This window comes from Streptomyces sp. NPDC051217 (genome assembly GCF_044455465.1).
Lineage (GTDB): Bacteria > Actinomycetota > Actinomycetes > Streptomycetales > Streptomycetaceae > Streptomyces.
In genome coordinates, this window is sequence record NZ_JBITEV010000006.1 from 55590 (window position 1) to 113260 (window position 57671).

Genomic DNA, 57671 nt, shown 5'->3' on the forward strand with positions numbered 1-57671 from the left:
CGCCGACTCGGGAGACCGAGATACCGACGTTCAGCGCGGGCCGCTGGCCGGCGTTGAACAGGTCGGACTCCAGGAAGCACTGGCCGTCGGTGATGGAGATGACGTTGGTCGGAATGAACGCCGACACGTCGTTCGCCTTGGTCTCGACGATGGGCAGGCCCGTCATCGAACCGGCGCCCATGTCGTCGGAGAGCTTGGCGCACCGCTCCAGCAGACGCGAGTGCAGGTAGAAGACGTCGCCCGGGTATGCCTCGCGGCCCGGCGGACGGCGCAGCAGCAGCGAGACGGCGCGGTAGGCGTCGGCCTGCTTCGACAGGTCGTCGAAGATGATCAGGACGTGCTTGCCCTGGTACATCCAGTGCTGGCCGATGGCCGAGCCGGTGTACGGGGCCAGGTACTTGAAGCCCGCCGGGTCGGACGCCGGGGCGGCGACGATCGTCGTGTACTCAAGGGCGCCGGCCTCCTCCAGGGCACCGCGTACGGACGCGATGGTGGAGCCCTTCTGGCCGATGGCGACGTAGATGCAGCGAACCTGCTTGTTCACGTCGCCCGAGCGCCAGTTGTCGCGCTGGTTGATGATGGTGTCGACGGCCAGGGCGGTCTTGCCGGTCTGGCGGTCGCCGATGATCAGCTGACGCTGGCCACGGCCGATCGGCACCATCGAGTCGACGGCCTTGTAGCCGGTCTGCATCGGCTCGTGCACCGACTTACGGACCATGACGCCCGGAGCCTGGAGCTCCAGGGCGCGGCGGTCGTCGGTCGCGATCTCGCCGAGGCCGTCGATCGGGGCACCGAGCGGGTCGACGACACGGCCGAGGTAACCCTCGCCGACGCCGACCGAGAGCACCTCGCCGGTACGGGTGACCGGCTGACCCTCCTCGATACCGCTGAACTCACCGAGGACGACCGCGCCGATCTCGCGCTCCTCCAGGTTCAGGGCGAGACCGAGGGTCCCGTCCTCGAACCTCAGCAGTTCGTTCGCCATGGCCGAGGGCAGACCCTCGACCTTCGCGATGCCGTCACCGGCAACGCTGACCGTCCCGACCTCCTCGCGCGAGGCCGCGTCCGGCTTGTACGACTGGACAAAGTTCTCCAGCGCATCCCGGATCTCCTCCGGCCGGATCGTGAGCTCCGCCATCTGGATTCCCTGCTCTCCTTGTTGGGCCCGAAGTTCTATGGGGGTCTGGGGGCGACCCCCAGGAATCTTCCGCAATTTCTGCACGGCCCAACCGGGCCGCAGTTCTTGGTCTCGGTATATGTCTGTAATCGGATATAGGGGACCGACCGTCGGCCCTCAGCCGGCGAGCCGCCGTTCCGCCTCTTCGAGACGCTCCGCGACCGTGCCGTTGACGACCTCGTCGCCGACGCGGACCGAGACTCCGCCGAGGACCCCGGGGTCCACGTCGAGGTTCAGATGCATCGGGTGACCGTACAGCCTGGCCAAGGCCGCGCCGAGGCGCTGCTTCTGGCCCTCGGTGAGGGGCACCGCCGTCGTGACGACGGCCACCAGCCGGTCCCGGCGCGCCGCGGCGAGCCGGGACAACGTCTGAAGACCTGCTTCCAGGCTACGTCCACGGGGAAGTGTGACCAGGCGCACAACCAGACGCTCGGTGCTCGGGTTGGCCCGGCCGTCGAGCAGACCGGTCAGCAGCGCCGCCTTCGCGGACACCGTCGCCGACTGGTCGGTCAGCGCCGCCCGCAGGGTGATGCTGGACTCGACGATCCGGCCGAACCGGAACAGCTCGTCCTCCACCTCGTCGAGGTCACCGGCCCGCTGCGCGGCGGTGAGCTCGGCGATGGCCGCCAGCTCCTCCACCGAGTCGACCAGGTCACGCGGCTGCGACCAGCGGGACCGCACCATGCCGGTGACCAGGTCGGCGGTCTCGCCGCCGACCTGTCCGCGCAGCAGTCCGCCGGCCAGATCGGCCCTGGACTCGCCGGACCGCGCGGGGTCGGTCAGGACCCGGCGCAGCGACACCTCGCGGTGGAGCAGCGCGGTGACGGCGGTGAGCTCCTCGGCGAGCTTCGAGGCGTCGACCGACGTGTTGTCGGTCAGCGCGTCGAGACGCTCGCGTGCGGCGGCCAGCGCCGCGCGGCTCGCCCCATTCATCGGGTCGCCTCCGCCGTCGACGCGCCGTCCTCGAGCTCGTCGAGGAAGCGGTCGATGGTGCGGCTCTGCCGGGCACTGTCCTCCAGGGACTCGCCGACGAGCTTGCCGGCGAGGTCCGTGGCGAGCTTGCCGACGTCGCGTCGCAGCGCCGAGGCGGCCGCCTTGCGGTCGGCCTCGATCTGGGCGTGACCGGCGGCGACGATCTCCTCGCGCTGCCGCTGCCCCTCCGCCTTCATCTCCTGGATGATGGCGGCACCCTGCTCGGTCGCCTCCTGACGGAGACGGGCCGCCTCGTGACGCGCCTCGGCGAGCTGGGCCTTGTACTGCTCCAGGACGCTCTGCGCCTCGGTCTTGGCGGCTTCCGCCTTCTCCATGCCGCCTTCGATGGCCTCACGGCGCTCGTCCAGAACCTTGTTGATGTTCGGGAGAAGCTTCCACGCGAGCAGGCCGAAGACGATGACAAAAGCGAGCAGGCCGATGACGAGCTCGGGAATCGGCGGGACGAGCGGGTTCTGCTCCTCCTCGGCCGCGAGCTGAACCAGAGGGTTCACATCAGTGCCTTTCGTCTAGTGGTGCTGATCGGATCTGAAAGATCACACGCCGTAGACGAACGGCATGACCAGACCGATGAGGGCGAGCGCCTCACAGAAGGCGAAACCGAGGATCTGGTTGGCGCGGATCAGGCCGGCAGCCTCGGGCTGACGGGCGAGGGCCTGAGTGCCGTTACCGAAGATGATGCCGACGCCGACGCCGGGGCCGATGGCGGCGAGACCGTAGCCGATGGAGCCGAGCGAACCGGAGACGGCGGCAAGGTTCTGGGACATGCCAGTTCTTCCTTCTCTTTCACGGACCGATGGGGGTTGGCCATCGGACGACTTGGGTGGTGGCTCAGTGGTGCTCGGCGAGCGCGCCTTGGATGTAAGTACAGGTGAGCAGCACGAAGACATACGCCTGAAGGGCCTGGATGAACAGCTCGAAGACGGTCATCACGATCACCATCACGAACGAGACGCCGGCGTAGGCGATCCCGATACCGTTGAGCAGATACCAGCTCGCGATGGTGAAGAGCAGCAGCAGGGTGTGGCCGGCGAACATGTTCGCGAAGAGTCGCACCGCGTGTGTGAACGGGCGGACCAGCAGGTTCGAGAAGAACTCGATCCCCATGGCCAGCGGAAGCACCGGACCGAGTGACTTGTCGTAACCGGTGAAGTTCTTGAAGGCACCGACGAAACCGTGCCGCTTGAAGGTCAGCGAGACCCACAGCACGTACACGATGAGCGCGAGGACAAGGGGGTAGGAAATGATGGACGTCACCGGGAACTGGGCGACCGGAATAATCGACCAGAGGTTCATCATCCAGACGAAGAAGAACAACGAGACGATCAGGGGGACGTACTTCTCGCCCTCGCGCTTGCCCATCGTCTCGTAGACGATGCCGCGCCGGATGAAGTCGTAGCCCGCCTCGGCGACCATCTGAAGCTTGCCCGGGACAACCTTCGGCTTGCGGAAGGCCGCCCAGAAGAAGGCGATGATGATGATCGACCCGAGAAGCGCCAGCAGCATCGTCTTGTTGAAGTACAAGTTGCTGTCCCCGTCGCCGAAGAGCGGCTTGAACAGGAACGAATGCAGGCCGGGGGCCGGGAAGCCACAGCCCTCGAAGATGTGGCAGTCGGTCTCGAAGGCGAGCACCTGCGTCGGGTCAGCACTCACCGCGGGCTCCTTCAACATGGCGCATAGGTACGGCAACCTCGTTGTGTCGGCGCGGCGGGAAGCCGCGGTTCGGCACTGGACTGGTGTTTCGGATGTGGGAACGGCGACCGGGCTGCTCCGAGCCTCGCGTCGTAAGAGCAGGCGTCAGCTGGGGAGCCCGCGCCCTCGATGCCGCAGTTGGAACCGGACGATAGCAGGATCTCGAACTCGCACTTATCCCGCCCCTACCTCTCACGCCGACGTACCCGTCTTCTCCGGCTCGATGTAAAGGATCTTCGCCTTCATATGGGCACGGGCCTGGGCCGCGATCCAGGCGAGCGTCGCGATCACCAACGTCAGAGCGAAAGCCTTGGGGTTGAACAGGGAGGTGTCCTTGAACACGGCCATGAAGACGAACAGCGCCAGCACTTGGGTCGTGTAGAGCAGCAGGCCCATCGCCTGGAACAGATGCGGCAGCGACCTCGCCGTGCGCTGCAGCACGATGAGACCGATACCCATGAAGACGGTCACCACCACCGCGGCCACACCGGCACCCAGCGCCCCCTTCCCGCCCGCGACCACACCACTGACCGCCGTGGCGACAACGCCGACGGCAGCGGTGGGTACGGCGGCCTGGAGGAGGGTCCGGACGTCGTTCGAGGGCATGGCGGCAGCTCCGCTTGCTGGGTGGGGCAGATGGTGTCGTCATGGACGAGCGTAGGCCCGGTCCGAGAGTTGGGTTCTCGGGCCAACGGACCGTCGCACTACGGTCCTTCGGCTCTGGCGCCGGGTCTCGTGAACGGTATCACAAACTATTTGATGAGGTCTTTACCATGAAGGTGTGCTGACCGTCACACATGAGGGCGAATCCGCGCGTGTGAGCCGGACAGCAGGCCGTCTTGTCTGGTAATGAGGCCCGTTGAGGTAATTCTCAGTACGAGGAATCCGCCTTGCGCCGGTCGGAGAACCGAGATCGCGGCCCGATCGCTGTCGCCCCGTTGACGCCCGCCGGGACCGGATCGGGCTCGCCCGCCGGGGCGCCGTCGGTCGGCTGTACGCCGTCGGCGGGCCGGGAATCGTGAGGCACCTGTGATCCGGCGCCCGGCCGGCTCTCCCGCGGCTCGGGCTCCTCGTGGGCGGCTTCCGCGGCTTCCCCGGCCTCCGCGGCCAACTCCCCCTGAGCGTTCCGCTTACGGCGCCGGTAGCGGGGCGGCACGACGGCCTCGGCCCAGCGCGGGGTGCGCGGTGTGAAGCGGGGCAGCAGCAGGAGCAGCAGCCCCAGGGCGCTCAGCGCGACGACCGCCAGCACGATCCACATCGTGGACATCGTGGACGAGGAGTGGACCGAGTACAGGACCACGCCGAAGGCGATCAGCGCCGACCAGAAGTACATGATCAGTACGGCCCTGCTGTGCGAGTGCCCGATCTCCAACAGCCGGTGGTGGAGATGTCCGCGGTCGGCGGCGAACGGCGACTGACCGTTCCAGGTGCGGCGCACGATCGCGAGGACGAGGTCGGCGACCGGGATCGCGATGATCGTCAGCGGCAGCAGCAGCGGGATGAAGACCGGCAGCGCGGCGTGGGTCGCCTCACGGGTCGAGCCGTCCGCGTAGATCTTCAGGGCGTCCGGATCGACCTGGCCCGTCACGGAGATGGCGCCCGTCGCGAGCACCAGACCGATCAGCATCGAGCCGGAGTCACCCATGAAGATCCGGGCCGGATGCATGTTGTGCGGCAGGAAGCCGATGCCCATGCCCATCAGGATCGCTGCGAAGAGCGTGGCGGGGGCGGCTGCCTCGATGCCGTACCCGTACCAGATCCGGTACGCGTACAGGAAGAACGCCGCCGCGGCGATGCAGACCATGCCCGAGGCCAGACCGTCGAGTCCGTCGACGAAGTTGACCGCGTTGATCGTGATGACGACGAGGGCGACGGTGAGGAGCGTGCCCTGCCAGGACGTCAGCGCGACGGTCCCGACACCCGGCACCGGGATCCACAGGATCGTCAGACCCTGCATCACCATCACACCCGCGGCGATCATCTGGCCGCCGAGCTTGATCAGGGCGTCGATCTCGAACTTGTCGTCCAGGACGCCGATCAGCCAGATCAGCGCGGCTCCGGAGAGCAGCGCGCGGGGCTCGTTCGACCGCTCGAAGACCCCGCTGAGATTCTCCAGGTTGCTGGCGACCAGCAGTCCGGCGCACAGGCCGAAGAACATGGCGATTCCGCCGAGACGCGGTGTCGGTTCGCGGTGCACGTCGCGGGCGCGGATCGCGGGCATCGCACCGATCGCGATGGCGAACTTCCGCACCGGACCGGTCAGCAGATAAGTCACCGCGGCCGTCACGCAGAGCGTCAGCAGGTAATCACGCACAGGCTGCCCCACAGAAATCGCCGGCCATCTGAGGCACACACACTAGCTCGCGACAGGAGGACCGTTTGAATGCGTGTAGCCACATGATGAAGGACATACACGGCGGCGCGTCGGTTGCACAAATTCGTCTCACCATATCCCCCGCCGAATTTCTCACCGTACGTCGCGCCTGTTCAACGGTGCGCGAGCGGCGCGGGATCAGTGCCGGGTCGGCACACCCGTGAGTGCCGTCACCACCGGATCGAGAGCCTGGTGAATCTCGTCGCCGATGGAACGGAAGAAGGTGATGGGGGCCCCGTAGGGGTCGTAGACCTCGTCCGCCTCCGCGTTCGGGGCCAGGAGCCACCCGCGTAGAGCCGCGGCGGCACGCACCAGCGCACGGGCGCGCTCGACCACGCCCTCGTCGAGGGGGTCGGGCAGCGTCGCCGGGTCTATGGCCCGTACGAGACGCGTGAACTCCTTCAGCGTGAAGGTCCGCAGCCCCGCCGAGTGCCCCATCGAGATGACCTGCGCCCGGTGGTCACGCGTCGCCGTGAGCACCAGGTCCGCGCGGATCACGTGCTCGTCCAGCAGCTCCCGCCCGACGAAGCCGGACGGGTCCGCGCCGAAATCCGCCAGGACGGCCTCCGCGTTGGCCTCCATCGAGGCCCCCTCGTGTCCCCAGGTGCCCGCGCTCTCCACGATGAGCCCGCCCGTGAGCCGCTCGCCGAGGCGGTCGCTCAGGGCATGCCGGTTCAGCCGCTCGGTGATGGGCGAGCGGCACACGTTGCCGGTGCTGACGTGGAGGATGCGGAAGGTGTCGGGGAGTCCCGCTATGCCACGCCCCTCAGGGGCGGTCAATTGGCCACCTCGAGGTCGGGTACGACCTTGCGGAGCTCGTCGGCGTCGACGGCGCCCGCGCGCAGCAGCAGCGGGACCTTGCCGGTCACGTCGACGATCGACGACGGCACGATGCCGGGCGTCGGGCCCCCGTCGAGATAGACCGACACCGCGTCCGCGAGCATCTCCTGCGCCGCGTCACAGTCCTCCGGCGCGGGGTGTCCGGTCAGGTTCGCGCTGGAGACGGCCATCGGACCGACCTCGGTCAGCAGCTCGATCGCGACGGGATGCAGCGGCATCCGGATCGCGACGGTGCCACGGGTGTCGCCGAGGTCCCACTGGAGCGAGGGCTGGTGCTTGGCGACGAGCGTGAGCGCGCCGGGCCAGAACGCGTCGACGAGCTCCCACGCCTGCTCCGAGAAGTCCGTGACCAGGCCGTGCAGGGTGTTCGGGGAGCCGATGAGCACGGGCGTGGGCATGTTGCGGCCGCGGCCCTTGGCGTCGAGGAGGTCGGCGACGGCCTCGGTGCTGAAGGCGTCGGCGCCGAGCCCGTAGACGGTGTCGGTGGGCAGGACGACGAGCTCGCCGCGACGGACGGCGGACGCGGCTTCACGCAGACCGGTCGTACGGTCGGTCGCGTCGTTGCAGTCGTATCGCCGTGCCATCTAACGGCCCTCTCTCTGTGTTTTTTGAGTGCTCGGTTCGCTTCCGGGGCGCTCTGTGCACCTGTCGACGGTCGACCGTGCTCGCCCCCTCGTACCTCGGGGCCTCTGCGCGCTCTCCCTTTCGACAGGTGCGCGCCCCTTCAGCTCACTCGCATGCGTTCCGGCGGTCACGGCATCGCCTTGCGTGCCGTCGCGAAGCGGGGGCGTTTGTTCAGGTCCGGGTGGTCGGCCGCGTCCGCCCAGCCGGCCTCTTCGCTGAAGATCCACGGGACCTGTCCGCCCTGGGTGTCCGCGTGCTCCACGACCACGAGGCCGCCGGGGCGCAGCAGACGGTGCGCGGTGCGTTCGATGCCCCGGATCGTGTCCAGGCCGTCCTCGCCGGAGAAGAGCGCCATCTCCGGGTCGTGGTCGCGCGCCTCGGGTGCCACGTACTCCCACTCGGTGAGCGGGATGTACGGCGGGTTGGAGATGACCAGGTCGACCTGGCCGTCGAAGTCCGGGAGGGCCGTCAGAGCGTCTCCGCGGTGCACGGTGACCCTGGACCCCTCGGCGTTGCGCCGCGTCCAGGTGAGGGCGTCCTCGGACAGCTCCACGGCGTGCACACGCGAGCGCGGCACCTCCTGTGCCATGGCGAGCGCGATCGCGCCGGATCCCGAGCAGAGATCGACGATCAGCGGCTCGACGACATCCATCGCGCGGACCGCGTCTATGGCCCAGCCGACGACGGACTCGGTCTCCGGCCGGGGCACGAACACCCCTGGCCCGACCTGGAGTTCCAGATACCGGAAGAAGACCCGGCCGGTGATGTGCTGGAGCGGCTCGCGGGCCTCGCGGCGCGCGACGGTCTCCCAGTAACGGGCGTCGAACTCCTCGTCCACGACGCTGTGCAGCTCTCCGCGCTTGACGCCGTGCACGAACGCGGCGAGCTCCTCCGCGTCGAACCGCGGCGACGGCACGCCCGCGTCGGCCAGCCGCTGGGTGGCCTGGGCCACCTCGGCAAGCAGCAGACTGCGGGGGGCGGGCCCGCGACGGAGCCGCGATGAGTCGCTGGGCCCCCCAGAAGGTGGCTGCACGCTGGTTCCTCCTGAGACGTAGACGGGGAGGGGACGTGATCGGTACGGAGGTGACGGGACGGCTCAGGCGGCCGCGAGCTTCGCCGCCGAGTCGGCGTCGACGCAGGCCTGGATCACTGCCGCCAGCTCACCGTCGAGCACTTGGTCCAAGTTGTACGCCTTGAAGCCGACCCGGTGGTCCGAGATCCGGTTTTCCGGGAAGTTGTACGTACGGATCTTCTCGGACCGGTCGACGGTACGCACCTGGCTGCGCCGGACGTCCGCCGCGTTCTTCTCCGCCTCCTCCTGTGCCGCGGCGAGCAGCCGCGAGCGCAGGATACGCATGGCCTGCTCCTTGTTCTGGAGCTGGCTCTTCTCGTTCTGGCAGGAAGCGACGACTCCGGTGGGCAGATGCGTGATCCGGACGGCGGAGTCCGTCGTGTTGACGGACTGGCCGCCGGGGCCCGACGAGCGGTAGACGTCGATCCGCAGGTCGTTGGCGAGGATCTCCACCTCGACCTCCTCCGCCTCCGGCGTCACGAGGACACCGGCCGCCGAGGTGTGGATGCGGCCCTGCGACTCGGTGGACGGCACCCGCTGCACGCGGTGCACCCCGCCCTCGTACTTCAGCCGCGCCCAGACGCCCTGTCCCGGCTCGGTGGCCCCGTTGCCGCCCTTGGTCTTCACGGCGACCTGGACGTCCTTGTAGCCGCCCAGTTCGGACTCGGTGGCGTCGATGATCTCGGTCTTCCAGCCGACGCGCTCGGCGTACCGCAGATACATCCGCAGCAGGTCCCCGGCGAAGAGCGCCGACTCGTCGCCGCCCGCTCCCGCCTTGATCTCCAGGATGACGTCCTTGTCGTCGCTGGGGTCGCGCGGGACGAGCAGCAGACGGAGCTTCTCCGTCAGTTCGTCGCGCTGCTTCTCCAGCACCTTGACCTCGGCCGCGAATTCGCCTGCCGACGCGTCGGTGGGGTCGGCCGCGAACTCACGGGCCGTCTCGATGTCGTCCCCGGTCCGCTTCCAGGCGCGGTACGTCCCGATGATCGGGGTCAGTTCGGCGTACCGCTTGTTGAGCTTGCGGGCGTGCGCCTGGTCCGTGTGGACCGACGGGTCGGCGAGCTTCTTCTCCAGGTCGGCGTGCTCGCCGACCAGTTCCTCGACCGCCTCGAACATTCGGGGGCTCCTGGGTTGCGTACGTGGGTGCTGCGCGAAGGTGCTGCGGGACGGCAAAGCGCCGGTCTCGACGCCCCAGGGCAGGGGCGCCGAGAACCGGCGCAGTTGGCTCGCTACTTGTTGGCGGAGCCGGCGGCAGCCTTGCCGAAGCGGGCCTCGAAGCGGGCCACGCGGCCACCGGTGTCGAGGATCTTCTGCTTGCCCGTGTAGAACGGGTGGCACTCGGAGCAGATTTCGGCACGGACCGTGCCCGATTCGATCGTGCTGCGAGTGGTGAACGACGCACCGCAGGTACAGCTGACCTGGGTCTCGACGTACGTGGGGTGGATGTCGCGCTTCAAGGGTGTCTCCTAGGGAACGTCCTCGCCGGGCGAGGAGGCGCCGGGTCGCACGCGCGGATGCTCGTACGTGAACCGGGGCCGACGGACCAGTCTGCCAGGACCGGGCGTATCTCCAAAACCGGGGTGGTCCCGGATCTATTCCGCCGGGGCGCCGTCCGCCGGCGGGCCCGTGCGCACCGTCATCCGCCCGTGACCACGTCGGACGCGTCGCCCTTGTCGCCCGCGGAGTCCTCCGTCGCCGACGCCGGTATCGGCTTGTCCGCCCGGAGCGCGGTCCAGACCTGCTCGGACGCCTTCTCCAGCGGTACGACGCGGTTCGGGTCCGCCGGGTCGTACTGGACGGGCAGCGTGATCATGTTGACGTCCTCGGACCCCAGACTCTTCAGTCCGCCGGCGAAGGACACGAGCTCCTTGACCGTGTCCAGCTCGGAGTCGGGGGTGATCGCGCGGGTCGCGGTGTCGCCGATGTCGTACAGCTTCTTGGGGCTGCTGAGCAGGCCGATCTCCTTGACCTGGGTGATCAGTGCCTTGACGAACGCCTGCTGGAGCTGGATCCGGCCCAGGTCGCTGCCGTCGCCGACGCTCTTGCGGGTCCTGACGAGGCCGAGCGACTGTTCGCCGTCGAGGGTGTGGGTGCCGGGTTCGAGCTTCAGTCCGCTCTTGGAGTCGTCGATGGCCTCGGTGGTGGTGATCTTCACGCCGCCGAGATCGTCGATGAGCTTGGTGAACCCGGTGAAGTCGACCTCGATGTAGTGGTCCATGCGGATGCCGGACATCTTCTCGACGGTCTTCACCGCGCAGGCCGGGCCGCCGACCTCGTACGCCGTGTTGAACATGGCGCGCGGCGCGCCGTCCGCGGTGACGCCCTCGTCGTTCTCGCAGTCGGGGCGCTCGACGATCGTGTCGCGCGGTACGGAGACCACACTGGCCGTCTTGTGGCCCTCGTTGACGTGCACGATCATCGCGGTGTCCGAGCGGGCTCCGCCCTCGTCCTCGCCGTACGCGGAGTTGGCGCCGGAGCGCGAGTCGGAGCCGAGTACGAGGATGTCCATCGAGCCGTTGTCGACGTCCACGGGGCGGTCGGTGCCGAGGCTGGCGTTGATGTCGACGCCCTGGATGTTGCCGTTGAGCTTGAAGTACACGTATCCGAGACCGGACCCGCCGACGAGGACCAGGGCGGCGACCGCCCATGCGGCCACGGTCGTGGCGCGGCGGCGCGCGCTGGGCCTCTTGCGGCGCGATCCGGTCGCGCGTATTCGTCCGCCCCTGCTCTGGTCGCTCATGTGCTCCTCAGCTCTCGTCGCCCCGCCGCGGCCTCGTAGCGTGTGCGGCTACCCACTGTCACGGCGTTCAGGCACGGCCTTCGTCCGTGGCCCGGTCGTGCGGGGCAGTTGGCAGCGTCGCACAACAGGCTGTGGCCCCCGCAGGAGCGGGGGCCACAGGGTGAAGCCGCGACGGTGAGTGACCGGTCAGGCCCTCACCTGGGGTTTCAGGCGATCGAGTAGTAGCTGTTCCAGCCGGTTCCGAGGCTCACCGGTGTGGCGAAGATCTCGGACGTGGTCTTGCCCGTGCCCTTGAGCAGCGACAGGGTGCCGCCGGTCGTACGGACGAGGACGTCGGCCTTGCCGTCGCCGTTCACATCACCCGGGGTGACGATGAGGTTGTAGAGGGACCAGTCGGCGCGGACCTGGACCGGCGCCTCGAACGGGGCGGTGGACTTGCCGGTGCCCTTGACCAGGAAGAGGGCGTTCGTGCCGCCGCGGCGGACCAGCAGGTCGGCCTTCCCGTCGTTGGTCAGGTCGCCGTGGCCGCGGACCTGGTTGTAGGCCTGGTAGCCGGTGCCGACCGCGGTGGAGGCACTGAACTTGCCGTTGCCCTGGCCCGGGTAGAGCCGAAGCTGTCCGGTGGAGGCGACCGCGAGCAGGTCGGGCTTGCCGTCACCGTTGACATCGCCGGGGGTGACGATGGCGCGGAAGGTCTTCCAGGCGGAGAAGATCTTGGTCTTGACGTAGGTGGCGCTGCTCGCCGAGCGGTGCAGCCAGTACACGTCGCCGGAATTGCCCCGGGCGACGAGATCCTCGTAACCGTCCCTGTTCAGGTCGGTCTGGAGGACCAGGTTGTACGCGCTGAACGTGCCGGTGAACGCCTTGCGGGCGGCGAGCTTCTCACCGGTGGAGCTGAACGTGTACGCCTTGCCGTCCGAGGTGGTACGGGCCCACGGGTCGGCGCGGTGGTCACGGCTGAAGTTGGTGTCGTCGATGCGCGGCTGGATCGCCGGCATGTACGTCGAGACCTTGGTGTACGCGTCGTACGTACCCGGGAGGTTGCAGTACTCGGAGGCGGTGGCGGGTCCCCACGAGGTGATGCCGATGATCCGGCCGCTCACCATCATCGGGCTGCCCGAGTCGCCCGGACAGGTCGCCTTGCCCGTCGAGTTGTCGCCCGTGCCGCCCTCGCCGGCGCAGATCATATGACCGGGCTTGTAGGCGCCGGGGGTGTTGACCGCGGTGTCGAGGTTCTCCGTGCACTCGGCGTCCGAGCGCAGCGGCTGCGTCACGCGCTGGAGCGTGTCGGACAGCGGATCGAAGTCCGGGTTGGACCCGATCATGCCCCAGCCGTAGGTGGTGGCGGTGGTGCCCGCCGCGTACCGGGCGGTGTCGCCGTACGACGCCGGCTGCGCCGGGGTGTTGGTCAGCGGCTTGGAGAGGGTGAGCAGCGCGATGTCGTTGTCGATCTCGGCCGCGTTGTACGAGCCCGCGAAGTACGAGCGGCTGATCGTGACCGCGGTGCCTTCGTCGTTGGGACCGCCGGCGAGCTTGGCGGTGCCGGCCAGAATCATGCCGTGGCCGGCCATGTCGAGCGCTCTGCCGTTCTCGTCGGTGACGCAGTGCGCCGCCGTAAGAACCTTGTTCGGCGCGACGAGTGTGCCGCCGCAGGTGAAGTAGAAGAGTCCGTCGTTGTCGAACTCGAAAAGCAGCTGCACCATCCAGGGGGCACTGCTGATGGAGGTGTTCGTGCCGCCGATGATTCGGGGCGAGGCCTCCGTGGAACTGACGACCTCGGCTCCCTTGGGCGGCAGGAACGTCTCGCCGCCGCCGTCGGCGGCCTGGGCGGTGGCCACCAGTCCGCCGGCGAGCATGGCGAGGGTCGCCGCACCGGCGGCAATCAGTCTTCGCAATTTCCGGGCCGGTCGGCCCTGACGCGACACACGCACGCAAATCTCCCACTAATCAAGGGAATTGGTTTGGCGCCGTGTGGGGGGATGAAACGGCTCATCGGATATTACATGCAGAAATCCGCCCCGTCATCGGAGTAACGGGGCGGATCCATGCGGAAGTTGAACAATCGGGACGGGATTTCCCGAAACGACGTGTCAGTCGTTGCCGTTTCCGGGCGACGGAGTCGTCTTCTGAATCTGAAGCAGGAACTCCGCGTTCGACTTCGTCTTCTTCATTTTGTCCAGAAGCAACTCGATCGCCTGCTGCTGGTCGAGTGCGTGCAGCACCCGGCGCAGCTTCCAGACCACGGCCAGCTCGTCGCTGCCGAGCAGGATCTCTTCCTTACGGGTGGAGGACGCGTCGACGTCCACCGCCGGGAAGATGCGCTTGTCCGAGAGCTTCCGGTCGAGCTTGAGCTCCATGTTGCCGGTGCCCTTGAACTCCTCGAAGATCACCTCGTCCATGCGCGAGCCGGTCTCGACGAGCGCGGTGGCCAGGATGGTCAGCGAACCGCCGTCCTCGATGTTGCGCGCCGCGCCGAAGAAGCGCTTCGGCGGGTAGAGCGCGGTCGAGTCGACACCACCGGACAGGATGCGTCCGGAGGCCGGGGCGGCGAGGTTGTACGCACGGCCCAGGCGGGTGATGGAGTCCAGCAGGACGACCACGTCGTGACCCAGCTCCACGAGGCGCTTGGCGCGCTCGATGGCCAGCTCGGCGACGGTGGTGTGGTCCTCGGCGGGCCGGTCGAAGGTCGAGGAGATGACCTCGCCCTTCACCGACCGCTGCATGTCGGTGACCTCTTCCGGACGCTCGTCGACAAGGACGACCATCAGGTGGCACTCGGGGCTGTTGACCGTGATCGCGTTGGCGATGGCCTGGAGGATCATGGTCTTGCCGGTCTTCGGCGGGGCCACGATCAGACCACGCTGGCCCTTGCCGATCGGTGCGACGAGGTCGATGATCCGCGTCGTCAGCACACCCGGGTCGGTCTCCAGCCGGAGCCGGTCCTGCGGGTAGAGCGGGGTGAGCTTCTGGAACTCCGGCCGCCCGCGGCCCGATTCGGCCGCCATGCCGTTCGCCGAGTCCAGGCGCACCAGCGCGTTGAACTTCTCGCGGCGCTCGCCGTCCTTGGGCTGGCGCACCGCGCCGGTGACGTGGTCACCCTTGCGCAGGCCGTTCTTGCGGACCTGGGCGAGTGAGACGTACACGTCGTTCGGGCCCGGCAGATAGCCGGAGGTCCGGATGAACGCGTAGTTGTCGAGAATGTCGAGGATGCCCGCGACGGGGATCAGCACGTCGTCGTCGGCCACCTGCGGCTCGCCGCCGCCACCGAACTCCTCGCGGCCACGACGGCCCCGCCTGTCGCGGTACCGGCCGCGCCGGCCGCGCCGGCCGCCCGCCTCGTCGTCGAAGTCGTCCTGCGGCCCGTTGCCCTGGTTCTGACCGCCGCCCTGGCCCTGGCCCTGGCGCTGCTGGCGCTGGCCGCCGGTCTGCTGGCCGCCACCGCCCTGCTGGTCGTCGCCCTTGCCGCGGCGCTCACGCTGGCGGCTCTGCCGGTCACCGCGCTCCCCGCGCTCCCGGTCGCCACGCTGGCCGCGCTCCTGGCGGTCGCCGCGGCGTCCGTCGGCGTCGGTGCGGTCGGAGGCGGAGACGGCGGCCTCGGCCTTGCCGTCGGGGCGCTCGTCCACGACGGTGTCGGTGCCCGACTCGGCGCGGCTCTCTGTCTTGGTGTCCGGGCTGCCCGCCTGAGCGGTGGCCCTGCGCCGACGACGCTCGCCCGCGGGCTGGTCGTCGCTGGCCGGCTGGCCCGGGATGTCGATCTGCGCGTCGGCCTTGTCGGCCTTCGCCGCCGCGGCCGGGGCCTGGTCGGCGGACGTGTCAGCCGCCTTGCCGGCGGGGGCGTCGGCGGCCGGGGCCGCGTCGCCCGTACGGGCCTTGGAGGTGGCGCGCCGCTTGGGCTTCGCCTCGGCGTCGCCGCCGGCCGTCTCGGCGCTCTTCGGGGCGGACGAACCGCCGCCCTGCGCCTCCTTGATGACCTCGATCAACTGGCTCTTGCGCATCCGCGCGGTGCCCCTGATGCCGAGGCCGGACGCGACCTGCTGCAGCTCGGCCAGGACCATGCCGTCGAGGCCGGTGCCGGAGCGGCGGCGCCGTGAGGTGGTGCCAGTGGCAGCACCTTCGGCGGGCGCGGTGGTGTCGACGCTGTTGTCGGCAGTCACGCCCATCAGATCGGTGGTGTCGCTCACGAAGGGTCCTTCCCTGGAGCGGACGTCGGCCTTCTGGCTCGGCGACCGGTTGTGCTGTCCGACCGCGGGTTGTGATCGTGTCGATCACCGGCCACAGTCGGGGCGATGGTCCCGCCGGGTACGGCGGAAGACTTGCGTACGTGCAATGGGTCCGGCCCGAGGTCCCCCTGCTCGGCCCACTCCTGGACATAGCGAGGGGTGTCGTGCCGGTTCCGGGGCGTGCTCAAAACTGCTCAGGCAGGCTGCTCAGGCAGTTGGGGAGGCTCCCGGAAGAATGGTGGTCCCGAATGGGGACGCGAAGCACCGAGCCACAAAGACTTCGGGTGCAGACTTGAGGTTAACACTACCGGCTCCAACAAACATTCCCCCTCTCACTCACCGGCAATCCACCGTCACTGAGAACCCAGCGGCAGAACACTCGCTCCCGTGCCGTCGAGGGCGAGCCTGTTCGCCGCCCAGCCCTCGCCGGCCAGCCGTGCGACCTTGTCGGCCGCGCTGTCGTCGGTCAGCGCCAGGACCGTGGGGCCCGCGCCGGAGATGACCGCGGGGACGCCGTCGGCCCGCAGTCGGTTCACGAGCTCCACGCTCTGCGGCATCGCGGGAGCGCGGTATTCCTGGTGGAGCCGGTCGTCGGTGGCCGCGAGCAGCAGGTCGGAACGCCTGGTCAGGGCCTCTACGAGCAGGGCGGCCCGGCCCGCGTTGAAACTCGCGTCCACATGGGGGACGGAGCGTGGGAGCAGCCCGCGCGCGGTCTCGGTCAGGACGGGCCTGTCGGGCACGAACACCACGGGAACCACGGAGTCGGCGACCTCCATCCGGATGGCCCGCGCCGCTCCTCCGTCGGTCCAGGCGAGGGTGAATCCGCCGAGCAGACAGGCCGCCACGTTGTCCGGGTGGCCCTCGATCTCGGTGGCGAGCTCCAGCAGCGCCGGTTCGTCGAGCCTGGCGTCGCCGCCTATCGTCACGGCGCGCGCGGCGACGATCCCGGCGCAGATCGCGGCGGAGGAGGAGCCCAGGCCGCGGCCGTGCGGGATGCGGTTGGCGCAGACGACCTCCAGGCCGCGCGGCTGGCCGCCGAGCAGGTCGAACGCGGTGCGCAGGGACCGTACGAGCAAGTGGTTCTCGTCGCGGGGCAGTGTCTCCGCGCCCTCGCCGGCGATGTCGACGTGCAGGCCGGCGTCGGCGACGCGCACGACCACGTCGTCGTAGAGCCCCAACGACAGGCCGAAGGCGTCGAATCCCGGACCGAGGTTGGCGCTGGTGGCGGGGACGCGCACCCGTACGGCGGCGGCGCGGAAAGCGGGACCGGCCATCGCTTAGACGACTCTCCTTGTGTGACTGCGGGGAAGGCGGAACGGGAGACGAGGCTGCGAGACTGCGGGGTTTCGGCGAGGTACGGAAACACCCGACGGCCACGAGGGCAACAACACCGCGGCATATGCGGCGGGGCGGGTCGGGTACAGCCTATCGAAGGAAGGTTCTGTCGCGACATAGGGCGCACAGGAGGCGCACGATGCGTGTCGCGTGGCTTCCTGTGCGCCTATGCAGGGTCTTGGTGTGCTTTGTGCGGGCCCCGTAGGGCCGGCGCGGGCTCTTACGGGGCCGGGGGCGCCTTGGGGCCTGCCTTTCGGATCAGCCCCGGATCAGGCCCTACGCGAGTCCGAGGCGCTCCGCCGCCGTCACCGCGTCCACCGGCACGGTGACCGGCTGAGGCGCTCCCGCGACCGCCCAGTCCGGGTCCTTGAGCCCGTTCCCGGTGACGGTGCAGACGATCCGCAGGCCGCGGTCGACCTTGCCGTCCTCCAGCGCCTTGAGCAGACCCGCGACGGACGCGGCCGACGCGGGCTCGACGAAAACACCTTCCTTCGCGGCCAACAGCCGGTAGGCGCGCAGGATCTGTCGGTCCGTCACCTCGTCGATGAAGCCGCCCGACTCGTCCCTGGCGGCGAGCGCCTGCTGCCAGGACGCCGGGTTGCCGATACGGATCGCGGTGGCCACGGTGTGCGGGTCCTTCACGACCTCGCCGCGCACGATCGGCGCCGAACCGGACGCCTGGAAGCCCCACATGCGCGGTGTACGGGTCGCGGGGCCGTCGGCGGCGTACTCCGTGTAGCCCTTCCAGTACGCCGTGATGTTGCCCGCGTTGCCGACGGGCAGCACGTGGACGTCGGGGGCGTCGCCGAGCGCGTCCACGATCTCGAAGGCCGCGGTCTTCTGGCCCTCGATACGGGACGGATTCACCGAATTGACCAGCGCCACCGGGTAGTTGTCGGACAGTCCGCGCGCCAGCGTCAGACAGTCGTCGAAGTTCCCGTCGACCTGGAGGATCTTCGCGCCGTGCACCAGCGCCTGGCCCATCTTGCCCAGCGCGATCTTGCCCTGCGGCACCAGGACCGCGCAGACCATGCCGGCCCGTACCGCGTACGCGGCGGCCGACGCCGAGGTATTGCCGGTGGAGGCGCAGATGACGGCCTGGGCGCCCGCCTCCTTGGCGTGCGTGATGGCCAGCGTCATCCCGCGGTCCTTGAACGACCCGGTCGGGTTGGCGCCCTCGACCTTGAGGTGCACCTCGCAGCCGGTGAGTTCGGACAGGACCTGGGCGGGAACCAGCGGCGTACCGCCCTCGCGGAGCGTGACCACCTCCGTCGTGCCGGTGACCGGCAGCCGGTCCCGGTACTCCTCGATGATGCCGCGCCACTGGTGGGTGCCATTGCTCGTCATGGGTCCCCTACTCCCCTTCAACACGCATGATGCTGGCGACACCGCGCACGGTGTCGAGCTTGCGCAGCGCCTCGACGGTCCCCGAGAGGGCGGCGTCCGGCGCGCGGTGGGTGACGACGACGAGGGATGCCTCGCCGCCCAGTCCTTCACTGTCCAGCCGGCCCTGCTGGCGCACGGTGTCGATCGACACGTCGTGTTCGGCGAAGACGGTGGCGACCTGGGCCAGTACGCCCGGCTTGTCGGCCACGTCGAGGCTGATGTGGTACCGCGTCACGACCTCGGCCATGGAGCTGACCGGCAGCCGCGTGTAGGCGGACTCGCCGGGCCCGGTCGCCTCGCCGAGCCGGTTGCGGCACACCGCGACAAGGTCGCCGAGCACGGCGGACGCGGTGGGCGGGCCGCCGGCCCCGGGGCCGTAGAACATCAGCTGTCCGGCCGCCTCGGCCTCCACGAAGACCGCGTTGTAGGCCTCACGCACGGAGGCGAGCGGGTGGCTGAGCGGGATCATCGCGGGATGGACGCGCGCGGTGACCGACTTTCCGTCGGCGGCGCGCTCGCAGATGGCGAGGAGCTTGACGGTGCAGCCCATGCGCCGCGCGGAGGCGATGTCGGCGGCGGTCACCTCGGTCAGCCCCTCGCGGTGGACGTCGTCCAGGCGTACGCGGGTGTGGAAGGCGATCCCGGCGAGGATCGCGGCCTTCGCCGCGGCGTCGAAGCCCTCGACGTCGGCGGTCGGGTCGGCCTCCGCGTAACCGAGCGCCGTCGCCTCGTCGAGCGCCTCCGAGTAGCCGGCGCCCGAGGAGTCCATCCGGTCGAGGATGAAGTTGGTGGTGCCGTTGACGATGCCGAGCACGCGGTTGACCTTGTCGCCCGCCAGGGATTCCCGCAGCGGCCGCAGCAGCGGGATGGCGCCGGCGACAGCGGCTTCGTAGTAGAGGTCCCTGCCGTGCTTCTCGGCCGCCGCGAAGAGCGTCGCGCCGTCCTCGGCGAGCAGCGCCTTGTTGGCCGAGACGACGGACGCGCCGTGCTCGAAGGCGGTGGTGATCAGGGTGCGGGCGGGCTCGATGCCGCCGATGACCTCGACGACGACGTCGATGTCGCCCCGTTTGACCAGCGCCGTCGCGTCCGTGGTGATCAGCGCGGGGTCTATGCCCTCGCGCACCTTGGAGGGACGGCGGACGGCGACCCCGGCGAGTTCCAGGGGCGCGCCGATCCGCGCGGCCAGATCGTCGGCGTGCGTCGCCATGATGCGCGCCACCTCTGAGCCGACGACCCCACAGCCCAGCAGCGCCACCTTCAGCGGACGCGTACGCATCATGCGACCTCGATTCCCTCTCCTAGCGATGTGGACCAGTCTCACGCACCGGACGGAAGTTTCTCCCCTCCGTCCGTCATGCGAGACGTCAATCTCAGCGTTCGGGGCCTGGGGCCTGTGGTGAAAGTCCCGTCGTGAGCCCCGCCCCGCGGACGGACGACGCCACTTTCACCACACGCCTATCCGACATCGAGCCGGAGGAGATCTTCCTCCGTCTCGCGCCGGACGATCACCCGCGCCCTGCCGTCCTTGACGGCGACGACCGGCGGGCGCAGCGCGTGGTTGTAGTTGCTCGCCATGGAGCGGCAGTACGCCCCGGTGGCGGGGACCGCGATCAGGTCCCCCGGTGCCAGGTCGGCGGGCAGGAACGCGTCGCGTACGACGATGTCACCGCTCTCGCAGTGCTTGCCCACGACCCGCGACAGCATCGGCTCGGCGTCGGAGCGGCGCGAGACGAGCGCGACGCTGTACTCGGCGTCGTACAGCGCGGTGCGGATGTTGTCCGACATGCCGCCGTCGACGCTCACGTACGTCCGCAGCCCTTCCAGCGGCTTGATGGTGCCGACCTCGTAGAGCGTGAAGGCGGTCGGGCCGACGATCGCGCGGCCGGGCTCGACCGAGATCCGGGGGGTGCGCAGTCCGGCGGACTCACACTCACGGGTGACGATCGCGGTGAGGGACTTGGCGATCTCGTGCGGCTCGCGCGGGTCGTCCTCGGGGGTGTACGCGATGCCGAGGCCGCCGCCGAGGTCGATCTCCGGGAGTTCGACGCCGTGCTCGTCGCGGATCTCGGCCAGCAGCTCGACGACGCGGCGCGCCGAGACCTCGAAGCCCGCCATGTCGAAGATCTGCGAGCCGATGTGCGAGTGGATGCCGATGAGTTCGATGCCGTCGAGCTTCAGCGCCCGGCGGACGGCCTCCGCCGCCTGCCCTTCGGCGAGCGCGATGCCGAACTTCTGGTCCTCGTGGGCGGTGGCGATGAACTCGTGGGTGTGCGCCTCGACGCCGACCGTGACCCGGATCTGCACGGGCTGGACCCGGCCCAGGCTCTGCGCGATGTGCGCGACGCGCACCATCTCCTGGAACGAGTCGAGGACGATGCGCCCGACGCCCGCGGAGACGGCGCGCTCGATCTCGTACACGGACTTGTTGTTGCCGTGCAGCGCGATGCGCTCGGGGGGCATGCCGGCGTCGAGCGCGGTGGCCAGTTCGCCGCCGGAGCAGACGTCGAGGTTGAGCCCCTCCTCCTTGAGCCAGTGGACGACGGCGCGGGACAGGAAGGCCTTGCCCGCGTAGAAGACGTCGGCGTCCTTGCCGAAGGCGTCGGTCCAGGCGCGGCAGCGGGCCCGGAAGTCGGCCTCGTCGAGGAAGTACGCGGGGGTGCCGAACTCCTCGGCGAGGCGGGTCACCGGCAGCCCGGCGACGGTGGCGACACCGTCCTCGTCGCGGCCGACGGTGCGCGACCAGATCTTGTCGTCCAGCGTGTTGAGGTCGGCGGGCGGCGGGGAGTAGTGGCCCTCGGTGTGCACGTCGCCGTAGCGGGGACCGGCGGGGTGGGCGGAACGGCTCATCGTCTTATTGCTCTCTCATGTGCGTCGGATGCGGCCGCCTCGGCGGACAGCATCAGAGATGTTCGGGCGCGTCGACGCCGAGGAGGGTGAGGCCACCGGCCAGCACCGCCCCGGCGGCTTCGGCGAGTGCGAGCCGGGACCGGTGGGCGGCCGAGGGTTTCTCGTCGCCGACGGGCAGCGGGCGGCAGGTCTCCTGGAAGTACAGGAAGGCCTCCGCGGTGCGTTCGAGATGGCGGGCGACCCGGTCGGGGGCGCGCAGGCGGGCGGCGTCGGCGAGTACGCCGGGGTGGTCGCCGATGCTGTCGAGAAGCGCGTGGGCTTCCGGTTCGACGGCCCCCGCCGCTCCGCCGTCCCCCGGGATGCCGAGGGCGGCGGCGTTACGGACGAGGGCGTGGGTACGGGCGTGGGCGTACCGCACCGTGAACAGGGGGTTGCTCTCGTGCTGTACGAGAAGGTCGTCACCGGTCAGGGGCCGGTCGTGGGCGGCGGGCCGCAGCAGGCCCCAGCGGGCGGCGTCCGGCCCGAGGCGGGCGAAGAGGTCACCCGCGAGGGCGGCGGGCACCGGCCGTACCGGCAGCCGCTCCGTGGCGTCGTCGCCGGTGCGCGCGTCGGCGCCCTGCGCGCGCAGCAGCCGCAGGACGGTCTCGGTCCGGACGGCCGCGCGCAGTTCACCGGCGGGGGCGAGGACCACGGTGGTACCGGCGAGGGTGTCCCCGTATCCGTAACGGATCCCGGCGTCGAGGACCGCGCGGACGAGTGCGGTGCGGCCGGCGGGGGCGAGCGTGAAGTTGAGGAAGCCGGGTCCGGTGACGTCGACGCGGGAGAGGCCCGGCGCGCAGCGCAGGATCTCGGTACGGAGGATCTGAGCGACGTCGAGGGGCGTGCGGCGGGCGGGGCCCGCGAGCCGGAGCGCCACCGAGGTCGCGTAGTCGCCGCTGCCTCCGGGACCGGGGCGCCCGACCTGGACGCTCTCCGGTACGGGCCCGGCCAGTACGCCCTCGTCGACCGCGCGGCGCACGGCGTGCAGCACGGTTCGGGAGAGGTCGGCGGGGGTCACGGGACAAGCGTATGGGAGGAGGGGGGCGTCTTCGCGAACCAGTTTCGCGATACGGGCGGTACCCCGGGGCTGGGGGGCTCGGGGCTCGCGCGCCCTCCCGCCCGGCGGCGGCGTGCGCCGGCCGAGGGTGTCAGCCGCGTGCGCTTCGGGGCGTGCTCCCCGCACGCCCGACTTCATGCCTGCCGTCCAAGGACGGCGGGCCCTCCCGGCGCATCAGCTGGCGGACGACCCTGACGAGCTCGGCCGGCTCGAACGGCTTGGCGAGGAAGGCGTCCACGCCGGCGGCCATCCCGGTCTCCACCTCGTACCGCGTACAGGCGCTGATGATCGCGACGGGCAGGTGCGAGGTCATCGGATCGGCCCGCAGCCGGGCGGCGGTGCGGATCCCGTCGAGGCGCGGCATGACGACGTCGAGGGTGATCACATCGGGCCTGACCTGGTGAACGACGTCCAGGCACTCGGCACCATCGGCCGCGGTCACGACCTCGAAGCCCTCCAGCTCCAGGTTGACCCTGATCAACTGCCGGATGACCCTGTTGTCGTCGACAACGAGCACACGGCCTGACACGCCTGACACAACTTGAGAGTAGGTCCGCCTCCCGGGCCGCGTCCGGGTTTTCCCCACTTCTCCCCTCGCGCGGGGGACGCGCGGCCCGCTGCCCGGCTCGCCCTCACCACGCCAAATACCTGTTCACGACGACCCCATGAGGGCTGGTAGGGTTTCACCTGTCGCCAAGGTCCACGGCGACACGCCCCCGTAGCTCAGGGGATAGAGCATCGGCCTCCGGAGCCGGGTGCGCAGGTTCGAATCCTGCCGGGGGCACCGTGGTTCAGGTGCCGCAAAGACCCTCTGATCAGGCGAGATGCCGGATCGGGGGGTCTTTTGTCATGTTCGGCGACTCTCTGTGATCGGTGCCGGGCGCGTCGCGCCCCGGCGAGGTCCCGGGCGCGTCGCGCGGATGCGGTTCGTCGGGGTCCGGCCGTCCGGAGACAACCGCCCTCGCGAGGCGTCGCGCTCCGCCCCCCTGCCGCGCGTCGCCGGTCGAGCCCCTCGCCACCGCCCCTTCGACGCCGCCCCGTGGCGGGCCCGAACGCCCGGTGTTGTCTCCGTATGGGCCGCGGTGAGGCTTTGGGCGGACTCCTCAAACTCCGCCAGATGTAACGTGACTTGCGTCACTCCACACTTCGCGCTGATTCAACCTCAGGCCCAACACCGCTTCTCCACGCGATCTCCTCGCGGAAGGGCAGCTTCCGGAGCCGGGCATATGCGTTCGGATCCCGCCATGGCCGATTGCGGACAAAGCCTCGGGGCCAGTGGAAACACCGATCCGGACGGTCTACTTTTCCCTCCCGCCGCGGCGCCGGAGTCGACCGGCTTTACCCCGCGGAGCCCCCACGCGGCCCGCCAACTCGCCGCATCCGCCCGGCACATGGCCGCTGCGGCTTGTCCCCGGGCGACCGAAATGCCGCCCCCTAGAGGGCAATTGAAGCCCCTGTGATTCTCCCCCTTCCGCAAGGACACTCCGGAAGTTGGCACCCCAGTCAAGTCGCCACGCCGAAGCGTGGTGGAGGACATTCCGGTGACCGTCCGGCAGGGGGGTGCCAGGTACCGGTGGGCTGGGGCGAGGGGTGCGGAGTTGAAACGATTCGATGATTCCGCTTACGGCTCCGAGGGCTTCTTCTGCCCTGTTTTCCGGCCGAGTTGGACCGTTCATGGCCGCTTGGGCACCGTCATTTTTCGCGGATGTACGCGTCCGTAACGAGGTGCTACAGCATAGGATCAAGCCGCGCCACGGGGGCCTCGCCAGTCCCTTCCGTAACGTTGCACACGATCTACTCGCGATCCCCACCGACACCCCCCAACCCGTTAATAGGTATCTGCGTGTCACCGATACTCAGCACCGGTTCCGGCGATGGAGCCGCGCAGTGAAAATCAATCGTCGCCTCGTCCTGCTGGTCACCGTGCCTCTCGTAGTGGCCGTCACCTTCGCGGTGCTGGCCCTCGCTCCCGCGACCAACCAGGCGCTCCAGGCCAATCGGCTCACGGCCATGGTCGATGTCGCCTCCTCCGTGAGCGAGTTGACGCACCATCTGCAACGTGAGCGCGCGTCCGCGACCGCACTGGTCTCCACTCAAGGAGATACGGACGCCTTCCGCGAAAGTTCCAACGCGACGGACAAGAGTGTCGCCACATTCCGTTCTCAGCTCGGAAGCCTGTCGTCCGTACCGGGCAACGCGCAGCGCGCTCTGGACCGTATCGACCAATTCATCGATGAATTGCCCTCCCTGCGCGCCCAGGTGCGCTCCGGAGGAAGCACCGTCACCGCACTGACCTTCGGCTACCGGATCGTGATCGCCGACCTCATCGACTATCGCGACGGAATCGCGCAGGCCGACGGCGTGGACTCCGACGTGGCCGACCGGATCCGTGCCGCCGCCGCGCTGTCGCGGGCCTCCGAGCACATCGGCCAGCAGCAGGTCGCGGTGATGAGGGCGCAGGCCACGGGTGGCTTCACCCAGGCATCCAAGCGGACCTTCGACGCGACCAGGCTCGGTTATACCGACGCGACCGGCGTGCTGTTCGACCTGGGTCCGCAGCAGTGGCGGACCTGGCTGGAGCACACACTCTCGGGCACGAAGGCCCTGGAGGCGCGCCGGCTCGAGGACGAGGTGGGCCGCACCGCACCCGACCAGGAACTCACCGTCAAGTCCGGGGAGTGGCAGAAGGCGTCGGCCGACCGGCTGACCCTGCTGCGCTCGGTCGAGAAGCGTATCGACACCTCCGTGCTCGGCACGGTCACCGAGACGCGCACCACGCTCGCCTGGCTGGCCGGCGGCGAGGTGACGCTGGTGCTGCTCACGCTCATCAGCGCCGTCGTCGTCGCCATCCGGCTCGGCCGTGTGATGATCCGCCGGCTGCGGGATCTGCGCAACGCCGCCCACGAGGTGGCCCACACGGGTCTGCCTCAGGTGATGACCGAGCTGTCCCAGCCCGGGGCGCTCAGCGGTGCCACGCCCGAGCAGGTCGCCGAACGGTCCGGCAACCCGGTGAAGACCACGGGTCTGGACGAGATCGGCGAGGTCGGTGAGGCGTTCAACGCCGTTCACCACGAGGCCGTACGTCTGGCCGCCCAACAGGCCCATATCCACGAGCAGTTCGCCGAGACTCTGGTCGGTGTCGCCCGCAGGGGCGCCCAGTTGACCACCGTCATGGTGTCCGAACTGGACGCGGTGCAGCGCGACGAGGCCGACCCCGAGCGTATGAAGATCCTGTTCGCGCTCGACCACCTCGCGATCCGCATGGAGCGCAACACCAACAACCTTCTGGTGCTTGGCGGTTACGGCCACGGCCGGGTGCGGTCCGCGGACATCTCCTGCTCGACGGTGATCGTGGCCGCCGCGCAGCAGATCGAACGCTTCGACCGGGTCTCGCTCGGTGTCATCGAATCGGGCATCGGCATCGCGGCGCGCGTGGTCCACGACGTCGCGCACATCCTGGCCGAGCTCCTCGACAACGCGACGCGCTTCTCGCCCCCGGACAAGCAGGTCGGGGTCGCGGTCTGGCGGCTGTGGGACCGGGCGGTCGTGCAGATAGTCGACGAGGGCGTCGGCATCACCGCCGATCGGCGCGCCACCCTCAACAAGGGTCTGCTGGAGCCGAAGTCCGGCATCGGCGACGTGCGTTCCATGGGTCTGCACGTGGTGGCGCGGCTCGCCGCCCGGCACGGCATCGTCGTCGAACTGCGCGACTCGTCAGGTCCGGGCACGATCGCCGAGGTCACCCTGCCGGCCAACGTGCTGGCGCCGGCTCCGAAGGAGACGGCGCCGCCGCCCATGCAGGGCGCGCTCGGGGAGCGTCCCGGTGTGCGGTACGAGGCACCGCGCCCGATCACCGCGCCCGGACAGCTCGGCCGCCGGCAGACCGTCGGCGCGGGCGACTACAGCCCGGCCGGTGCCGGGGCGTCCGGCGGCAACGGGTCCCAGGGATCGGGCGGGTCGACCGACTCGCGGGTTCCGGGGAGTTCACGCGGCGACGCCAAGGGCAACCCCCAGGGCGACGAGCGCGAGCGCGCCAACAAGCCGTCCCAGCACCCCGTCCACGCCGAGCCGGTCTCCCGGATCGCCGGAGTCAGTTCCTCAGGACTGCCGCTGCGGCAGCGCAACACGCCCAAGCAGTGGCCCACCCTGGGCAAGCGCGACGGCGCCGAACAGCGATCCGGCGCGGCACCCAAGCCACCCCGCCGCCGGGACTCCCGACAAGTCTCTGACGTCCTTGCGGCCTACGCACAGGGGATCAACAGGAGCACGAGCCACCGCGGGCGCTCCGCCACTGACGACGACACCCAACGGAGCAAAAAATGACGACCTCACCCACCGACCTCAGCTGGATCCTGAGTGGCTTCGCCGGACGTATTCCGGAGGTCACGCAGGCGATAGCCGTGTCCGTGGACGGACTTGCGCTGGCCTACACCGGGGTGGAGCGAGACGACGCCGACCGGCTGGCCGCCATCGCGTCGGGTGTCGTCAACCTGCTTTCCGCGGCTGCCCAGTTGACCAACACCGACCCCGTCGAGCACAGCCTGACCGCCATGGAGGGCGGTTACATGTTCTCGATGGCCGTATCGAGCGGCGCGTCCCTGCTGGTGACGACCACCAGGGACGCGGACATCGGCGAGGTCAGCTACATGATGTCCGAACTGATCAACCAGGTCGGCGACTCCCTGACCCCCCAGGTACGCGGCGACGCGAACGTCCAGCCCCTGCGCTGACGTCCGGGTCGTCCAAGCCCCACCGTCCGGTTCTCTTGCCGTACGTGTTCCGCCCGCTCGTTTCCGTTTTTTCCTTCCTCCCGATGAGAGCCCTCAATGTTCTTCGACATATCCCTACCGCGAGGCCGCCGCAGAGTCCGGCCGGTCGGCGCGGCCGCCATCGCACTCGGTCTGGCAGCCGTCACCGGGTGCAGCAGCGACAGCGGCGCCGGCGACGACACAGTGAAGATCGGCCTGGTGGCGTCGCTGTCAGGTACCTACGAGGCGGTCGGCACGGAGCTGCGCAAGGGCTTCGAGCTGTACCTGGCCACCCATGACAACAAGCTGGGCGGCCGGAAGGCCGAGCTGGTGGTGGCGGACGAGGGCGACGGTCCGCCCACCGCGGTCCCCGCGGCCACCAAGCTGATCAAGAAGGACAAGGTCGACGCGCTGACCGGTCTCGTCGGCGGTGGTTCGGTCAACGCGGTGCTGCCGCTGATCGACCAGGCGAAGATCCCGCTGCTCGGGTCGAACGCCCGCCCGCCGGTCAAGGACATGAAGTACGTCTGGACGACGAGCTTCCTCTCCGACGAGCCCGGCAAGGCCATCGCCCCGTACATCAAGGAGAAGGTGGACGGACCGGTCTACGCGATCGGCCCCGACTACCAGGGTGGCTACGACGAACTGCGCGGTTTCACCGAGGAGTTCAAGAGGGTCGGCGGCAAGCTCGCCAACCCGGACGGCGAGACCAAGTGGACGCCGTTCCCGAAGACCACCAACTTCATGCCGTACTTCGCGGACATCGCGAAGACGGACGCGAAGGCGGTGTACTGCTTCTACGCCGGTAAGGCCGCGATCGACTTCGCGAAGCAGTACGCGCAGTCCGATGTCGCCGATCTGCCGCTGTACACGGCCTTCGTCACCGAGGGCAGTGTCCTCCAGGCGCAGGGCGACGCGGCGAAGGACGTCTACTCGGTCCTGAACTACGCGGCCGACCTCGACAACGAGGCCAACCGTAAGTTCGCCGCCGACTGGACCGCCAAGCACGACACCCAGCCGACGACCTTCGCGATGGCCTCGTACGACGCCGCCGCCGTGCTGGACCAGGCGATCGCCGACGCCGCCGACAAGGGCGAGGTGACGCCGGAGACCATCAACACCGCCATCGGCGCTCTCGGCCAGATCGACAGCCCGCGCGGCGCCTGGGAGTTCGGCGACAAGGCGCACTCGCCGGTGCAGCAGTGGTACCTGCGCCAGGTGCGCAAGGACGGCGACCAGCTCGCCAACGTCATGGTCCAGGACCTGGCGACGCTCGGCAGCTGAAATGAATCTCCTTGATGCCCACTTCGTGCCGGTGGTGGACGGCGTGGCCTACGGGCTGCTGCTGTTCGTCGTCGCCGCCGGCCTGAGTCTCGCCTTCGGCACCGCGGGCGTACTGAACCTTTCGCACGGCACGTTGTACGCGATCGGTGCCTATACCGGTGCCGAGTTGAGCGACGGGACATGGGGCGGTCTCGCCGTCGGACTCGCGGCCGGAACCGCGGCGGCGGCCGCCGCCGGAGCCGGTCTGTCCGCGGCGACGATCCCCCTGGCCCGTCGTGGGCATCTCGCGCAAGCACTGCTGACGTTCGGACTGGCCCTGATCGGTGGCAATCTGCTGATCGAGTTCTTCGGGGCCGACGACCTACCGGTACGCGTCCCCGAGGCGCTCGACTCCTCGGTGACGCTGCTGGGCCACCGGTACCCCGCGTACCGGCTCTGCTTCATCCTCATGGCCGTGCTGCTCGCGGCGTTCGGTACGTGGGTGCTCACCCGCACCCGGGTGGGGGCGGCCGTACGGGCCTCCGCCGACGACCCGCAGATGCTTGCCACCACCGGGCACAGCCCGCGCGCCGTGCACACCGGGGTCCTGGCCGCCGCGGGTGCGCTGGCCGGGGCCGCCGGAGTGCTCGGCGCGCCCATCATCGGGCCGGGCGCCGGCACCGCCGACACGGTGCTGATGCTCTCGCTCGTCGTGGTCGTGCTCGGTGGGCTGCGGTCGCTGTGGATGACGCTGCTCGCGGCGATCGCGGTCGGCGAGGTGCAGACGCTCGGTGTCTCCCTCGCGCCGGACCTGGCGCCTTACCTGCTGTTCGCGGCCATGGCCGCCGTGCTGATCCTGCGGTCCCGGTTCACCGAGCCGGCGACGGCGGGGGCGCACGGCGGCGAGGGCGGCTCGGACCCGGTGGAGTGGCTGCGGCGACGGCTCTCCGCCTCGTTCTCGGGGCGGCGCGGTGCGGGTGCGGGTCCGGCTGCGGGTCCGGCTGCGGCTGCGGAGAAGGCCGTCACGGGAAAGGCTGCCGCCGACAAGCGGGAGCCCGTACCGTCCGCGAGCGGCGGGCCGTTGTCGCGGCTGCTCCGCGGCGGTCCCGACGACGGCGGCCTCGCCGCGCGGGGCCGTAAGGCCGCGCCGCTGCTCGCCCTCCTCGTCCTGCTCATCGCTCTGCCGACGCTCCTCGACGAGTACACCCTGTCGCTGGCCGGCTCCGCGCTGGCCCTCGGGCTGCTGGCGATCAGCGTCGCCATCCTCACCGGCTACGCCGGGCTGCCGACCCTCGGCCAGACCGCGCCGTTCGCCGTCGGCGCGTACGCCACCGCCAATCTCGCCGACGCGGGGTGGACCGCGGGGCCGGTCCAGATCGTCGTCGCGGCCATCGCCGCCGCGCTGTTCTCGCTGGTGACGGGGCCCGCGGTGATCCGGGCCCGGGGGACCACGGTCCTGATGATCACGCTCGCCATCGGCGAGCTGGCGAGCGCGGCCATCAATCAGCTCAAGTCCCTCACCGGCGGCGCCGACGGCCTCGTCGGCTTCCCGCCCACGCAGGCGCTGTTCGGCGGGGAGGGGATGGTCGAGGAGAGCGAGGTCTACAACTACGCGCTCGCCGTCGCGGTCATCGCCGTCGTCGTGACCGTGCTCGTACTGCGCTCGCCGGCCGGCAAGCTGCTGACCGGCACCCGTAACGCCGAGGCGCGGATGCGCGCGTCCGGCCATCCGGTGGGGCGCTATCTGCTGATCGCGCACATCGGCGCGGGGGCGCTGGCCGGGGTCGGCGGTTCCCTGATGGTCACCGTCCAGCAGTACCTCTCCCCCGCCGACGTCGGCTTCGAGATCGCGGCGTTCGCGCTGCTGGCCGCCGTCATCGGGGGCAGCACATCCGTGATCGGCGCCCTGCTCGGTGCCGGACTCATCGTCTTCACCCGTGACTGGGTGGCCGGTTCGTGGCCCGGCCACGGGCCGCTGCTGCTCGGCGCGCTGTTCGTCGCCGCCGTCTATCTGCTGCCGCGCGGTCTGGCCGGGCTGCGCCTCGGGTCCGGTCCTGGCGGGCGGGGAGCGGCGAAGGCGGATCAACTCCCGGCCGACCACGACAGCGTTCCGGCCGGGAAGGTCGCCCCATGACAGCCACCTCAGCACCGTCCACCACACCGTCCACGGCACCTGTGCTGGACCTGAAGAACCTCACCCGGCGGTACGGGAGCCTCACCGCCGTCGACGACGTCAGCCTCCGGCTGCCGGCCGGAGCACGGCACGCCGTCATCGGGCCCAACGGTGCCGGCAAGACCACCCTGCTGAACCTCATCGCCGGTACCGACCGCCCCGACCACGGCACCATCGCCATGGGCGGCACCGACATCACCCGTACGGCGACGGCCAGGCGGAGCGGTCTCGGGATCGCCCGCAGCTTCCAGCAGCCGTCCGTCATAGGCGAGTTGTCGGTGCTGGACAACATCGTGCTGGCCGGCTGGCGGCACCATCCGCTGCGCCGGGGCGCGTGGTGGCGGCCCTCCCGCTACCGGCGGCACGCCGAGTCCGCCACCCGCCATCTGGAGACCGTCGGCCTCGCCGACGCCGCCGCCCGCCCCGCGGCCGACCTGTCCCACGGCCAGCGCCGCATGCTCGACCTCGCGGCGGCCCTCGCGGGCGACCCGCGTCTGCTGCTGCTCGACGAGCCCGCGGCCGGGCTGACCGACGGCGACATCGGCCGTCTGCTCACGATCCTGGGCGGTCTGCCTTCGAGCGTCGCCATCATCCTGGTGGAGCACCATGTCGAGGTCGTCGCCGAACTCGCGGAAACGGTGACCGTGCTGGCGGCCGGACGGGTCCTGATCACCGGGCCGACCAAGGAGGCGCTCGCCCACCCGGAGGTCCGCGACGCGTACCACGCGACCGCGGCCGGCGCCGCCCGTGACGGCGCGCCCGAGGCCGCCCCCGACGGTGACCGCGACACAGCACAAGCGAGAGGGTGAGGCGACGACCGATGCTGGAACTCACCGGTCTGACGGCGGGCTACCACGGCGGCACCGTCCTGCACGACCTCGACCTGACGGTGCCCGCCGGCTCCGTCCACGCGATCGTGGGCCACAACGGGGCGGGCAAGACCACCCTCGTCCACACCGTGGCGGGCCTCATCCGCCCCTCCGCGGGCTCCGTGCGGCTGAACGGCCGGGAGATGACCGGGCAGCCCGCGCACAAGGTGGCGCGTGCAGGGATCGGTCTCGTACCGCAGGGCCGCCGGGTCTTCGCCGGGCTCACCGTCGCGGAGCATCTGCGGCTCTCCTACCGCCCGCCGGGCCGCGGCGACACGACCCGGCCCAGCCGGTGGACCCCGGAGCGCGTCCTGGAGCTGCTGCCCCGGCTGGGTGAGCGCCGGGGCAACCGGGGCACGGATCTGTCCGGCGGCGAACAGCAGACGCTCGCCCTGGCCCGCGCGCTGCTCGGCTCGCCGAGCGTGCTGCTGCTGGACGAGCCCACGGAAGGGCTCGCGCCGCTGCTGGCCAAGCGGGTCTACGAGTTGGTCGGCACGCTGGCGCGGGAGGGCATCGCCGTGCTGCTGGTCTCACCGAGCCCCGCGCAGGCCGCCGAGTGCGCCCGTACGGTCACGGTCCTCACGTCGGGACGGGTGACCCTGCGGGTGGACGGTGCCGACGCCCGGACCGATCCGACGGCGCTGCACGAGGCACTGGAGCTGACTCCGGTGCGGACCGCCGCGCGCTGAATCACGCGGCTCGTCGAAGCTCCGCCGGCACCGGGCGGGCCGCATGTGCGGCCCGCCCGGCGTCTTTTGATGTCCTGTCAGTTCATGGTCGGTCCGCTACGGGCGCTTCAGGCTGTGGCCGCCGAAGCCGCTGCCGCGGTCGGAGCCGCTGTTCTGGTCCTGCCACCACGCGTCGAACCCCGCCTTGTCCATCGCGCTCCAGTCCGGGGTGTTCTCGACCTGGGCGCTGCCCATCCTGCGGGCCAGCGCGACCATGGCCGCGCCGACGGGGCCACGGCTGATGTCGTAGGACTCCAGGACCTCCTTCCAGCTCCCCCCGGCCACCGCGGCGGTTTCCAGGGCGCTGGCGTCCTGGAGCGCCTTCACGCTGCCGCCACCGATGTGCGGCCGGGCGACGCTGGCGGCGTCACCGACGAGGAGCATCCGACCTGAGGTGTAGTGCGGCACCTCCAGGTCGTAGATGGGCTGGATGAACGTGGTCTCGGCGGGCGTACGCAGCACCCTGGCCGCCCAGTAGGGCGGGAAGTTGTCCGCCACCAGGGCCCTCAGGTGGGCGGTGAGCTCCGAGTTGAGCCGGCCGGGCGGCAGCGAGGTCGGCGTCTGGAGGTCGGGATGGAGGCCCTCGGACTCGGGCGGGGTGGTGTAGAGGACCCAGTTGAGCCGGTGGCCGCCCACGCCGTCCGGGATGCGGTAGATCATGCAGTGGCCGCCGGGGAAGACCACGTTGTGCGCGTCGTCGCCGTCGGAGGGGAGATCGGCGACGTCGGCGGACGTGCCGCGCCAGCCGATGTAGCCGGCGTACGCCGCGCCGCGGCCGGGGAACATGGCGTCGCGCACGACGGAGCGGTATCCGTCGGCGCCGACCACGGCGTCGAAACGTTCCTTCTGCCCGTCGGCGAGTCGCAGGGTCACACCGTCGGAATCGGGCTCCACCTCGCTGACGAGCGCTCCCGAACGGTAGGTGACCGCTTCGGGCACCCGCCGCCGCAACTCACTCCAGAGCGAGCCCCAGTTGTAGGCGCGGAAGGGGAACGGCTGCTCGCCGACGGCCCGTCCGTACTCCGACTCGCCGTCCCGCACCGTCCACACACGGCGGGTCAGCGGCGCCCACGGCATCTCGGGCGCCACGTATCCGGCGCTCTCCAGCTCCTTGTAGCGGGCGTCGTGGAGGGCTATTCCGACGCCCCTGTCACGGAGTTCGGCGTCGGCCCGTTCGAAGACGGTGACCTTCTCGGCTCCGCCACGAGACACGGCCAGAGCCGTGGCACACCCCGCTATGCTGCCGCCGACCACGGCGACGTTGCCTCCACGCATACCTTTTCTCCACTCGGTTGAAGTTGTTGGTGCTGCTGGTGGTGACACTGGGGTGAAATCCTATTCGAGTGACGTATGCCGTTGCGATTGCCGAGGGGCCCCGGGATTGCGAAGCTGGACACGTGCCGGGACAGCGGAAGCGCGGACGGAGCCGGGAGCGGCAACGGGGCCCCTCGGACACCGAGTTGGGGCCGGGGCGCTGGGCGGTCGTCTTCGAGACCGCCGACGAGGCGCGGTGGCGGACCGAGGTCCGGCGCCGTATCGCCGAGCACGAGGTGAAGGACCCCTCGATGTTCCGGCTCGACACGTTCCGCGGCCGGTCACGGCTGCCGACCACCTACCGGCTGAGCGTCTTCGTCCCGGCCCCGCCGGACCCGTAGGCCCGGTCCGGCGGAGCCGGGGAGACCGTTCCGGACGGGCCACCACCCGGCGGCCCGTCCGGATCCACGCCTACTTCTCCAGCAGTTGGGCGTCGGCCCAGTCCCCGTGGTCGGAGTCGATGCCGTCGCCGCCGTCCGTCACACGCAGCGTCAGCTGCCGCACCCCGCTCACGTCGACGTCGAACGCGTGCGCCGCGTCCGTCGGCCCCAGCACACCGCTGCGGGCCAGCACCTGCCCGTCGCCGAGCACTTCGAAGACCACCGAGCCCTTGTCCGGCTTCTCCTCGTCGATACCGGCCCGGGCGGCGAAACGGTCGTACCCGCCGTTCAGGTCGATCGTCACCTCGGACTGGGCGTGCACCCCGAGCCCCTTGTCGTACGTGGTGTCGCCCAGCCGCAGCGGGCCGCCGTCGCCCGCGCCGTTCTCGCCGTTGGAGAGGTCGCGCTCGACCGGGCCCCAGCCGTTCTTCTCGGAGACGAACGGCAGCGCGCTCACGTACACGGTGCCTTCGCGCGCCACGAAGACGCGTACGGTGCGCTCGACCGTCAGCGGCGGTGCGCCCCGCCGGGCGTCCGGGTCCCGGTAGGAGACCGTGACCGGGATCTCCGTCGCCCCGTACGCCGGGTCGTCGGGGACCGTGACCCGCCAGGACGCGGACAGTTCGGCGCCGTCGGCCATCTCGTCCGCCGTCGCGCCGGCGCCGTCGACGGCCCAGCCGTCGGGGGTACGGGCGCCGAGCGTCACGTCCTCGGCGGGGCCGGCCTCGTCCAGCACGAAGTCCGCCTCGATGCCGACCGTCTCTCCCGGCCGGGCGTCGGTCTTGGCGGGGGTGACGGTCAGTGTGCCGACCGGCACCGTGTCCACCGGCCGGTCGCAGCCGCCCCGGCCGGGAACGGCGCGGCAGATCTGTGCGGCGAAGCCGCCGTCCGCCAGCACCGGCACCGTGAGAGCGTCATGACGGTCCATCACCTCGCTCTGTCTGACGAGCCCGTCGGCGCCGTCGCGCACCACGTCGACCCGCCACGAGCCCGATCCCAGGAACGCCAGCGGCACCCGCTCCGTACCCGCGCCACCCGCCCGGATGGAACCGACGAACCACCGGTCGCCGTTCCTGCGGGCGAAGGCCGCCGCCTCGCCCGGCGCCCCGGCGACGAGCCGGCTCTCGTCCCAGACGGTCGGGACCTGCTCCAGGAAACGCGCGACCTCGGGCCGGGCCCGGTACGCCTCGACGCTGCCCGCGTAGTTCTGGAACCCGGACTCGTACACCACGGAGAGCGCCAGCTCGGCGGCCTCGGTGTTGTTGCGCCGGCCGAACTGGAAGCCCATGGGGGTGAAGTCCATGGAGCCGACCGCGTTGCGGGTGTAGGGCAGCGTCGCCATGTCGTCCGCCTGGACGTCGCCCTGCTCCGCGCCGTGCACGCCCTCCATCGTCATGACGTGCGGCCAGGTGCGCTGGATGCCGTGCGGGAGTGTCGAGCCGTGGAAGTTGACCATCAGCTCGCGGTCGGCGGTCTCCCGCAGGATCTCGTCGTACCACCCCATGCGTTCGCGCGAGTCGGAGTCCATGAAGTCGATCTTCAGTCCGGCGGCGCCCCACTTCTTGACCTTGTCGAGCTGCTCGGTGCGCTCGGCGGCGGTGTCGAGATCGGTCCAGTGCATCCACAACAGGACGCCCACGCCGCGCCGTTCGGCGTACTCCATCAGCTGGGGCATCCAGTCGGTGGTGTTCCAGCCGTCGTCCACCAGGGAGTACTCCCAGCCGTGCGCCGCCGCGTAGTCCACGAACCGCTGCTGGGTCTCCAAGCTGCGCTGCGCCGCGCCGAAGCCGGCGAGCCAGGACCAGGCGACGGTGCCGGGGCGGATCCACGAGGTGTCGGCGACGCGGGAGGGCGGGGCCAGATCGTCCACGAGAGTGGACTCGGTCACGGTCGCCAGATCGCCCGCGATCACGGTCCGCCAGGGGGTCGCGAGGGGGCCGTCGGTGGGCATGGGCACGGACGGGTCGGCCAGGGCGACGTCGTAGCTGCCGCTGCCCGCCGTGTGGACGAGACGGCTCGCGGGGTAGCGGCCGTCGACGTCCGCCTCGGAGAGCAGTACGTGGTCGTCGCCGACCTCGAAGAGCGCGGGGTAGGCGTACTGGCCGCTCGAAGCGCCGGCGGCGGTCGTACCGTCGTACGGCTGCTCGTAGTTGACCGAGTAGTCGCTCAGCCGGGCGGGCGCGTCGTCCGGCAGGACGAAGCCGGACGCCTCGCGCAGCACGGCGCCGCCCCCCGCTCCGGCGGGGAGCACATAGCGGTACGCGACCCCGTCGTCGGCCGCGCGCACGACCAGGTCGACCCGGGCCCCGCCCGCCCCTTCCAGGGTGAAGCGCGACTCGGCCATGTCGACGGTCCGGCGGCGCTCCTTGCCGACGACGGTGGTGTACCGCTCGGCGACCCCGCGGTCCTTCCGGTCCACCAGACGCAGCCCGTGCGTCAGGTCGGCGTCCTCGGTGACGATGCCGACGGGCGAGGGCTCGACGAGGGTACGGCCCCCGTCGCGTACGGCGACGGTGACGGAGCCGTCGGCGGGGTCGAGCCGTACGGTGGCGGCGGGCCCGCCGCGGGACACGGTCCAGGCGGAGCCGCCGGGGCGGGGCTTGCTCGCGTCGCCCTGCGCCGCCGCCGGGGTCCCCAGGCAGAGCACCCCCGCGAGCGCGGTCGTGCAGGCGGCACGCCATCGATGCGCTGCTGTCGGTCTGCTGTTCGTCATCGCTTGTCCCTCTCACTCGGAGCCGGGCCCAACGGGCAAACATGGGGCGCGAGTTGGTGATGACAGGGCTGAGCCTGAAGGGGCGCCCGCGCCCCGGATTGTCCACCGCGATTCCCCGGAACCGCCAGGGTCTGTCGCACAAAATCCAACAGAATCAATAACCCGCATACGATGCGGAGATGGGGACCCACTCGGCACCGGGCGACCGCCTCGCGGCGTTCGGGAATCAACTCATCGACGTGCACATCTGGCTCCGCGAGGAGCTTGCCCGGCTCCAGGACGACGTGGACGACTACCTCGCGGGTGACGGTGAGCGCCCGCGCGAGCTAGGGGCGCACTGCCTCGCGTTCTGCTCCGCCCTGACCCGGCACCACACGGCGGAGGACGAGACCGTCTTCCCCGCCATGGCGCGGCAGTTCCCCGAGCTGGAGCCCGTGCTCGAACAGCTCGCCCACGACCACCACATGGTGACCGGCATGCTCGGCCGGCTCCAGGACCTGATCGACGGCGTCGGTCCCGCGCCGGACGCCGCCGAGGCGCGCCGAGTCCGGGGTGAGCTGGACGGTCTCGTCGCGCTGGTGGAGTCCCACTTCACGTACGAGGAGAAGAAACTGGTCGACGCGCTCAACGCGCTCGGCACACCGCTGCCGGACGACTTCGCCCTGCGGGACGCACCGGGCCGCTGAGGACGTTCGACGCGTTCACCGGACCACGCCGCACCGCCCCGGCCCCGCCGCCGCGCCGCCTGCGACGCCTTCAGGCGGAGGCGCGCTTGCGCGCCGGGGCCTTCTTCTCCGTCGTCTTCTTGGCCGCGGTCTTCTTGGCCGCCGTCTTCTTCGCGGCGCTCCTGTTCTGCGCCGTCTTCTTCGCGGCCGTCTTGGAAGCCGTCTTCGACGCGGACTTCGAGGCCGTCTTCTTGGCGGTCTTGGAAGTCGTCTTCGACGCGGCCTTCTTCCCGCCCGCCGCTCTCTTGCGGCTGGGCAGATGCGTCACCTCCGCGTCCTCCTTCTCCCCCTCGCCCCCCTCGCCCCGCGACTCCTTCGCCGCCCGCACACTGCCCTCCAGCGCCGCCATCAGGTCCAGGACCTTGCCCCCGGGCCGCTCCCCCGCCCCCTCCGGCGCCCGCACCTCGCCGCCCGCCGCCTTGGAGGCGATCAGCTCCTCGACGGCTTCCTGGTAGTCGTCGTGCAGCGATTCCAGTTCGACCTCGCCGAGCGTGTCCATCAGGGCGTCGGCCAGGTCGAGTTCGGCGTCCCGGATGCTGACGTCGGTCTCCGGCGCCACCCCCTCCGGCTGCCGGATCTCGTCCGGCCACAGCAGTTGGTGCAGGGCGATGACATCGCCGAGAACCCGCACCATGCCCAGCCGCTCGCGCCCCCGGAGGGCGAATTTCGCGATCGCCACCTTCTCGCTCCGCTTCAGGGCCTCGCGCAGCAGTGTGTACGGCTTGGCGGCGGGCACGCCGTTCGCCGCGATGTAGTACGCCGAGCCCACCTGGAGCGGATCGATCGAGGACTCGGGCACGAATCCGAGGATCTCGATCGTCTTCGCCGTCGGCAGCGGGAGCTGGGCCAGATCGTCGTCCGTGATCGGGATCATCGAGCCGTCCGCGTCCTGGTACGCCTTGCCGATCTCGGCGGAGGTGACCTCCTCCTCGTCCAGCTCGCAGACCTTCCGGTAACGAATTCGGCCGCCGTCCGCCAAATGGATCTGCCGGAAGGAGATCGAGTGACTCTCGGTGGCGTTCACGAGCTTGATCGGGATGTTGACCAGACCGAAGGAGATTGCGCCGTTCCAGATGGATCGCACGGTTAATCCCTTACATACGAATTCGTGGGATTCTCATCGTATGACGCCAATCGCGGAGGTGGAGGGGCGGCGGATCGCCCTCAGCAATCTGGAGAAGGTCCTCTACCCGGCCACCGGCACCACCAAGGGCGAGGTCCTGCACTACTGCGCGACGGCGGCCGGTGCCCTGCTCACCCATCTGGCGGGCCGCCCCGTCTCCTTCCTCCGCTTCCCGGACGGTCCCGCCGGCCAGCGCTTCTTCACCAAGAACCCGCCGCCGGGCACGCCCTCCTGGGTCCGTACGGCGACGGTGCCCCGGTCGGCGGACCAGATCGCCGAGCAGGTACTGGTGGAGGACCTCGCGACGCTGATGTGGGCGGCGAACCTTGTCGTGGAGTTCCACACCCCGCAGTGGCGGTTCGACAGCCCCGCCCGCGCCGACCGCATCGTCTTCGATCTGGATCCCGGTGAGCCCGCCACCGTGGTCGAGTGCTGCGAGGCGGCGCTCTGGCTACGCGAACGGCTGGCGGCCGACGGGCTGAACGCGTACGCCAAGACGTCCGGTTCGAAGGGCCTGCATCTGCTCGTACCGCTGGAGCCGACACCGTCGCCCGACGTCTCCGCGTACGCCAAGTCACTCGCGGTCGAGGCCCAGGCCGACCTGCCGGGGCTGGTGGTCCACCGGATGGCCCGCGCGCTGCGTCCCGGCAAGGTCTTCGTCGACCACAGCCAGAATTCGGCCGCCAAGACGACGGCGGCGCCGTACACGGTGCGCGCCCGTACGGAACCGACCGTCTCCACCCCGGTGTCCTGGGAAGAGGTGGGGGACTGCTCGGTGCCGGAGGAGCTGGTCTTCCGCGTCGGCGACATCGCCGGGCGGCTGGAGCGGTACGGGGATCTCCTCGGCCCGCTCATCAATCTCAACCGGGCGGGACGCCTGCCCTGACAGCCGCTGCCACCTGCATGCACCATGGGGGTGCGCCAGTCATGAGCGTCATGAGCAGAGAAGGAATCACACATGATCATCTTCGGGACCAAGGGCTACATCTACCAGCTGGCGATACTGACCCTCGTGTGCGGCCAGTGCGGCAATCCGTCGGCGCACACGCTGCGCAAGCGCGTCTCCAAGTTCACACTCTTCTTCGTGCCGCTGTTCCCGTACTCGACGAAGCACTACACCCAGTGCACGTTCTGCGGCGTGGAGCACCAGGTGCCCAACGAGCAGGCGGAGCAGTTGCTCGCGCAGAGCGCGACACAGGCCCAGCAGGGTGGCGGCCAGCAGCACGGCGCCAACCCGTTCGCGCAGGGTGCGCAGGGTGGCGGCCAGCCGGGTGGCGGAAACCCGTTCAGCCAGGGCGGCCAGGGGCCCCAGCCGGGCCAGGGCGGCAACCCGTACCAGCACTGACGCCGACGGGGACGCGGCTCCGGGTACGCCGGGTGCGCGGAGCACCCAGAGTTACGGTTGCGGACAGAATGTGACGAAACTAGGGTAAATCGGGCGAGCGTCGAGCAGTTTTCCGTCGACTCCTCGCCCCGTCCCGAACTTCAGGAGTCACGCATGTCCCAGCGTTCCCTGCGTTCCTCTCGTGCCCGGCGTTCCGCGCGGCCCCAGCGCGTCCGGGGCTCCTTCGGCCCGTACGCCGCGGCTCTCGCCGTCGCGGTGGCGGCCCTGACCGCGACACCCGCCATGGCGGCGGTACCGGCCCCGCCGCCCGTCAGCTCGGGCGGTCACACCGACGTCGACGACCCCGCCGCGATGGACCCCGCCACCCTCGACCCCGAGACCGCGGAAGCCGCCGAGGCCGCCCGCGCCGAGGAGGCCCAGACCGCCACCGAGGAGACATCGGCCTCCCGCACGTACAAGGGCCGCGTCACCGCCAGGACCGGGCTGCTGCTGCGGGACAGGCCCACCCGCAGCAGCCGGGTCATCGGGAGCGCCGCGTACGGCTCCATCCTGCACATCTTCTGCAAGACGCGGGGCGACAACGTGAACGGCAACGACCGCTGGTACCTCCTCGCGGACGGCACCTGGGCGTGGGCCTCGGCCGCGTACATCGACAACATCGGCAAGGCGCCGCGCTGGTGCTGATCCGGTGGCGCCGGCCCGGTGCGCCGGTGGCGCCGACCCGGTGAACCCGACATGCCTTATGTCTATACATAAGCGGACATAAGGCATGTCGGGTTGCTACGTTGCGCTCCATGACCGCAACGAAGGCGGACTCTCCCCCGCCCGAACTACGCCTGCGCAAGCGGCGCGGGGTCGAGCTCTCGCTCCTTGTGTGCGCCGTCCTCATCTCCCTCCTCGGTTACGCCGCCGTCGGTCTCGCCCGCGACGACGCCGTCCCGCCCGACGCCCTCCGGCACAGCGCGGGGCTGGGCCTGCTCGCCCTCGTCGCGCATCTCGCGGTCCGCCTCCGCGCCCCGTACGCGGACCCGCTCCTGCTTCCGATCGCGGTCCTGCTCAACGGCATCGGACTGGTGCTGCTCCACCGTCTCGACCTGTCGACCCCCGGCGAGCGGGACGCGCCCGCGCAGCTCGTCTGGTCCACCCTCGGTGTCGCCCTGTTCATCGCCGTCGTCGTGCTGCTGCGCGACCACCGGGTGCTCCAGCGGTACGCGTATCTGTCGGTGGCCGCCGCACTGCTGCTGATGACCGTGCCGATCTTCTTCCCCGCCGTGAACGGTGCCAGGATCTGGATCCGGATCAACGGACTCTCCTTCCAGCCGGGCGAGTTCGCGAAGATCCTGCTCGCCGTCTTCTTCGCCGCCTACCTCGCGGCCAACCACAGCGCCCTCGCCTACACCGGTCGCAGGATCTGGAAGCTGCAACTGCCCACCGGCCGGGTGCTGGGCCCCATCGTCGCGATCTGGCTGCTGAGCGTCCTCGTACTGGTCCTGGAACGCGATCTCGGTACCTCGCTCCTCTTCTTCGGGCTCTTCGTGATCCTGCTGTACGTGGCGACGGGACGCACCGGCTGGATCGCCGTCGGGCTGCTGCTGGCCGGGGTCGGCGCGTTCGCCGTCGGCTGGCTCGAACCGCACGTCCACAGCCGGGTCCAGGACTGGCTCGACCCGTTCGCCTCGATCGAGGCGGGCGAGGGCCCCGACCAACTGGCCCAGTCCCTCTTCGCGTTCGCGGCCGGCGGCATGTTCGGAACGGGGCTGGGGCTCGGCCGGTCCGTCCTCATCGGCTTCGCCGCCAAGTCCGACTTCATCCTCGCCACGGCGGGCGAGGAGCTCGGGCTGATCGGCCTGACGGCGATCTTCATGCTGTACGCGCTGCTCGTCGCCCGCGGCTACCGCGCCGGTCTCGCGCTGCGCGACCCGTTCGGACGGCTGCTCGCGGTCGGTCTGGCGTCGATCGTGGCACTCCAGGTGTTCGTGATCGCGGGCGGGGTGACGGGGCTGATCCCACTCACCGGCATGGCGATGCCGTTCCTGGCGCAGGGAGGTTCGTCGGTCGTCACGAACTGGGTGATCGTGGCGCTGCTCATCCGGCTCAGCGACTCGGCGCGCAGGCCGCGTCCGGAGGCCGTGGAGACGGGCGTGATCGCGCCGACGACGGTGAACGCGGGGCCCGCGACCGACGCGGGGGGTTCGGCCGGGACGGGGACGGGCGGCGAGCGATGATCAGCCATATCCGTCTGGCCGCCGCGTTCTGTCTGCTGCTCCTCGTCGCCCTGCTCGTCAACTCGGCCCGGATCCAGGTCATCCAGGCCGACTCCCTCGACAGCAACCCCGCCAACCGGCGTAGGACGATCGACCGTTTCGAGCAGCCGCGCGGCCAGATCCTCGTCGACGGCAGACCCGTCACCGGGTCGAGGGACTCGGGTCAGCAACTGCGCTTCGAACGCACCTACACCCAGGGCCCGTTGTACGCGCCGGTGACCGGCTACGCCTCCCAGACGTACGGCACGAGCCTGCTGGAGAACGCCGAGGACGGCATCCTGTCCGGCACCGACCCGATGCTGGCCCCGCTGCCCTTCTGGAACGACATCACCCGCGCCCACCAGCCCGGCGGCAAGGTCGTCACCACCATCAAGCCGGCTCTCCAGCAAGCCGCTTACACCGGACTCGACGGCAGGCGCGGCGCGGTCGCCGCGATCGAGCCCTCGTCCGGCAAGATCCTCGCACTGGTCAGCAGCCCGTCGTACGACCCGGGAAGGCTGTCGGGCACGGGCGGCGCGGTGGCCGACGCGTGGCGGAAGTACAACGGCGCGTACGCCCAGCCGATGCTCAACCGGGCCATCCGCCAGACGTATCCGCCCGGTTCGGCCTTCAAGATCGTGACGGCGGCCGCCGCGCTGGACGCCGGGGTGGTCGAGGACGTGGACGCGCCGACGGACGTCCCCGAGCCGTACGTCCTGCCGGGCACCCGCACCACGCTTCCCAACGACGCGCGAGGCTGCGACAAGGAGTCGCTGGCGTACGCGATCAAGTGGTCCTGCAATTCGGTGCTGGCCGGTCTGGGGGTGCGGGTCGGGCTCGACGGCATGGTGGACGCGGCCGGCGGATTCGGCTTCAACGACCGTGGGTTGAGGATCCCTTCCGGCGTCGCGGTGTCCAACTTCGACCAGGAGATGAGCGACGACCAGCTCGCGCTCTCCTCGATCGGGCAGTTCGACACGACGGCGACACCGCTCCAGATGGCGATGGTCGCGGCGGCGGTCGCGAACGGCGGGGATCTCAAGTACCCGTATCTGGTGGAGCGGACGCTCGCCGCCGACGGCGACGTGGTCTCCCGCGGGGGCGAACGCACCTACCGGCAGGCGATGAGACCGCGGACGGCCCACCGGATGCGGCAGTTGATGGTCGAGGTCGTGGAGGCCGGGACCGGGACGAGCGCCGGGATCGACGGCGTGACGGTCGGCGGGAAGACCGGCACGGCGCAGCACGGGGTGGGCAACTCCGGTACGCCGTACGCCTGGTTCATCTCCTGGGCGCGGGCGGAGGGCGCGGCGCGGCCCGCGGTGGCGGTGGCCGTGGTGGTGGAGGACGCGGAGGCGGTCCGGGACGAGATCAGCGGGGGCGGCGACGCGGCGCCGATCGCGCGGGCGGTGATGGAGGCGGCGCTGCGAGACTGATCCCCGTGACGGGCGAATCCTGGTGGGCGGTGGGTGAGGCGCTGGAGCGGATCGACCGGATCGATCCGCGGTTGTGCGCGTTCATCGAGGTGTGGCACGCGGACGCGCTGGAGCGGGCGCGCGCGGTGGGCGGCCGACTGCCGCTGGCGGGGCTGCCGTTCGCGGTCAAAGGCCCGACGGGCATCCGCGCGTACGCGGCGCGGCGGCTGATCGCGGCGGGGGCGGTGCCGGTCGGCTCGACGGCGGTGCCGGGGCCGGGGACGTACTGGCAGACCTGGGGCCTGGGCGCCCACGGCCGTACGGTCAATCCCTACCGCGCCGACCGCACGCCCGGTGGTTCGTCGGCGGGCTCGGCGGCGGCGGTCGCGGCGGGCCTGGTGCCGATGGCGACAGGCAGCGACGGGGCGGGGTCGGTGCGGATCCCGGCGGCGTGGTGCGGGGTGTTCGGCCTGAAGACGACGAACGGGCTGCTGCCGACGCCGGACCGGACGGGGCTGGCGTCGGCGGGGGTGCTGACACGGCGGGTGGCGGACGCGCGGACGTATCTGCGGTGCGTGCTGGACGTGGCCGCCACCGGTGCCGCCACCGGTGCGGGGGCGTCGGCACCGGTGGCGGCCACGTACTCGCCGGATCTCGGTTTCGCGCGGACCGATCCGGCGGTCGAGGCGGTGGTACGGGCGGCGGTGGACCGGTTGGCGGCGGCCGGGGTCGTACGCCTCGACGAGGGGCCCGGCTCGTCGCTGTCGCTGCTCGACCCGCGCGAGGCATGGCTGGCGGTACGCGGCGGCGATCCGTCCGGCGGGGCGGGAGCCAGGGGGTGTGGTGAAAGTAGCGTCGTCCGCCCGCAGGGCGGGGCGCACGGCGTCCGGTGCGTGCGATCGCGAGGCGGAGGATCGGCGTGGTGGATGGACCGGGCGTACTCGGGCGACTCCGACAACGCGGGGAACGCGCGTGCCGGGCGCCGCGAGCCGGACGGGACTCCCACCGCACGCCCTGGTGCCCGGGAGGAGAACGACCGGCGGCTCGACGCGTACTTCGCGCGTACGCCGCTGCTGCTCACGCCGGTGACACCGAACCGCCCGCACGGCCACGAGGGACCCGGCCCGGACGTCTACTCGACGGCGCTGACCTGGGCGTTCAACCTGAGCGGCCATCCGGCGGCGAGTCTGCCCGCCGGTTTCACGCCGGACGGCTGCCCGGTGGGTCTCCAACTGGTGGCGGAGCGCGGGGCGGACGTCTCGCTCGTTGAAATCGCGTGTGCCGCCGAGGCGGCCCTGCCTATCGTGCGCCCATGACGACTCCCACACCCTCTTCCGCCGCGCCAGGCCGGCGCGTGTACGAACTCGCCCAGGTGAACATCGCGCGCCTCAAACACCCACTGGAATCAGCTGAGTTGAAGGACTTCGTGGACGCTCTCGACCCCGTGAACGCGGTGGCCGACGGGTCCGACGGCTTCCGATGGCGGCTCCAGAGCGACTCGGGCAACGCCACCGACGTGCCGGTCCTCGGCGACACGTGGCTGATCATGAACCTGACCGTATGGCGGGACCTGGACGCCCTGACGGCCTTCATGTACAAGGGCCGGCACCGCGAGTTGCTCGCTCGCCGCTTCGAGTGGTTCGAGCGCGTGGAGGAGGCGATGACCACGCTCTGGTGGGTGGAGGCGGGGGCCTGGCCGACCCCCCGCGACGCGGAACTGCGGCTGCTGCGTCTGCGCGAACACGGCCCGACGGCACACGCGTTCACGCTGCGGAAGAGCTACGGGCCGCCGGGGGGTGACGTCGGGTCCACAAGTGGCGCGGAGGGGATTGACGAGAGCTGCTGACAGGAAGTCTTATAAGGGAGTCGAGAATCGTACCCCCGGTAACCGCAGCCACGAGGTGCTCTCAGCCATGACAGCAGCGCACGAAACCGAAGCGACGGCCACACGCGACGAACTCCGCCCGGAGCCGGGCCCGGACGAGCCCCGCGCCGACGACGAGCGCGGGATCCAGCTCCTGCGCGACGCGCTCGGCCCGCTGCGGGACCGCGAACAGGTCGCCCGGCGCCTCCTCGAAGCCTCGGCCAAGCACTCCTTCGACCCGGAGAAGGACCTCGACTGGGACGCCCCGGCGGAGGACGGCAGGTGGTTCTGGCCCCCGGAGCTCGTCTCCCTCTACGACACCCCGCTGTGGCGGCGGATGTCCGAGGAGCAGCGGATGGATCTCGCCCGCCACGAGGCCGCGTCGCTCGCCTCGCTCGGCATCTGGTTCGAGATCATCCTGATGCAGCTGCTGGTCAGGCACATCTACGACAAGTCGGTGACGAGCGATCACGTCCGCTACGCGCTCACCGAGATAGCGGACGAGTGCCGCCACTCGATGATGTTCGCGAAGATGATCCAGAAGGGCGGCGCCCCGGCGTACCCCGTCCCCCGCGTCTACCACAACGTCGCGCGCCTGCTGAAGACCGTCTCCACGACCCCGGGCTCGTTCGCCGCGACGCTCCTGGGCGAGGAGATCCTGGACTGGATGCAGCGCCTGACGTTCCCGGACGAGCGCGTGCAGACGCTCGTACGCGGCGTGACACGCATCCATGTGGTGGAGGAGGCCCGCCACGTCCGGTACGCCCGCGAGGAGTTGCGCCGCCAGATGGTCACCTCCCCGCGCTGGGAACGTGAGCTGACCCGCCTCACGGCCGGCGAGGCGGCGCGCGTCTTCTCCGTCTGCTTCGTGAACCCCCAGGTCTACGAGAACGTGGGCCTGGACCGCCGCGAGGCCGTCGCCCAGGTCCGGGCGAGCGGCCACCGCCGAGAGGTGATGCAGTCGGGCGCGAAACGCCTCACGGACTTCCTGGACGACATCGGGGTGATGCGGGGGACGGGGCGGCGGCTCTGGAAGGCGTCGGGGCTGCTGGCGTGAGGGACCGGCACTGACGTGCCGGTCCCGGTGGCCCGCGCGGCCGTCAGTGCTTCGCGCGGCGGCGCAGTACGAGCGTGCCGCCCGCCGCCGCCAGCGTCACCAGTCCCGCCCCGGTCGCGACCTTCGTCGCGTCCATGCCGGTGATGCTCCCGCCCAGACCGCCCCTGGCACCCCTCGTCGGGGCCGGGGACGGGGTCGACGCCCTGGCGACGGTGAAGGTGAAGGCGGAGGTGGCGCCGTCCGGGCACGAGATGGTGATCGAGTGGGTGCCGGCCCGGGCGTCGCGGCGGATCGTGGCCGTGCCCCGGTAGATGCCCGTCGCCGAACTCGCGGTCAGCGTGACCGAGCCGGTGAAGGCCCCGGACGAGGCCGTCACCGTGCTGGCGTCGCAGCCGCCGTCGAGGGAGATGGTGGCCGGGGAGCCGGGCCTCGCCGGGCTCGGGCTCACCGTGAGGGTCGGCTGGGGGTCGGCATGGACCGCCGTCGCACCCACGCCCAGGGCCAGGGAGGACAGGGCGGCGGTGGCGAGAACGCGAGCAACGCGCATGGTGAGGATCTCCGGTTCCTTGGCGCGGTGCGGGCGTCGGCCACCCGCTCGGGAAACCGAGCCGTGGTCTTCATGAAAGGCAGACGCGCCGTCAAGCGGCGCGCCGACGCGTGGCGTCAGGTCCCCTCGAACGGATCAGCGCGGACCGCTAAGCCGCTGGTCGCGGAGGTGGGGCGGGGACGGACGGCGGGGCGTGTCCCGTACGCCGCGGGGGTGACCGGCCTCCGCGCGGGCCGGGTGGTGCGCGACACTGGCGGCGTGAGAAGCGAAGAGACCGTCTTTGTCGGCGGGCCGCTCGACGGTCGCGTACTTCCCGTGCTGACGGGCCCGACCGGGCAGCCGCCCAAGTGGTATGAGGTCCCCGTGCCGGACGCCGTCGGCGGGCCGCCCACCGTGTTCGCGTACCGGCGCGCGCCCGCCGGGTACACCAAGCGGCTCGGGCTTCAGCGTGGCTGGAAGTACGAGTACGTCCCCGAGGGCCGCGAGCGGCGCACGCTCAAGTGGCCCTGGTCCAAGCCCGACCACGGCTGAGCCCGCGGCCCCGGACACCACCTGATCGCGAACTCCGTGGCCATACACGGTCACATATGGTGCCGCAGGCGGGATTTGTCGGGCACCATCTAGGTTCTGTCGCGGGGCCCGGACGGCCCGTGGGACCGACCGGACAGGACCTAGGATCGACCAGGCCGGAGACGACCTCCCGGCCGAGCCACCAGGGGGCATACGCGTGATGGAACCGCTGCGGCACGACGACCCACGTCTCGTCGGCCCTTACACCGTGCTGGCGCGGTACCGGGAGTCGGCGAGTGCCGTGCGCTATCTGGCGTACGGGCCGAATGGCGGCACCGTCGTCGTCTCGGTCGCCCGGCCGGAGCTCGCCGCGCTGCCCGCTTTCCAGCGGCGCTTCCAGGCCGAGGCGCGGACCGCCGAGCGGCTGGCCGGCGGCTGGGTGCAGCCGCTGCTCGACTCCCGTACGGACCCGTCCGAGGAGGACGCGCTCTGGACGGCGTGCGGCTACGTCCCCGCGCTCACCCTCGGCGAGGCCGTCGCCGTCGCCGGTCCGCTGCCCGAGCGGGCCGTACGGATACTGGGCGCCGCGCTCGCCGAGACGCTGTCGCGGGTGCACGCGAGCGGAGCCGTACTGCAGGGGCTCGCGCCCGACACCGTGAGCCTCGCCGCCGACGGGCCGCGCCTGACCGCCTTCGGGGCGCTGGGCGCGGCGGTGTCCGCCGAGGCCATGGAGGGCGGACGGCTGTCGGTGCGGCTCGGGTATCTCACCCCGGAGCAGCTGGAGGGCGAGGTACCGGGCCCGCCGTCGGACATCTTCGTGCTGGGGCTGCTGCTGGCGTACGCGGCCACCGGTACGACGCCTCTCACCAAGGGGCCGGCTGAATCGGCGATCGAACGCCTCGCGTACGGGACGGCCGAACTCGACGGTGTGCCGCAGGAGTTGCGGCCGCTCGTCGCTCGCTGTCTGGCGAAGGAGCCGGGCGAGCGGCCGACGGCCGGGGCCGTCGCGGCCGAGCTGGCGCTGGAGGGCGCGGCAGCGGCGGCGACCGCCGAACCGGACGGGTGGCTGCCCGCCGCGCTGTCGGCCTCGATCGCCGAACAGGCCGCCGGAGTCGATGCCCTGCACACCCCGCTGAACGGCCCGCGGGACGGGTCGGCGGACGCCCCGGCGGACGCCGTTCCCGGCGCGCCGGCCGACGCCTCACCCGGCACCGCGCCCGAGCCCGACACCCGCACCACCCGCATCGGCCGGCCGCGGACCGCGTCCGGGGGTGAGAGCGGTGTCGTCGACCGGCCGACCACCGCCCTGTCGGTGCCCCGCGCCCGGCCGGAGCCGACCGCCCTCCCGCTGCCCCCGGCCACCGCGCCGGTGCCGCAGCAGTCCCAGTCCCTCCCGCCCGTGCCGGGACACCAGGGACCGGCGGGACCGCCCGCCCTGCCACCGGGACCACCCCACGCGCCGGCGCCCGCCCCGACCGCGCCCACCGGATCCGGCTCGGGCCGCTTCGCCGCGCTCAGACGTCCGCTCGGACGGCCTCTCGGCGGGCCCCTCGGACAGCCGCTCGGACGGCGCGCGCTCCTCACCGGAATCGTCGCCGGGGCCGCCGGGCTGGTGATCGGCGGCGGGAGCGTACTCGCGCTCGCCGACGACGAGCCGTCCGACGAGACCGACAACAAGCCCGTCGACGGTACCCGGGGGAGCCTGACCGGACTGCCGCCAGAAGCCCTCTGGGCGTACGAGCAGAAGGTGGCCGCCGACGAGATCCTGAACGCCGCCGTCGTCGGCCGCACCCTCGTCCTGACGACGGGCTCGGGCGCCACCGGTGTGGACGTGCGCACCGGGAAGCGGCTCTGGCGGAAGGCCGAGGCCGCCTCCCTCCACCAGGCGCTGCCCGTCTCGGCCGGGCTCGGCTTCGTCGCGGGGGCGACCGGTCTGCTCTGGATCTCGACCTCATCGGGCACGGTCGAGCACCGTGTCGACTACGCCGACGGCATCAAGGGCGCGCCCGGCCTGAAGGTCGCCGGCGTCGCGGGGACCGGTGACGGCCAGGTCTGGTTCACCGGGTCGTACCGGACCGGTACGGGGAAGGCGGCGGTGGTCCGCACCCATCTCTTCGCCTTCGATCTGACGACCCGTAAGGAGCTGTGGCGCACCGTGATCGCCAACGGCCGCGCCCCGTTGACCCCGGTGTACCAGCTGATCGCCGTACGGGAGGCGGACATCGTGGTGCGCCAGGACACCAAGTCGCTGCTGCCCGTCCAGGTCAAGGCGGCCAAGGGCAAGTCGGTCTACCACTGCTTCAACCGCGTGAGCGGCAAGCGGACCTGGTCGAAGTCGTTCGGCGCGGTGCCGCCCGTGGGTGGTTCGGTCGGCGACGCGAAGGGCCGGCTGTACGCCGCTGCGGCCGATCAGCTGTACGCGTACGACACCGCCGACGCCAAGCAGTTGTGGCGCAGGTCGGGCGCGCCCGAGGTGCCGGGACAGAAACCATTCGCCTTCGGCACCGGAACGCTTCTCGGCTCCACGCTCTACATCGCCAACCGCTACCAGGAGGTGTACGCGCTCGACCCCGAGTCCGGCGTGCAGCGCTGGAAGGGCACCACGGAGGGCCCGGCCTGGACGGGTGTCCCCCGGATCTCGCTCAGCGAGAGCGGCCGGACGGTGCTGTCGGCCGACGGGCTACAGGTGACGGCGTTCGGGGCGAAGGACGGCAAGCGGCTCTGGAAGTTCCAGAACGCCGGCGGCGCCGCCCCCTCCCCCAGCGCCGACGGCGCGGCCGTGGCCACGCCCCCGTACCAGCCGCTGATGGCCGGGAAGACCGCGGTGATCCGGCGCGGAGGCACGTTCTACGCGCTGCCGGTCGACTGAGCCGCCCGCCCGCGCATGGCGGGCCACCACCCCGCCACTCGCTTCAAGCCGCCACGCCGGGGGGCGTCGCATCGGCCCTCCGGGGGTGACGGCGTGCCGCCATGTCGCCCAATTGTGCGGTAAGCACACGAGATCGGGGCAATTGACGCCGCATCATCACCTTGGGGCCGGACAGGCCGTCCCGCAAACGGAGGTGATGAGGTGTCAGGCAGACTTCTGCGGTCGGTCTGTACGGCGGCGCTCGCCGCCCTGGTGGCGGTTCCGTGCGCCGCACCGGCCGGCGCCGAACCCGTTCCGGGCGCCGAACCCGTTCCGGGCGTCGAAGCCGTCCCACGTGCGGAATCCGTTCCGAGTGCGGAATCCGTCCCGGACTCCGGACCCGTCGCCGCTCCCCGCGACGACGGCGCCCCGCGCAGCGTCTCGCAACTCCTCACCGAGCTGCGGAAGCTGTACCGGCTGGCCGAGGAGGCCACCGAGGCGTACAACGCCACCGAGGTGCGGCTCACCGCTCAGCGGGCCAGGGCGAAGAGTGTCGGCACGGGCCTCACCGACGCCCGCCGGGCGCTGGTCCGCGGCCGGGCCCAGGCCGGGCGTCTCGCCCGTCAGCAGTACCAGGGCACCTCCGAACTCTCCTCCTACATTCAGCTGTTGCTTTCCGACGATCCCCAACACGCCTTGGATCAGAGGCATCTGATGGACCGTGCGCAGGGCGACCGGCTGTCGACGATCGCGCGGCTGACCAACGGCGAGAGGCGTGCCGACACCCTCGCCGCCCGGTCCCGGAAGGCGCTCGCCGAGGAGAAGGCGCTCGCCGCGAAGCAGAAGAGGCAGCGCGACTCCGTCCGGGCGAAGCTGGCGGACGTCGAGAAGATGCTCGCCTCGCTCACCGCCGAGCAGATCGCCGCGATCGCCGAGCGCGAGGACGCCGACACGGACAAGGCGCAGGAGAAGCTGATCACTTCCGGCGCGCTCGGCGACGCCGCGCCCCCGACGGAGACGGCGACGGAGACGGCGGCAGGGACGGGGACGGCGGCGGGGACGGCCACGACCGGCGGCGTGAGCGGGAGCCTGCGGGCTCCGTCGGCCGACGGCGACGAGGCGCTGACGTACGCCGTCGACCAGATCGGCAAGCCGTATCTGTGGGGCGCCGAAGGTCCGGAGTCGTACGACTGCTCGGGGCTGACCTCACGGGCCTGGGCGCGCGCCGGGGTGAGCGTGCCCCGTACGAGCCAGGAGCAGTGGGCCGAGCTGCCGCGGGTGAGGCTGAGCGAGCTGCGCCCCGGCGATCTGGTGGTGTACTTCCCGAAGGCCACCCATGTGGCGATCTACCTCGGCGGCGGGAAGGTCGTCCACGCCCCGCGCCCCGGGGGCCGGGTGAAGGTCTCCCCCCTCGCGTCGAATCCGCTGCTCGGCGCCGTACGGCCGGACCCCGGCGCCGGGCCGCTCGACGCGGAGTCGTACGAGCCGCCGGAGCTTCCGGCGGGCGCCACCGCGGGCGACGACACGGGCAACAACTCGGCCACCGCTCCGGCGGGTTGACCGGAGAGGCGGCGTCAGCCGGCCGCGCTCCCGCCGACCTCCGCGAGATAGGCCTTCGTCTTCTCCGCGTCGTAGAAGAAGTTCTCGAAGTCCGCCGGGTCGTCGAAGCCGTTCGCGAACCGGTCGGCGACCGGCTGGAGCCGGCCCGCCGCCTCGAACATGTGCAGTACATGCTCCGGCGGCGGGGCGAGCATCGTGTTCGTCCACCTGGTGGTGTGACGCGCGCTCTCCCAGTGTCGCTCGAACGTCGCCCGCATCCATGCCTCGTCGAACTCCCGGTCGCCGTGCGCCAGGATCGAGTCCAGGTACGAGGCGGCGCACTTGGAGGCCGAGTTGGAGCCCTGCCCGGTGACGGGGTCGTTCGCGACGACGACATCGGCGACACCGAGGACCACTCCGCCGCCCGGCAGCCGCCCCACGGGGTTGCGGACGGTGGGTGTGTAACGGCCGGACAGTGTGGCATTGGCGTCGGTCAGCTCGACCTTCGTGGCCCGCGAGTACTCCCAGGGTGTGAACCGCTCCATCAGCTCCAGCGTCAGCGAGAGATGGTCGGCCGGGTCCGTGATGCCCTGGAAGACGTCGACCGGACCGCCGGGTATGCCCTCCCAGAACAGGATGTCCGCGCGGCCGGTGACGGTCAGCGTCGGCATCACGAACAGCTCGCCGACGCCGGGTACGAGATTGCAGCGGACGGCCTCCAGCTCGGGGTGTTCGGCGCGCGGGCCCAGCCCGTGGACGTACGCGACGGAGAGCATGCGCAGCGGCGTGTCGTACGGGGAGCGGGCGGCGTCCCTGCCGAACATCGCGACCAGTTCGCCCTTGCCGGCCGAGACGAGGACGAGGTCGTACGTACGGGAGAAGTAGTCGAGGTCGGACACGGCCGCACCGTGGATGACGAGCTGACCGCCGCGCTGCGCGAACGTCTCCATCCAGCCGGCCATCTTGACCCGCTGGTCGACGGACTGGGCGATCCCGTCGAGCCTGCCCAGCCAGTCGGTCGCGCGGGAGGAGTCGGGCGCGGCGACGGAGACGCCGAGGCCCTCGACGCGCGGGGCCTGGGACTCCCAGAAGTTGATCCGGAGATCCCGCTCGTGCTGGAGCGCCGTGTGGAACATGCACTGGGTGGACATGACCCGGCCGGACCTGATCTCGTCCGCCGTGCGGTTGGACATCAGGGTGACCTCGTACCCGTGCGCCTGGAGTCCGAGGGCGAGCTGGAGGCCGGACTGTCCGGCACCGACGACGAGTATCTTCCGCATGGCGGGTTCTCCGTATGTTGCTGCCTGCTTGCTGCTGTCGGGCTATTCGGGGGCCGCTTCGAGGGCGTGGCCGACCAGGGCCAGCAGCGTTTCGACGACGGTGATCCGCATGCGCGCGTCCATGGTCATCACGGGCACGTGCTCCGGCACGGACAGCGCCTCCCGTACGTCCCGGACCTCGTACGACTCCGTGCCCTCGAAGTGGTTGACGGCGACGACGTACGGCAGGCCGCGGCTCTCGAAGTAGTCGAGCGCGGGGAAACAGTCGGAGAGCCGACGGGTGTCGGCCAGGACGACGGCGCCGATCGCGCCGCGCACCAGGTCGTCCCAGAGGAACCAGAAGCGCTGCTGCCCGGGGGTGCCGAAGACGTACAGCACGAGGTCGTCGTCGAGCGTGAGCCGGCCGAAGTCCATCACGACGGTGGTGGTCGTCTTCTCCGGGGTGGCGTCAAGGTCGTCGATGTCCTCACCGGCGCTCGTCATCACCGCCTCGGTGCGCAGCGGCCGCACCTCCGAGACGGATCCGACGAAGGTCGTCTTACCGACGCCGAAGCCGCCCGCGACCACGATCTTGGTCGCTATGGGCGCCCTGCTGCGGTCCAACTGCCAGTCGCGCAGACCTTCCTCGGAGGCGTCGTCAGGCATGCCGGACGCCTGCCACACGTCAGAGACGGCGGAGTCCACCCAGCACCCTCTCCAGCAACGCCCGGTCCGGGTGGCCGCTGCCGTGGCCCGTCCCGTACACCCGGATCTTTCCCTGGTCGGCCAGATCGCTCAGCAGCACCCGGACGACTCCCAGCGGCATTTTCAGCAGCGCCGAGATCTCCGCGACGGTCCGCATCCGTGCGCACAGCTCCACGATGGCGCGTGTCTCCGGCATGGTGCGGGGCGCGGCGGCGCCGCTCGGCGGCTCCTTGTGCTCCTCCGACGCCTCCAGGGCGGCGACGAACGTCTCGACCAGCAGCACATGGCCGAAGCGCGTGCGGCCGCCGGTCAGCGAGTACGGCCGTACGCGCGCGGCGCGGCGGTCGGGGATACGCACCGGCAGCCCGCGGGCGCGCGGCCCGCCGCCGGGGAATCCGCGGCCGGATCCGGCCGCGGACACCGATGTCATCGGGCACTCTCCATCGATTTGCGCAGCTCGCCGCGGAGTTCGGGGGTGAGCACATGCCCGGCGCGGCCGACGAACACCGCCATGTGGTACGCCACGACGTGCATGTCGCAGTCGGCCCCGGCGTGCAGGCCGAGCAGTGAACCGTCGCTGATCGACATGACGAAGACGCTGCCCTCCTCCATGGCGACCATGGTGTGCTTCACGCCCCCGCCGTCCATCAGTTCGGCCGCACCGAGGGTGAGACTGCTGATGCCCGAGATGACGGTGGCCAGGTCGGAGCTGGAGCCGCGGGGACTCTCGCTCCCGCCCGCGGCGTCCGCCGCCTCGTGCTGGGCCGGGTCCGAGGAGAGCAGCAGCAGTCCGTCGGAGGAGACGACCGCGACGGAGTGTGCGCCTCGCACCTCCTGCACGAGATTCGTCAACAGCCAGTGGAGATTGCGGGCTTCGCTACTGAGTCCGAATGTTCCGGTCGCCGTCAACTGCGTGCCTCCTCGACAGTTTCCCCCGTCTCGTCCGTCGGTCCTCCGGTCGCCTCCGCCGCGTCGTCCCGCTGCCGCGGTACTGAACTGGTCTGCGCTGGGCCGGTCTGAACCCGGCCGGTCTGCTTCTGCACTTCGGTCTGCTCCAAGAGCTCGGCATCGGCGTCGCGCCTGCCGTCCTTGGCGCCCCGGTGAAAGCCACCGAGCCTGCGGCGCAACGCGTCCGCGTCGACGCTACCCGTCCGGTCGGCCGCTACGACGCCGGGCTTGACGCTTTTGGGGGTGCGCTTCGGGAGTCCCTGGCCGGTGACGGCGTCGGTGGGCGCGTCGGTGGGGGGCTCCTCCTCGTCCGTCCCGTCCGTCCCGTCCGTGTCGTCCGCTTCCTCCGCCTCGCCCGTCCCGGTGGGCTCGTCCTGCCCCTCGTCCGTATCGTCGGCGACGCGCTCGTGCTCCTCGGGACCGATGGCGTACGGGTCGTCGGCGGGCGCCTCGCGGCCCGGCTCCCCGTCCGCCGCCACGAGCGGGTTCCGGCCCGAACGGCCCGGGAGCGCGTTGGAGTTGGCCTCCGCCGCCGATCCCGGCAGCCGCACCTGGGGCGCCGCGCCAGCCGCCGTCGAGCGGTGCGGGCCCGCGACCGGCAGGGACTCCGGGAGCAGGGCCCCCGGCAGTACGACGACCGCCGCGACCCCACCCTGCTGGTGCTCGCGCAGCGTGATCTCGACGCCGTGGCGCGTGGCGAGCAGCGCGGCCATGTGCAGGCCGAGGCCGTCACCCTCGCCGTCGGTGCCGGACGCCCCGGGCTTCCCCGGCTTCCCGGGCTTCCCGGTTTTGGCCGACTGCGGCCGGTGCGCCCGCGGGTCGGCGAGCCGCTCGTTGAGTTCCGCGATCCGCGCCGCCGACATCCCGATGCCCCTGTCCTGCACCGAGAGCGTCACGTCGCCGTTCTCCAGCCGCCAGCCCGAGAGCTCGACCTGGGCGTCGGGCGGCGAGAACGAGGTGGCGTTCTCCAGGAGTTCGGCGACGAGATGGCTGATGTCGTCCGCGGCGAGGCCGTCCAGCTGGGCGCCCGGCGGCAGCGACAGGATGGTGACCCGCTCGTACTTCTCGATCTCGCTGACGGCCGCCCGCAGGACGTCGACGAGCGGCACGGGACCCGCGTAACTCGCGGCCTGTTCATGCCCGGCGAGCACCAGCAGGTTCTCGCTGTGCCGGCGCATGACCGTGGCCAGATGGTCGAGCTGGAAGAGGACGCCGAGCCGGTCCGGGTCCTGCTCGCGCTCCTCCAGGGTCTCGATGACGCCGAGTTGGCGTTCCACGAGGCCGAGCGTGCGCAGCGAGAGAGTGACGAACGTGTGGTGGACGGTGTGCCGCAGCGCTTCCAGCTGTGCGGTGATCTCGGCGGTCCGCTCCTGGAGTTCGGTGCGCTGGTCGGCCATGGCCTGCCGGGCGCCGATCAGTCCGGTGCGGTCGCTGTTGAGCTTGTCGGCGCGCGCGGAGACGTCGAGGAGCTTGGCGTGCAGGCTGTTGATCGACCGTACGACCTGGCCGAACTCGTCGTTGCGGCCGGTGAATCGGACCGGTTCCTCGGTCGCGGGCTCGGAGGCCAGGCGGGCCGCTCCGATGCGTACGACGGCGAGCGGGCGGGTGAGCGTACGCGCGACGGCGGTGGACGCCCCGACGGCGACGATCAGCAGACCGCCGAGGAGCGCGATGCTCACCTCCAGCGAGGTGACCCCGTCGTCGCGCAGCACCTCCAGCCGCTTGAGCTGGGCGGAGCCGATGCCGGACTCGACGCCCCGCATCTGCTCGATACGGCTGGACAGCGACGAGCCGACCTTCTCCTGGTTGGCGTCGCGGTCGCTGTCGGAGAGTTCGGGCCTGTCGGCGAGGCCGGACAGATACTTCTCCGCCGCGGTGACCTCGGGCCCGGTGACCGTCGTGGCCAGGGAGTCGCGCGCCTTGGCGCCCGCCGCCTGGTCGAAGTCGGCGAGGGAGGCGAGTTCATGGACGCGGGCCTGCTGGGCGGCCGCGCTGAGCGCGTCGCGCGTGCGCTCGCTCTCCGCCTTGTCACCGCCGTCGTCGTCGGACTGGACGGGCAGGCCGGTGACGGGGTCGAACCGCGGCTCCGCGCTCTCGGGCTCCGGGACGGCGAGCGCGGCCAGCAGCAGGCCGCGGGTGGCCGACGCCTGCTCCACGGCGCGGCCGAGGGCGGCGGGGGCGCGGGTGCCGTCGGCGGCCCCGGGGGGCGTCTTCTCGGCGACCTCGTCGCTGAGGGCGTGCAGTTTGGCGATGACGTCCGTGTACGCCTGGTACGCCTCCAGGGCGGTGCCCTTGCCGGTGAGGGCCGTACGGCGGATGGACGGGACGGTGGAGAGGTCCCTGCGCAGGCCGGTGGAGGCGACGGCGTCGATCTCGTCGATCTGCCGGTCGACGCGGGTGGCGGGGGCGGCGCCGGGCGCGCTGTCGGTCTCGTCGCCCTCCTCGGCCTTCGCGTCGTCGCTCTCCGCCTCCTGGCGGCCTCCGGCGATGTGCACGACGACCTCGTCCCGCTCGTCGGCGAGCGAGTGGGCCAGGACGGCCGTCTGCCGGTTCAGCTCGGCGAGGGTGACCAGGCTCTGGGCGTCGTTCAGTTCGGAGGAGGCGCTCAGGACGGCGGGCATGCCCGCCGCCACGACGGTGACGCCGACGACGGCGACCGCGGCGACGAGCCGGGTGCGTACCCGTACGGGCCGTCCCGCGGGACTCCCGGGCACGTCCACTCCGGCGGAATCGGGCGTCCCCGCCTTACGGGGCGCCGCCGGCTTACGGGGCTCCACCGAGCCCTGGGACCCGCCGCGCGTGCCGCCCTTGCCCCGAGGCCGCTTCTTCTGCACCGGTGCTCGCATTCTCGACTCGTCCGCCCATGAAGCGGAGGTGACGTCCGGTCAGATCCGGATAACCCCTCCACCCCTGGCACGGCTTCCGACCATTCCAGCGTTTCTCGGAGGGGGCGCGTATCGGC

At 71.0% G+C, this 57671-nt stretch carries 49 protein-coding genes and 1 tRNA gene (1 of these 50 only partly in view); 20 read left to right on the top strand and 30 right to left on the bottom strand.

The genetic code is table 11. The features are described 5' to 3' along the window. The 21 genes from atpA to ACIBBB_RS15925 all read right to left on the bottom strand — a co-directional run. On the bottom strand, window positions 1–1138 hold the 5' portion of the coding sequence (gene atpA / locus ACIBBB_RS15825) for a F0F1 ATP synthase subunit alpha (protein ID WP_398982185.1). Its footprint begins 461 nt before the window's first position; 1138 of the gene's 1599 nt are visible here — the first part of the coding sequence; it begins with the start codon at window positions 1136–1138; the stop codon falls past the left edge of the window. Window positions 1139–1294: 156 nt separating this feature from the next. Continuing rightward, entirely contained in the window at window positions 1295–2110 is an 816-nt protein-coding gene (locus ACIBBB_RS15830; protein WP_398982187.1) for a F0F1 ATP synthase subunit delta, read from the bottom strand. Beyond that, complete coding sequence (locus ACIBBB_RS15835) at window positions 2107–2661, bottom strand: F0F1 ATP synthase subunit B (RefSeq protein ID WP_398982189.1); 555 nt, start codon at window positions 2659–2661, stop codon at window positions 2107–2109. The genes ACIBBB_RS15830 and ACIBBB_RS15835 overlap by 4 nt, the downstream gene beginning before the upstream one ends. Before the next feature lie 42 nt (window positions 2662–2703). After that, complete coding sequence (atpE, locus tag ACIBBB_RS15840) at window positions 2704–2934, bottom strand: ATP synthase F0 subunit C (RefSeq protein ID WP_242571200.1); 231 nt, start codon at window positions 2932–2934, stop codon at window positions 2704–2706. Window positions 2935–2998: 64 nt separating this feature from the next. Further along, window positions 2999–3820: a F0F1 ATP synthase subunit A gene (atpB, locus tag ACIBBB_RS15845; protein WP_398982192.1), complete on the bottom strand. Its 822-nt coding sequence runs from the start codon at window positions 3818–3820 to the stop codon at window positions 2999–3001. A 231-nt stretch (window positions 3821–4051) separates the two neighbouring features. Next, window positions 4052–4465 carry a hypothetical protein gene (locus ACIBBB_RS15850; protein WP_398982194.1) on the bottom strand — a complete coding sequence of 138 codons (414 nt, stop codon included), beginning with the start codon at window positions 4463–4465 and terminating at the stop codon, window positions 4052–4054. 265 nt (window positions 4466–4730) lie between these two features. Continuing rightward, window positions 4731–6173 carry an MraY family glycosyltransferase gene (locus ACIBBB_RS15855; protein WP_398982196.1) on the bottom strand — a complete coding sequence of 481 codons (1443 nt, stop codon included), beginning with the start codon at window positions 6171–6173 and terminating at the stop codon, window positions 4731–4733. 198 nt (window positions 6174–6371) lie between these two features. Further along, window positions 6372–7013 (bottom strand): low molecular weight phosphatase family protein, encoded by a 642-nt coding sequence (locus ACIBBB_RS15860; RefSeq protein WP_023538645.1) that lies wholly within the window; start codon window positions 7011–7013, stop codon window positions 6372–6374. Then, window positions 7010–7657: an L-threonylcarbamoyladenylate synthase gene (locus ACIBBB_RS15865; RefSeq protein ID WP_189105448.1), complete on the bottom strand. Its 648-nt coding sequence runs from the start codon at window positions 7655–7657 to the stop codon at window positions 7010–7012. The genes ACIBBB_RS15860 and ACIBBB_RS15865 overlap by 4 nt, the downstream gene beginning before the upstream one ends. Window positions 7658–7824: 167 nt before the next feature. Next, window positions 7825–8664 carry a peptide chain release factor N(5)-glutamine methyltransferase gene (gene prmC, locus ACIBBB_RS15870; protein ID WP_189105624.1) on the bottom strand — a complete coding sequence of 280 codons (840 nt, stop codon included), beginning with the start codon at window positions 8662–8664 and terminating at the stop codon, window positions 7825–7827. Between the two features lie 129 nt (window positions 8665–8793). Continuing rightward, window positions 8794–9885: a peptide chain release factor 1 gene (gene prfA / locus ACIBBB_RS15875; protein WP_398982199.1), complete on the bottom strand. Its 1092-nt coding sequence runs from the start codon at window positions 9883–9885 to the stop codon at window positions 8794–8796. A gap of 113 nt (window positions 9886–9998) precedes the next feature. Next, complete coding sequence (gene rpmE / locus ACIBBB_RS15880) at window positions 9999–10226, bottom strand: 50S ribosomal protein L31 (RefSeq protein WP_189105450.1); 228 nt, start codon at window positions 10224–10226, stop codon at window positions 9999–10001. A gap of 179 nt (window positions 10227–10405) precedes the next feature. Next, complete coding sequence (locus ACIBBB_RS15885; RefSeq protein WP_398982201.1) at window positions 10406–11509, bottom strand: LCP family protein; 1104 nt, start codon at window positions 11507–11509, stop codon at window positions 10406–10408. 206 nt (window positions 11510–11715) lie between these two features. Then, the gene (locus tag ACIBBB_RS15890) at window positions 11716–13404 is read right to left on the bottom strand and encodes a trypsin-like serine protease (RefSeq protein ID WP_398982203.1); all 1689 of its coding nucleotides are present in this window, start codon (window positions 13402–13404) and stop codon (window positions 11716–11718) included. 195 nt (window positions 13405–13599) lie between these two features. Then, window positions 13600–15690, bottom strand: coding sequence for a transcription termination factor Rho (gene rho / locus ACIBBB_RS15895; RefSeq protein WP_398982205.1), 2091 nt, complete (start codon window positions 15688–15690; stop codon window positions 13600–13602). A gap of 392 nt (window positions 15691–16082) precedes the next feature. Then, the gene (gene thrB, locus ACIBBB_RS15900; RefSeq protein WP_398982207.1) at window positions 16083–17003 is read right to left on the bottom strand and encodes a homoserine kinase; all 921 of its coding nucleotides are present in this window, start codon (window positions 17001–17003) and stop codon (window positions 16083–16085) included. A 337-nt stretch (window positions 17004–17340) separates the two neighbouring features. Beyond that, window positions 17341–18411 carry a threonine synthase gene (thrC, locus tag ACIBBB_RS15905; RefSeq protein WP_398982209.1) on the bottom strand — a complete coding sequence of 357 codons (1071 nt, stop codon included), beginning with the start codon at window positions 18409–18411 and terminating at the stop codon, window positions 17341–17343. Between the two features lie 7 nt (window positions 18412–18418). Continuing rightward, on the bottom strand, window positions 18419–19729 hold the full coding sequence (locus ACIBBB_RS15910) for a homoserine dehydrogenase (protein ID WP_398982211.1): 1311 nt from the start codon (window positions 19727–19729) through the stop codon (window positions 18419–18421). A gap of 176 nt (window positions 19730–19905) precedes the next feature. Beyond that, window positions 19906–21297 carry a diaminopimelate decarboxylase gene (gene lysA / locus ACIBBB_RS15915; protein WP_398982213.1) on the bottom strand — a complete coding sequence of 464 codons (1392 nt, stop codon included), beginning with the start codon at window positions 21295–21297 and terminating at the stop codon, window positions 19906–19908. Between the two features lie 52 nt (window positions 21298–21349). Next, a complete protein-coding gene (gene nrtL / locus ACIBBB_RS15920; RefSeq protein ID WP_398982215.1) occupies window positions 21350–22354 on the bottom strand; it encodes an ArgS-related anticodon-binding protein NrtL in 1005 nt (334 codons plus the stop codon). Between the two features lie 130 nt (window positions 22355–22484). After that, a complete protein-coding gene (locus ACIBBB_RS15925; RefSeq protein ID WP_398982764.1) occupies window positions 22485–22922 on the bottom strand; it encodes a response regulator in 438 nt (145 codons plus the stop codon). Between the two features lie 183 nt (window positions 22923–23105). Here ACIBBB_RS15925 and ACIBBB_RS15930 point away from each other — a divergent pair. The 7 genes from ACIBBB_RS15930 to ACIBBB_RS15960 all read left to right on the top strand — a co-directional run bounded on the left by ACIBBB_RS15930 (window position 23106) and on the right by ACIBBB_RS15960 (window position 32135). Next, window positions 23106–23177 (top strand) — tRNA-Arg (locus ACIBBB_RS15930). A gap of 1103 nt (window positions 23178–24280) precedes the next feature. Further along, window positions 24281–26716, top strand: a complete 2436-nt coding sequence (locus ACIBBB_RS15935) for a nitrate- and nitrite sensing domain-containing protein (protein WP_398982217.1) — start codon at window positions 24281–24283, stop codon at window positions 26714–26716. Beyond that, entirely contained in the window at window positions 26713–27123 is a 411-nt protein-coding gene (locus ACIBBB_RS15940) for a roadblock/LC7 domain-containing protein (protein ID WP_398982219.1), read from the top strand. The genes ACIBBB_RS15935 and ACIBBB_RS15940 overlap by 4 nt, the downstream gene beginning before the upstream one ends. A 96-nt stretch (window positions 27124–27219) precedes the next feature. Beyond that, window positions 27220–28425 (top strand): ABC transporter substrate-binding protein, encoded by a 1206-nt coding sequence (locus tag ACIBBB_RS15945; protein WP_398982221.1) that lies wholly within the window; start codon window positions 27220–27222, stop codon window positions 28423–28425. A gap of 1 nt (window position 28426) precedes the next feature. Further along, window positions 28427–30538: a branched-chain amino acid ABC transporter permease gene (locus ACIBBB_RS15950; protein WP_398982223.1), complete on the top strand. Its 2112-nt coding sequence runs from the start codon at window positions 28427–28429 to the stop codon at window positions 30536–30538. After that, window positions 30535–31386 (top strand): ABC transporter ATP-binding protein, encoded by an 852-nt coding sequence (locus ACIBBB_RS15955; RefSeq protein ID WP_398982225.1) that lies wholly within the window; start codon window positions 30535–30537, stop codon window positions 31384–31386. Before ACIBBB_RS15950 ends, ACIBBB_RS15955 begins: the two co-directional genes overlap by 4 nt. An 11-nt stretch (window positions 31387–31397) precedes the next feature. Beyond that, entirely contained in the window at window positions 31398–32135 is a 738-nt protein-coding gene (locus tag ACIBBB_RS15960) for an ABC transporter ATP-binding protein (protein ID WP_398982227.1), read from the top strand. A 96-nt stretch (window positions 32136–32231) separates the two neighbouring features. Here ACIBBB_RS15960 and ACIBBB_RS15965 read toward each other — a convergent pair whose 3' ends face one another. Further along, entirely contained in the window at window positions 32232–33449 is a 1218-nt protein-coding gene (locus ACIBBB_RS15965) for an FAD-dependent monooxygenase (RefSeq protein WP_398982229.1), read from the bottom strand. A gap of 122 nt (window positions 33450–33571) precedes the next feature. On the opposite strand from ACIBBB_RS15965, the gene ACIBBB_RS15970 reads away from it, so the two are divergent. Then, window positions 33572–33829, top strand: a complete 258-nt coding sequence (locus ACIBBB_RS15970; RefSeq protein WP_398982231.1) for a hypothetical protein — start codon at window positions 33572–33574, stop codon at window positions 33827–33829. Between the two features lie 70 nt (window positions 33830–33899). Here ACIBBB_RS15970 and ACIBBB_RS15975 read toward each other — a convergent pair whose 3' ends face one another. Further along, window positions 33900–36581 carry a glycoside hydrolase family 97 catalytic domain-containing protein gene (locus tag ACIBBB_RS15975; protein ID WP_398982233.1) on the bottom strand — a complete coding sequence of 894 codons (2682 nt, stop codon included), beginning with the start codon at window positions 36579–36581 and terminating at the stop codon, window positions 33900–33902. A gap of 179 nt (window positions 36582–36760) precedes the next feature. Between ACIBBB_RS15975 and ACIBBB_RS15980 the strand changes: the two genes are divergently transcribed. Next, on the top strand, window positions 36761–37267 hold the full coding sequence (locus ACIBBB_RS15980; protein WP_398982235.1) for a hemerythrin domain-containing protein: 507 nt from the start codon (window positions 36761–36763) through the stop codon (window positions 37265–37267). Between the two features lie 70 nt (window positions 37268–37337). Here ACIBBB_RS15980 and ACIBBB_RS15985 read toward each other — a convergent pair whose 3' ends face one another. Further along, window positions 37338–38390 carry a Ku protein gene (locus tag ACIBBB_RS15985; protein ID WP_398982237.1) on the bottom strand — a complete coding sequence of 351 codons (1053 nt, stop codon included), beginning with the start codon at window positions 38388–38390 and terminating at the stop codon, window positions 37338–37340. Window positions 38391–38430: 40 nt separating this feature from the next. On the opposite strand from ACIBBB_RS15985, the gene ligD reads away from it, so the two are divergent. The 8 genes from ligD to ACIBBB_RS16025 all read left to right on the top strand — a co-directional run bounded on the left by ligD (window position 38431) and on the right by ACIBBB_RS16025 (window position 46353). Continuing rightward, window positions 38431–39315, top strand: coding sequence for a non-homologous end-joining DNA ligase (gene ligD, locus ACIBBB_RS15990; protein WP_398982239.1), 885 nt, complete (start codon window positions 38431–38433; stop codon window positions 39313–39315). A gap of 72 nt (window positions 39316–39387) precedes the next feature. Next, window positions 39388–39774, top strand: a complete 387-nt coding sequence (locus ACIBBB_RS15995) for a zinc-ribbon domain-containing protein (RefSeq protein WP_398982241.1) — start codon at window positions 39388–39390, stop codon at window positions 39772–39774. Between the two features lie 153 nt (window positions 39775–39927). After that, window positions 39928–40458: an SH3 domain-containing protein gene (locus ACIBBB_RS16000; RefSeq protein ID WP_398982243.1), complete on the top strand. Its 531-nt coding sequence runs from the start codon at window positions 39928–39930 to the stop codon at window positions 40456–40458. Window positions 40459–40568: 110 nt separating this feature from the next. Beyond that, window positions 40569–41999 (top strand): FtsW/RodA/SpoVE family cell cycle protein, encoded by a 1431-nt coding sequence (locus ACIBBB_RS16005; RefSeq protein ID WP_398982245.1) that lies wholly within the window; start codon window positions 40569–40571, stop codon window positions 41997–41999. Then, window positions 41996–43453 carry a penicillin-binding transpeptidase domain-containing protein gene (locus ACIBBB_RS16010; RefSeq protein ID WP_398982248.1) on the top strand — a complete coding sequence of 486 codons (1458 nt, stop codon included), beginning with the start codon at window positions 41996–41998 and terminating at the stop codon, window positions 43451–43453. Before ACIBBB_RS16005 ends, ACIBBB_RS16010 begins: the two co-directional genes overlap by 4 nt. Before the next feature lie 29 nt (window positions 43454–43482). After that, complete coding sequence (locus ACIBBB_RS16015; protein WP_398982766.1) at window positions 43483–44748, top strand: amidase family protein; 1266 nt, start codon at window positions 43483–43485, stop codon at window positions 44746–44748. Continuing rightward, on the top strand, window positions 44745–45278 hold the full coding sequence (locus tag ACIBBB_RS16020; RefSeq protein WP_398982250.1) for a DUF3291 domain-containing protein: 534 nt from the start codon (window positions 44745–44747) through the stop codon (window positions 45276–45278). Before ACIBBB_RS16015 ends, ACIBBB_RS16020 begins: the two co-directional genes overlap by 4 nt. A 67-nt stretch (window positions 45279–45345) precedes the next feature. Further along, complete coding sequence (locus ACIBBB_RS16025; protein WP_398982252.1) at window positions 45346–46353, top strand: diiron oxygenase; 1008 nt, start codon at window positions 45346–45348, stop codon at window positions 46351–46353. Window positions 46354–46396: 43 nt separating this feature from the next. Here the strand turns inward: ACIBBB_RS16025 and ACIBBB_RS16030 are convergent, their stop codons facing one another. Beyond that, window positions 46397–46900, bottom strand: a complete 504-nt coding sequence (locus ACIBBB_RS16030) for a hypothetical protein (protein WP_398982254.1) — start codon at window positions 46898–46900, stop codon at window positions 46397–46399. A 258-nt stretch (window positions 46901–47158) separates the two neighbouring features. Here ACIBBB_RS16030 and ACIBBB_RS16035 point away from each other — a divergent pair, with 258 nt between their 5' ends. The 3 genes from ACIBBB_RS16035 (at window position 47159) to ACIBBB_RS16045 (ending at window position 51818) form a co-directional block, all read left to right on the top strand. After that, window positions 47159–47431, top strand: a complete 273-nt coding sequence (locus ACIBBB_RS16035) for a hypothetical protein (protein WP_398982256.1) — start codon at window positions 47159–47161, stop codon at window positions 47429–47431. Window positions 47432–47630: 199 nt separating this feature from the next. Then, window positions 47631–50279, top strand: coding sequence for a PQQ-binding-like beta-propeller repeat protein (locus ACIBBB_RS16040; RefSeq protein WP_398982768.1), 2649 nt, complete (start codon window positions 47631–47633; stop codon window positions 50277–50279). A 201-nt stretch (window positions 50280–50480) separates the two neighbouring features. Beyond that, window positions 50481–51818: an NlpC/P60 family protein gene (locus ACIBBB_RS16045; protein WP_398982258.1), complete on the top strand. Its 1338-nt coding sequence runs from the start codon at window positions 50481–50483 to the stop codon at window positions 51816–51818. A 14-nt stretch (window positions 51819–51832) separates the two neighbouring features. Here ACIBBB_RS16045 and ACIBBB_RS16050 read toward each other — a convergent pair whose 3' ends face one another. From ACIBBB_RS16050 to ACIBBB_RS16070, 5 genes are read right to left on the bottom strand one after another with little or no spacing between them, the layout of a single operon-like run. Then, window positions 51833–53077, bottom strand: a complete 1245-nt coding sequence (locus ACIBBB_RS16050; RefSeq protein ID WP_398982260.1) for a styrene monooxygenase/indole monooxygenase family protein — start codon at window positions 53075–53077, stop codon at window positions 51833–51835. Window positions 53078–53119: 42 nt separating this feature from the next. Continuing rightward, window positions 53120–53761: a GTP-binding protein gene (locus ACIBBB_RS16055; RefSeq protein ID WP_398982262.1), complete on the bottom strand. Its 642-nt coding sequence runs from the start codon at window positions 53759–53761 to the stop codon at window positions 53120–53122. Beyond that, on the bottom strand, window positions 53742–54191 hold the full coding sequence (locus tag ACIBBB_RS16060) for a DUF742 domain-containing protein (protein WP_398982264.1): 450 nt from the start codon (window positions 54189–54191) through the stop codon (window positions 53742–53744). The genes ACIBBB_RS16055 and ACIBBB_RS16060 overlap by 20 nt, the downstream gene beginning before the upstream one ends. After that, a complete protein-coding gene (locus ACIBBB_RS16065; RefSeq protein ID WP_398982266.1) occupies window positions 54188–54670 on the bottom strand; it encodes a roadblock/LC7 domain-containing protein in 483 nt (160 codons plus the stop codon). The genes ACIBBB_RS16060 and ACIBBB_RS16065 overlap by 4 nt, the downstream gene beginning before the upstream one ends. After that, window positions 54667–57543 carry a nitrate- and nitrite sensing domain-containing protein gene (locus ACIBBB_RS16070; RefSeq protein ID WP_398982770.1) on the bottom strand — a complete coding sequence of 959 codons (2877 nt, stop codon included), beginning with the start codon at window positions 57541–57543 and terminating at the stop codon, window positions 54667–54669. Before ACIBBB_RS16070 ends, ACIBBB_RS16065 begins: the two co-directional genes overlap by 4 nt. Window positions 57544–57671: the final 128 nt, after the last annotated feature.

Excerpts from the sequence above, each read along its gene's own strand:
- ACIBBB_RS15830 (WP_398982187.1), bottom strand. The coding sequence starts at position 2,110 with ATGAATGGGGCGAGCCGCGCGGCGCTGGCCGCCGCACGCGAGCGTCTC.
- atpE (WP_242571200.1), bottom strand. The coding sequence starts at position 2,934 with ATGTCCCAGAACCTTGCCGCCGTCTCCGGTTCGCTCGGCTCCATCGGC.
- ACIBBB_RS15850 (WP_398982194.1), bottom strand. The coding sequence starts at position 4,465 with ATGCCCTCGAACGACGTCCGGACCCTCCTCCAGGCCGCCGTACCCACC.
- ACIBBB_RS15865 (WP_189105448.1), bottom strand. The coding sequence starts at position 7,657 with ATGGCACGGCGATACGACTGCAACGACGCGACCGACCGTACGACCGGT.
- prfA (WP_398982199.1), bottom strand. The coding sequence starts at position 9,885 with ATGTTCGAGGCGGTCGAGGAACTGGTCGGCGAGCACGCCGACCTGGAG.
- ACIBBB_RS15885 (WP_398982201.1), bottom strand. The coding sequence starts at position 11,509 with ATGAGCGACCAGAGCAGGGGCGGACGAATACGCGCGACCGGATCGCGC.
- thrB (WP_398982207.1), bottom strand. The coding sequence starts at position 17,003 with ATGGCCGGTCCCGCTTTCCGCGCCGCCGCCGTACGGGTGCGCGTCCCC.
- thrC (WP_398982209.1), bottom strand. The coding sequence starts at position 18,411 with ATGACGAGCAATGGCACCCACCAGTGGCGCGGCATCATCGAGGAGTAC.
- ACIBBB_RS15910 (WP_398982211.1), bottom strand. The coding sequence starts at position 19,729 with ATGATGCGTACGCGTCCGCTGAAGGTGGCGCTGCTGGGCTGTGGGGTC.
- lysA (WP_398982213.1), bottom strand. The coding sequence starts at position 21,297 with ATGAGCCGTTCCGCCCACCCCGCCGGTCCCCGCTACGGCGACGTGCAC.
- ACIBBB_RS15940 (WP_398982219.1), top strand. The coding sequence starts at position 26,713 with ATGACGACCTCACCCACCGACCTCAGCTGGATCCTGAGTGGCTTCGCC.
- ACIBBB_RS15945 (WP_398982221.1), top strand. The coding sequence starts at position 27,220 with ATGTTCTTCGACATATCCCTACCGCGAGGCCGCCGCAGAGTCCGGCCG.
- ACIBBB_RS15950 (WP_398982223.1), top strand. The coding sequence starts at position 28,427 with ATGAATCTCCTTGATGCCCACTTCGTGCCGGTGGTGGACGGCGTGGCC.
- ACIBBB_RS15955 (WP_398982225.1), top strand. The coding sequence starts at position 30,535 with ATGACAGCCACCTCAGCACCGTCCACCACACCGTCCACGGCACCTGTG.
- ACIBBB_RS15960 (WP_398982227.1), top strand. The coding sequence starts at position 31,398 with ATGCTGGAACTCACCGGTCTGACGGCGGGCTACCACGGCGGCACCGTC.
- ACIBBB_RS15965 (WP_398982229.1), bottom strand. The coding sequence starts at position 33,449 with ATGCGTGGAGGCAACGTCGCCGTGGTCGGCGGCAGCATAGCGGGGTGT.
- ACIBBB_RS15975 (WP_398982233.1), bottom strand. The coding sequence starts at position 36,581 with ATGACGAACAGCAGACCGACAGCAGCGCATCGATGGCGTGCCGCCTGC.
- ACIBBB_RS15980 (WP_398982235.1), top strand. The coding sequence starts at position 36,761 with ATGGGGACCCACTCGGCACCGGGCGACCGCCTCGCGGCGTTCGGGAAT.
- ligD (WP_398982239.1), top strand. The coding sequence starts at position 38,431 with ATGACGCCAATCGCGGAGGTGGAGGGGCGGCGGATCGCCCTCAGCAAT.
- ACIBBB_RS15995 (WP_398982241.1), top strand. The coding sequence starts at position 39,388 with ATGATCATCTTCGGGACCAAGGGCTACATCTACCAGCTGGCGATACTG.
- ACIBBB_RS16000 (WP_398982243.1), top strand. The coding sequence starts at position 39,928 with ATGTCCCAGCGTTCCCTGCGTTCCTCTCGTGCCCGGCGTTCCGCGCGG.
- ACIBBB_RS16005 (WP_398982245.1), top strand. The coding sequence starts at position 40,569 with ATGACCGCAACGAAGGCGGACTCTCCCCCGCCCGAACTACGCCTGCGC.
- ACIBBB_RS16010 (WP_398982248.1), top strand. The coding sequence starts at position 41,996 with ATGATCAGCCATATCCGTCTGGCCGCCGCGTTCTGTCTGCTGCTCCTC.
- ACIBBB_RS16020 (WP_398982250.1), top strand. The coding sequence starts at position 44,745 with ATGACGACTCCCACACCCTCTTCCGCCGCGCCAGGCCGGCGCGTGTAC.
- ACIBBB_RS16025 (WP_398982252.1), top strand. The coding sequence starts at position 45,346 with ATGACAGCAGCGCACGAAACCGAAGCGACGGCCACACGCGACGAACTC.
- ACIBBB_RS16030 (WP_398982254.1), bottom strand. The coding sequence starts at position 46,900 with ATGCGCGTTGCTCGCGTTCTCGCCACCGCCGCCCTGTCCTCCCTGGCC.
- ACIBBB_RS16040 (WP_398982768.1), top strand. The coding sequence starts at position 47,631 with ATGGAACCGCTGCGGCACGACGACCCACGTCTCGTCGGCCCTTACACC.
- ACIBBB_RS16050 (WP_398982260.1), bottom strand. The coding sequence starts at position 53,077 with ATGCGGAAGATACTCGTCGTCGGTGCCGGACAGTCCGGCCTCCAGCTC.
- ACIBBB_RS16060 (WP_398982264.1), bottom strand. The coding sequence starts at position 54,191 with ATGACATCGGTGTCCGCGGCCGGATCCGGCCGCGGATTCCCCGGCGGC.